Origin of the sequence: Halomonas sp. CSM-2 (assembly GCF_002119345.1) — a bacterium.
GTDB lineage: Bacteria > Pseudomonadota > Gammaproteobacteria > Pseudomonadales > Halomonadaceae > Vreelandella > Vreelandella janggokensis.
In genome coordinates this window covers 1-57,671 of sequence record NZ_NBYR01000016.1, presented here as the reverse complement: position 1 = coordinate 57,671, position 57,671 = coordinate 1, and the positions used below count along the sequence as shown (strand labels likewise).

General features: G+C 57.1%; 45 protein-coding genes and 3 pseudogenes (1 of these 48 running past the window's edge). 20 read left to right on the top strand and 28 right to left on the bottom strand.

Translation table 11 applies throughout. The features are described from left to right. On the bottom strand, nucleotides 1-172 hold the start of the coding sequence (locus B7L15_RS14615) for a hypothetical protein (protein ID WP_233337291.1). Its footprint begins 209 nt before the window's first position; the window shows 172 of its 381 coding nt (coding positions 1-172); it begins with the start codon at nucleotides 170-172; its stop codon lies beyond the left edge, outside the window. Nucleotides 173-397: 225 nt separating this feature from the next. Between B7L15_RS14615 and B7L15_RS14610 the strand changes: the two genes are divergently transcribed. Together B7L15_RS14610 and B7L15_RS14605 are read left to right on the top strand one after the other, a co-directional pair. Next, nucleotides 398-1,018 (top strand): LysE family translocator, encoded by a 621-nt coding sequence (locus B7L15_RS14610; protein ID WP_085919676.1) that lies wholly within the window; start codon nucleotides 398-400, stop codon nucleotides 1,016-1,018. 33 nt (nucleotides 1,019-1,051) lie between these two features. Continuing rightward, nucleotides 1,052-1,618, top strand: coding sequence for a flavin reductase family protein (locus tag B7L15_RS14605; protein ID WP_085919675.1), 567 nt, complete (start codon nucleotides 1,052-1,054; stop codon nucleotides 1,616-1,618). A 26-nt stretch (nucleotides 1,619-1,644) separates the two neighbouring features. On the opposite strand, the gene nfsA is transcribed toward B7L15_RS14605, so the two are convergent. Further along, a complete protein-coding gene (gene nfsA, locus B7L15_RS14600; RefSeq protein ID WP_085919674.1) occupies nucleotides 1,645-2,379 on the bottom strand; it encodes an oxygen-insensitive NADPH nitroreductase in 735 nt (244 codons plus the stop codon). Between the two features lie 169 nt (nucleotides 2,380-2,548). Between nfsA and arfB the strand changes: the two genes are divergently transcribed. After that, nucleotides 2,549-2,962, top strand: coding sequence for an alternative ribosome rescue aminoacyl-tRNA hydrolase ArfB (gene arfB, locus B7L15_RS14595; protein WP_085919673.1), 414 nt, complete (start codon nucleotides 2,549-2,551; stop codon nucleotides 2,960-2,962). Between the two features lie 128 nt (nucleotides 2,963-3,090). On the opposite strand, the gene B7L15_RS14590 is transcribed toward arfB, so the two are convergent. Beyond that, nucleotides 3,091-3,297, bottom strand: a complete 207-nt coding sequence (locus B7L15_RS14590) for a cold-shock protein (protein ID WP_085919672.1) — start codon at nucleotides 3,295-3,297, stop codon at nucleotides 3,091-3,093. A 340-nt stretch (nucleotides 3,298-3,637) separates the two neighbouring features. On the opposite strand from B7L15_RS14590, the gene B7L15_RS14585 reads away from it, so the two are divergent. Beyond that, nucleotides 3,638-4,807, top strand: a complete 1,170-nt coding sequence (locus B7L15_RS14585) for an alpha-hydroxy acid oxidase (protein ID WP_085919671.1) — start codon at nucleotides 3,638-3,640, stop codon at nucleotides 4,805-4,807. Nucleotides 4,808-4,842: 35 nt separating this feature from the next. Here B7L15_RS14585 and B7L15_RS14580 read toward each other — a convergent pair whose 3' ends face one another. Together B7L15_RS14580 and B7L15_RS14575 are read right to left on the bottom strand one after the other, a co-directional pair. Next, on the bottom strand, nucleotides 4,843-5,331 hold the full coding sequence (locus B7L15_RS14580) for a pyridoxamine 5'-phosphate oxidase family protein (RefSeq protein ID WP_085919670.1): 489 nt from the start codon (nucleotides 5,329-5,331) through the stop codon (nucleotides 4,843-4,845). Nucleotides 5,332-5,553: 222 nt separating this feature from the next. Further along, entirely contained in the window at nucleotides 5,554-19,788 is a 14,235-nt protein-coding gene (locus B7L15_RS14575; RefSeq protein WP_176243701.1) for a carbohydrate-binding protein, read from the bottom strand. Nucleotides 19,789-20,401: 613 nt separating this feature from the next. Here B7L15_RS14575 and B7L15_RS14570 point away from each other — a divergent pair. The 6 genes from B7L15_RS14570 to B7L15_RS14545 all read left to right on the top strand — a co-directional run bounded on the left by B7L15_RS14570 (nucleotide 20,402) and on the right by B7L15_RS14545 (nucleotide 26,996). Further along, a complete protein-coding gene (locus tag B7L15_RS14570; RefSeq protein WP_085919668.1) occupies nucleotides 20,402-22,171 on the top strand; it encodes a type I secretion system permease/ATPase in 1,770 nt (589 codons plus the stop codon). After that, a complete protein-coding gene (locus tag B7L15_RS14565; protein WP_085919667.1) occupies nucleotides 22,168-23,508 on the top strand; it encodes an HlyD family type I secretion periplasmic adaptor subunit in 1,341 nt (446 codons plus the stop codon). The genes B7L15_RS14570 and B7L15_RS14565 overlap by 4 nt, the downstream gene beginning before the upstream one ends. 379 nt (nucleotides 23,509-23,887) lie before the next feature. Then, nucleotides 23,888-25,195, top strand: coding sequence for an ATP-grasp domain-containing protein (locus B7L15_RS14560; protein WP_066314588.1), 1,308 nt, complete (start codon nucleotides 23,888-23,890; stop codon nucleotides 25,193-25,195). Nucleotides 25,196-25,412: 217 nt separating this feature from the next. After that, on the top strand, nucleotides 25,413-25,766 hold the full coding sequence (locus B7L15_RS14555) for a CidA/LrgA family protein (RefSeq protein ID WP_085919666.1): 354 nt from the start codon (nucleotides 25,413-25,415) through the stop codon (nucleotides 25,764-25,766). 3 nt (nucleotides 25,767-25,769) lie between these two features. Next, nucleotides 25,770-26,489: an LrgB family protein gene (locus B7L15_RS14550; protein WP_085919665.1), complete on the top strand. Its 720-nt coding sequence runs from the start codon at nucleotides 25,770-25,772 to the stop codon at nucleotides 26,487-26,489. A 30-nt stretch (nucleotides 26,490-26,519) separates the two neighbouring features. Then, complete coding sequence (locus B7L15_RS14545) at nucleotides 26,520-26,996, top strand: LabA-like NYN domain-containing protein (RefSeq protein ID WP_085919664.1); 477 nt, start codon at nucleotides 26,520-26,522, stop codon at nucleotides 26,994-26,996. A gap of 27 nt (nucleotides 26,997-27,023) precedes the next feature. On the opposite strand, the gene B7L15_RS14540 is transcribed toward B7L15_RS14545, so the two are convergent. Genes B7L15_RS14540 through B7L15_RS14530 form a run of 3 tightly spaced genes read right to left on the bottom strand, consistent with a single transcriptional unit; the run spans nucleotide 27,024 to nucleotide 30,126 of the window. Next, a complete protein-coding gene (locus B7L15_RS14540) occupies nucleotides 27,024-28,064 on the bottom strand; it encodes an ABC transporter substrate-binding protein (RefSeq protein ID WP_085919663.1) in 1,041 nt (346 codons plus the stop codon). Continuing rightward, a complete protein-coding gene (locus B7L15_RS14535) occupies nucleotides 28,064-29,461 on the bottom strand; it encodes a sensor histidine kinase N-terminal domain-containing protein (RefSeq protein WP_085919662.1) in 1,398 nt (465 codons plus the stop codon). The genes B7L15_RS14540 and B7L15_RS14535 overlap by 1 nt, the downstream gene beginning before the upstream one ends. Continuing rightward, nucleotides 29,458-30,126, bottom strand: coding sequence for a response regulator (locus B7L15_RS14530; protein ID WP_085919661.1), 669 nt, complete (start codon nucleotides 30,124-30,126; stop codon nucleotides 29,458-29,460). The genes B7L15_RS14535 and B7L15_RS14530 overlap by 4 nt, the downstream gene beginning before the upstream one ends. 139 nt (nucleotides 30,127-30,265) lie before the next feature. On the opposite strand from B7L15_RS14530, the gene B7L15_RS14525 reads away from it, so the two are divergent. The 4 genes from B7L15_RS14525 (at nucleotide 30,266) to B7L15_RS14510 (ending at nucleotide 34,360) form a co-directional block, all read left to right on the top strand. Further along, on the top strand, nucleotides 30,266-31,258 hold the full coding sequence (locus tag B7L15_RS14525) for a Bug family tripartite tricarboxylate transporter substrate binding protein (RefSeq protein WP_085919660.1): 993 nt from the start codon (nucleotides 30,266-30,268) through the stop codon (nucleotides 31,256-31,258). Further along, nucleotides 31,255-31,704: a tripartite tricarboxylate transporter TctB family protein gene (locus B7L15_RS14520; protein ID WP_085919659.1), complete on the top strand. Its 450-nt coding sequence runs from the start codon at nucleotides 31,255-31,257 to the stop codon at nucleotides 31,702-31,704. The genes B7L15_RS14525 and B7L15_RS14520 overlap by 4 nt, the downstream gene beginning before the upstream one ends. Nucleotides 31,705-31,716: 12 nt before the next feature. Next, a complete protein-coding gene (locus B7L15_RS14515) occupies nucleotides 31,717-33,210 on the top strand; it encodes a tripartite tricarboxylate transporter permease (protein ID WP_085919658.1) in 1,494 nt (497 codons plus the stop codon). A 94-nt stretch (nucleotides 33,211-33,304) separates the two neighbouring features. Beyond that, a complete protein-coding gene (locus tag B7L15_RS14510) occupies nucleotides 33,305-34,360 on the top strand; it encodes an AbrB family transcriptional regulator (protein WP_176243700.1) in 1,056 nt (351 codons plus the stop codon). A 28-nt stretch (nucleotides 34,361-34,388) separates the two neighbouring features. On the opposite strand, the gene B7L15_RS19385 is transcribed toward B7L15_RS14510, so the two are convergent. Beyond that, nucleotides 34,389-34,586 carry a hypothetical protein gene (locus tag B7L15_RS19385; protein WP_176243699.1) on the bottom strand — a complete coding sequence of 66 codons (198 nt, stop codon included), beginning with the start codon at nucleotides 34,584-34,586 and terminating at the stop codon, nucleotides 34,389-34,391. A gap of 99 nt (nucleotides 34,587-34,685) precedes the next feature. Beyond that, the gene (locus B7L15_RS14505; RefSeq protein ID WP_085919657.1) at nucleotides 34,686-34,985 is read right to left on the bottom strand and encodes a hypothetical protein; all 300 of its coding nucleotides are present in this window, start codon (nucleotides 34,983-34,985) and stop codon (nucleotides 34,686-34,688) included. 346 nt (nucleotides 34,986-35,331) lie between these two features. Here B7L15_RS14505 and B7L15_RS20020 point away from each other — a divergent pair, with 346 nt between their 5' ends. Further along, a complete protein-coding gene (locus B7L15_RS20020; RefSeq protein WP_325073166.1) occupies nucleotides 35,332-35,469 on the top strand; it encodes an NYN domain-containing protein in 138 nt (45 codons plus the stop codon). Nucleotides 35,470-35,554: 85 nt separating this feature from the next. Here the strand turns inward: B7L15_RS20020 and B7L15_RS14495 are convergent, their stop codons facing one another. From B7L15_RS14495 to B7L15_RS14465, 7 genes are all read right to left on the bottom strand, one after another. After that, the gene (locus B7L15_RS14495; protein ID WP_085919656.1) at nucleotides 35,555-36,721 is read right to left on the bottom strand and encodes an alpha-hydroxy acid oxidase; all 1,167 of its coding nucleotides are present in this window, start codon (nucleotides 36,719-36,721) and stop codon (nucleotides 35,555-35,557) included. Further along, the gene (locus tag B7L15_RS14490) at nucleotides 36,721-37,737 is read right to left on the bottom strand and encodes a 2-hydroxyacid dehydrogenase (protein ID WP_085919655.1); all 1,017 of its coding nucleotides are present in this window, start codon (nucleotides 37,735-37,737) and stop codon (nucleotides 36,721-36,723) included. The genes B7L15_RS14495 and B7L15_RS14490 overlap by 1 nt, the downstream gene beginning before the upstream one ends. After that, nucleotides 37,730-38,659 (bottom strand): dihydrodipicolinate synthase family protein, encoded by a 930-nt coding sequence (locus B7L15_RS14485; RefSeq protein WP_085919654.1) that lies wholly within the window; start codon nucleotides 38,657-38,659, stop codon nucleotides 37,730-37,732. Before B7L15_RS14485 ends, B7L15_RS14490 begins: the two co-directional genes overlap by 8 nt. 24 nt (nucleotides 38,660-38,683) lie before the next feature. Then, the gene (locus B7L15_RS14480) at nucleotides 38,684-39,805 is read right to left on the bottom strand and encodes a mandelate racemase/muconate lactonizing enzyme family protein (protein WP_085919653.1); all 1,122 of its coding nucleotides are present in this window, start codon (nucleotides 39,803-39,805) and stop codon (nucleotides 38,684-38,686) included. Nucleotides 39,806-39,830: 25 nt separating this feature from the next. Then, nucleotides 39,831-41,336 carry a tripartite tricarboxylate transporter permease gene (locus tag B7L15_RS14475; RefSeq protein ID WP_066320954.1) on the bottom strand — a complete coding sequence of 502 codons (1,506 nt, stop codon included), beginning with the start codon at nucleotides 41,334-41,336 and terminating at the stop codon, nucleotides 39,831-39,833. Nucleotides 41,337-41,437: 101 nt separating this feature from the next. Further along, nucleotides 41,438-41,938, bottom strand: coding sequence for a tripartite tricarboxylate transporter TctB family protein (locus B7L15_RS14470; RefSeq protein ID WP_085919652.1), 501 nt, complete (start codon nucleotides 41,936-41,938; stop codon nucleotides 41,438-41,440). A 48-nt stretch (nucleotides 41,939-41,986) separates the two neighbouring features. Beyond that, nucleotides 41,987-42,958: a Bug family tripartite tricarboxylate transporter substrate binding protein gene (locus B7L15_RS14465; RefSeq protein ID WP_085919651.1), complete on the bottom strand. Its 972-nt coding sequence runs from the start codon at nucleotides 42,956-42,958 to the stop codon at nucleotides 41,987-41,989. Nucleotides 42,959-43,165: 207 nt separating this feature from the next. On the opposite strand from B7L15_RS14465, the gene B7L15_RS14460 reads away from it, so the two are divergent. The 3 genes from B7L15_RS14460 (at nucleotide 43,166) to B7L15_RS14450 (ending at nucleotide 46,514) form a co-directional block, all read left to right on the top strand. Continuing rightward, a complete protein-coding gene (locus B7L15_RS14460) occupies nucleotides 43,166-44,953 on the top strand; it encodes an IlvD/Edd family dehydratase (RefSeq protein WP_085919650.1) in 1,788 nt (595 codons plus the stop codon). Between the two features lie 59 nt (nucleotides 44,954-45,012). Next, on the top strand, nucleotides 45,013-45,699 hold the full coding sequence (locus B7L15_RS14455; protein ID WP_085919708.1) for a GntR family transcriptional regulator: 687 nt from the start codon (nucleotides 45,013-45,015) through the stop codon (nucleotides 45,697-45,699). A gap of 464 nt (nucleotides 45,700-46,163) precedes the next feature. Beyond that, on the top strand, nucleotides 46,164-46,514 hold the full coding sequence (locus B7L15_RS14450) for a hypothetical protein (protein WP_085919649.1): 351 nt from the start codon (nucleotides 46,164-46,166) through the stop codon (nucleotides 46,512-46,514). A gap of 292 nt (nucleotides 46,515-46,806) precedes the next feature. On the opposite strand, the gene B7L15_RS14445 is transcribed toward B7L15_RS14450, so the two are convergent. From B7L15_RS14445 to B7L15_RS14405, 9 genes are all read right to left on the bottom strand, one after another. After that, entirely contained in the window at nucleotides 46,807-47,526 is a 720-nt protein-coding gene (locus tag B7L15_RS14445) for a FadR/GntR family transcriptional regulator (protein WP_085919648.1), read from the bottom strand. Nucleotides 47,527-47,585: 59 nt separating this feature from the next. Continuing rightward, nucleotides 47,586-48,338, bottom strand: coding sequence for an SDR family NAD(P)-dependent oxidoreductase (locus B7L15_RS14440; protein ID WP_085919647.1), 753 nt, complete (start codon nucleotides 48,336-48,338; stop codon nucleotides 47,586-47,588). Nucleotides 48,339-48,349: 11 nt separating this feature from the next. Further along, a complete protein-coding gene (locus B7L15_RS14435) occupies nucleotides 48,350-49,204 on the bottom strand; it encodes a sugar phosphate isomerase/epimerase family protein (RefSeq protein ID WP_085919646.1) in 855 nt (284 codons plus the stop codon). 12 nt (nucleotides 49,205-49,216) lie between these two features. After that, a complete protein-coding gene (locus B7L15_RS14430) occupies nucleotides 49,217-50,098 on the bottom strand; it encodes an NAD(P)-dependent oxidoreductase (RefSeq protein WP_085919645.1) in 882 nt (293 codons plus the stop codon). Nucleotides 50,099-50,108: 10 nt separating this feature from the next. Further along, nucleotides 50,109-51,368 (bottom strand): TRAP transporter large permease, encoded by a 1,260-nt coding sequence (locus tag B7L15_RS14425; protein ID WP_085919644.1) that lies wholly within the window; start codon nucleotides 51,366-51,368, stop codon nucleotides 50,109-50,111. Then, the gene (locus B7L15_RS14420; RefSeq protein ID WP_085919643.1) at nucleotides 51,365-51,931 is read right to left on the bottom strand and encodes a TRAP transporter small permease; all 567 of its coding nucleotides are present in this window, start codon (nucleotides 51,929-51,931) and stop codon (nucleotides 51,365-51,367) included. The genes B7L15_RS14425 and B7L15_RS14420 overlap by 4 nt, the downstream gene beginning before the upstream one ends. Before the next feature lie 13 nt (nucleotides 51,932-51,944). Beyond that, on the bottom strand, nucleotides 51,945-52,925 hold the full coding sequence (locus B7L15_RS14415) for a TRAP transporter substrate-binding protein (RefSeq protein WP_085919642.1): 981 nt from the start codon (nucleotides 52,923-52,925) through the stop codon (nucleotides 51,945-51,947). A gap of 65 nt (nucleotides 52,926-52,990) precedes the next feature. Next, entirely contained in the window at nucleotides 52,991-54,013 is a 1,023-nt protein-coding gene (locus tag B7L15_RS14410) for a transketolase family protein (RefSeq protein ID WP_085919641.1), read from the bottom strand. A gap of 12 nt (nucleotides 54,014-54,025) precedes the next feature. Continuing rightward, nucleotides 54,026-54,886, bottom strand: a complete 861-nt coding sequence (locus B7L15_RS14405) for a transketolase (RefSeq protein WP_217808039.1) — start codon at nucleotides 54,884-54,886, stop codon at nucleotides 54,026-54,028. A 518-nt stretch (nucleotides 54,887-55,404) separates the two neighbouring features. Here B7L15_RS14405 and B7L15_RS14400 point away from each other — a divergent pair. Continuing rightward, nucleotides 55,405-55,715, top strand: a pseudogene (locus tag B7L15_RS14400) (transposase); the annotation flags it as partial. 233 nt (nucleotides 55,716-55,948) lie between these two features. Here B7L15_RS14400 and B7L15_RS14395 read toward each other — a convergent pair. Beyond that, nucleotides 55,949-56,140, bottom strand: a pseudogene (locus B7L15_RS14395) (IS3 family transposase); the annotation flags it as partial. Nucleotides 56,141-56,190: 50 nt separating this feature from the next. After that, nucleotides 56,191-56,505, bottom strand: a complete 315-nt coding sequence (locus tag B7L15_RS19380; protein WP_139839382.1) for a hypothetical protein — start codon at nucleotides 56,503-56,505, stop codon at nucleotides 56,191-56,193. Nucleotides 56,506-56,517: 12 nt separating this feature from the next. On the opposite strand from B7L15_RS19380, the pseudogene B7L15_RS14390 reads away from it, so the two are divergent. Then, a pseudogene (locus B7L15_RS14390) lies at nucleotides 56,518-57,522 on the top strand (IS1380 family transposase); the annotation flags it as partial. Nucleotides 57,523-57,671 lie beyond the last annotated feature (149 nt).

The following is a 57,671-nucleotide window of genomic DNA, read 5'->3' as shown; positions in this document are numbered from 1 at the left end:
CCTCAATTTCGGCACGCTCATCGAGCAGCCGCTGGCGGAAAAATGCCAGCTGCTCGGCGTTCATATAGTCACTGGGTGGCATGGCCAATAGCTTGGCTTCCCAGACTTTATCAACTGGCGCTCCCTGAGCATCGGTGCTTGCCTGCTTCCTGTGCGTAATGTGCTCACTCATACATAAACCTCACTATATAAAACGTTATAACGTAACATAAAGATTCACGAATGAATAACACCCGCCGCTATAGCCCACTACCATCCACTTAAAACAAATGCTGAGGGACTGGCTGTACTTCGCTCGCGATTGTGTTGCAGGGATAGCTTTCGGCTGACATCGCTATCGAAGTAAAACTATAGTAATAGCTATCACTAGTGATCTAAGTTCAAGAAGGTTAACGCTATGTCGATTGAACTCTGGCTGTCGTTTGTACTGGCCTCGTTTTTGGTGATCGCCTCCCCCGGCCCCGCGGTGGCTCTACTGGTCATGACCGGCATCAACCAGGGACGCAAGGCAGCTTTAGCGATGCTGCCCGGCTTTTTCTTGGGCGACCTGGTGGCGATGTCACTTTCGTTTGCCGGCGTAGGCGCCCTGCTGATGGCGTCGGCGGAGCTATTCGCCATCGTTAAATGGCTAGGGGTTCTCTATCTGCTTTATCTGGGCATCAAGATGTGGCGAGAATCCGGCCAACTGAATGACCTGGAAGCCTCTGGTGCCAACGTCAAGCAAGGCACTGCCAAGGCCTTTTGGGTGACACTCCTGAACCCCAAAAGCATTCTTTTCTTCATGGCCTTCATGCCGCAGTTCATTACCCAGAGCCATCCGTTGGCGCCCCAGTTGGCGATTCTGTTTACCACCTTTCTGGCAATAGGGGTCATCTCGGATTTCGGCTACACACTGCTGTCGACGACAAGCCGGAAACTGATGACCGCCAAGTTTCGCCGTCTTTTACACCGCTGCGGTGCCGGTAGCTTGATCGGCGCGGGGGTATTGATGACAGTGATGCGCCGCCCGAGCGCTTGACCCAGTTCAATCAAACCCAATCGGAGGTTGTTGATGACACACCCGACGATGATGAAGGAAGACTTTCCTGTCTCGAATATCAGACACTTTCTCGAGCCCGGCCCGATTGTGCTGGTTTCATCGCAATGGCAAGCGCAACCCAACATCATGACCCTGGGGTGGCACATGGTCATGGCGTTTTCGCCCTCGCTCATCGGGTGCGTTATCGCCGCTGGCAATCACTCCCACGCGCTTGTACATCATAGCGGGGAATGCGTGATCAATATTCCCTCGGCGTCGCTTGTCGATACGGTGGTGAGTATCGGGAACTGCTCCGGGAGCGAGGTCGACAAATTCAAGACCTTTGACCTCACTCCAGGCAAAGCAGAGAAGGTGGGGGCGCCGCTAATTGAGGAGTGCTACGCGTCCATTGAGTGCCAACTACGCGATGACGCCATGGTTGAACGCTACAACCTGTTTATCTTTGAGGTCGTGAAAGCCCATGTAGCGCCCTCGGCCGATGATGAGGAATCGCTGCACTACCGGGGCATGGGGGAATTCATGCTGTCAGGCAACACCATCGACCGTACTGCATTATTCAAACCGTCGATGCTTGTCTAAGTAGATCGGCGGCGCAGGCTTTTCCCTCACTGCATCTTGAACCCTTTCTCGATCAGAAATTCACGCATATGCGGACGCAGCTTTTGGGTAAATAACGGCGTCAGGTTGTGCGACCAATCCGTGTCTTTGTTGCCACCTTTACGGCCCTGATAGTAGGTTTGCATGGTTTGGTCGAAGGCTGCGACTTGCTCAGAGTCATCGCTGTAATGATTTTCCTTGAGCACCGCCTCAACCGGTAGACGTGGTTTAACATCGGGGTCATGAGCGGGATAGCCGATGCACATACCAAATACCGGGTAGACATGCGTCGGCAGGTCCAGCAGGTCACTGACCGCCTGGGGATTATTGCGTATCCCGCCGATATAGCAGATGCCGAGCCCTTCCGACTCCGCCGCAATGGCCACGTTTTGCGCTACCAGCGATACATCCACCGTGGCGACCAGCAACTGTTCGGTCATGCCGCTGATGACGTCCTCCTCCCCAGTGCGCTCGGCGGCTTCAAGCGGGCGCTTCATGTCGGCACAGAAGACCAAAAACTCGCTGCAGCTTGCCACGTAGCCCTGGCCGCCGGTTAGCTCGACCAACTGTTCACGTTTCGCCATATCGGTGACACGCATCACACTGTAGGCTTGAATATGGCTGGACGTCGCGGCGCCCTGCCCAGCGCGGATCAGTTCAGTTAATAATCCGTCGGGCATCTCGCGCGACTCAAACTTGCGGATCGAACGGTGCGAGGTCAGCAGCTTGATAACGTCGTTCATCGGCTTCTCCATGGCATAAAAAAACTACCTATTATAAACATATAGGATCTTTTGACGTTTCATTCGCACCGCGATGAAACGTCAAAAGGCCCTAAACGGATTGCGACGCTCGTCGCCAGTCAAACCATTTATGACATTTTACGATCAACCCAGTATGCCAAGGAGTCCTATGCTACGTATTTCCAACAATGTGGAGCTGGCTGAATGGGAAATCGAGCTGCACCCCATTCGTGCGCAGGGAGCTGGCGGCCAGAACGTCAACAAGGTGGCCTCGGCCATCCATCTGCGTTTCGACATTCATCGCTCGAGTTTGCCGCCCTTCTACAAAGAGCGGCTTCTGGCGCTGACCGATCAGCGCATCACCCAGGAAGGCGTGATCATCATCAAGGCCCAGCGCTATCGCACCCAGGAGCAAAACCGCGAAGATGCCCTGGCAAGGCTACGCGAATTGATTCGCGCAGCGGTCAAGCAGCAAAAAACGCGCAAGCCGACAAGACCCACCCGTTCCGCCAAGCGCAAACGGGTGGATGCCAAAACGCGTAAAGGCAAAACCAAGAATCTGCGGGGTAAAGTGACGCTTTGATACATGCTGGAGCGGTCGGCACGCACACTTTTCAACACAAAAACGCCGGGATAGATACGCAAAAACCCCGCACATGGCGGGGTTTTAAGCTTACCGACGCGTCGGTAGCCAACGTTACAGCATGTCGTTCACGACAGTACTTTAATGTTGGAAGCTTGAAGGCCTTTTTGACCCTGAGTGACGTCAAAAGAAACCTCTTGACCGTCTTGCAGGGATTTGAAGCCTTCAGCCTGAATTTCGGAGAAGTGCGCAAACAGGTCGTCGCCGCCTTCTGATGTAGAAATGAAGCCGTAGCCTTTTGCGTCGTTAAACCATTTTACTGTGCCAGTTGCCATGATCGAAATCCTCGATTTAGCGAAATGTATGCCGGGGAAATACCCGAGTTGCGATGGGTAGAACAAGAAACTTTCACCAGGCTCAAACACTAAAGATGCTTCGATGCTACTGACTACGTTCAACTTGCTATCCAACTGCCACCACCTTGCGCTTTCATAACCCACACGTCAACAGCGCGAACGAAAAAACCGGAGTGCGATGACGCCTTATCATCCTGCCGTTTAATTTTATGCCGGGCTATGTATTCAAGGCGGTATTCTGTTAAAAAAGTCATTGGTGGTGGTCTGGGTCTGCTGCCGAGAACGTCTGCTGCCATTCTTACACTTCATAGGATTACACATGCCGGTCTATACCAATATCGAAGATCTCCGTCGTCGTTATGTCCGCCGCACGCCCAAGATGTTCTATGACTATGCTGAGTCGGGCAGTTGGACAGAGCAGACCTTTCGCGAAAATACCAGCGACTTTCAGCACATCCACCTCAAGCAGCGAGTGGCGGTCGACATGTCGGGGCGTACCACGCGCAACCAGATGATCGGCGAAGACGTGGCCATGCCGGTGGCCCTGGCGCCAGTGGGGCTGACCGGCATGCAGTCCGCTGACGGTGAGATCAAGGCGGCGCGGGCAGCCGAGAAATTCGGCGTGCCATACACCCTGTCGACCATGTCGATCTGTTCGATTGAAGACGTTGCCGAGCACACCACCAAGCCGTTTTGGTTCCAGGTATACACGCTCAAAGATGACGATTTCATGCGCCGTCTGATCGAACGCGCCAGAGCGGCGAAGTGTTCCGCGATTGTGGTGACGGTGGATCTGCAGGTGCTTGGCCAACGCCATAAAGACATCAAGAATGGGCTGTCAGCGCCCCCCAAATTGACCCCTCGCTCAATCGCCAACATGGCCACCAAGATTCCCTGGGGGCTTGAAATGCTGCAAACCAAGCGGCGCTCATTTGGCAATATCGTCGGCCATGCCAAAGGGGTGACGGACCCTTCGTCATTATCAACCTGGACGGCGGAAGCGTTTGATGTATCGCTGGACTGGAATCGAATTGCTCAATTCAAGGAGTGGTGGGGCGGCAAACTGATCGTCAAGGGCATCATGGCGCCAGAAGATGCGCGTCGTGCCGCCGAAATCGGCGTGGATGCCATCATCGTTTCCAACCACGGGGGGCGCCAACTGGATGGTGCCATGAGCTCTATCCGTATGCTGCCCGCCATCATGGACGCCGTGGGCGACAAGGTGGAGGTGCATCTCGATTCGGGGATTCGCTCGGGCCAGGATGTCCTCAAGGCGCTTGCGCTGGGTGCCAAGGGCACCTACATCGGTAGAGCCTACACCTATGGACTGGGCGCTGCGGGCGAGGCCGGCGTCACTCGGGCGCTGGAGATCATCCACAAGGAGTTGGACACCACCATGGCACTTTGCGGTGAAACCGATACCCGCAACCTTGGTGAGCACAACCTGTATGTGCCTCAAGGCTTTGGCGACCCCACCGTCAAGCTCTAATACCAGACGGGCGGCTTGGTTGCCGCCCGGCTGCACTAGCCACCGAACTTTTCGTTTTCGCCAAGGTTTGGTGTCGTGTCTTTTTTGACGTTGGCTTTGGCTACCTCATATAGCTGGAACGCCTTGCTTTCCTTGGCTTTCCAGTGCTCACCCATTTGCACCTTGACTTCCAGCAGGGCCACGTCAGGATCGTCTTTGCCTTCCGGGAACCAGGCCGCGATGAAAGGGTTCCAGTATCTTTCAATCAGATCGCGGCTATCGGTGAGGTTGGCCTTGCCCGATAGCGACACGTAGATACCCTCTTCCTGATCAGAGAAGCTAAGGCATACATCATGATCACGCTCGGTTTCGGTTACCTTTTCAGCACTGCGCCGGGTAAAGAACCACAGAGTACCGTCATAGTCATCCTGCACCAGGTGCATCGGCCTGGCTCGCGGGACATCGTCATCCAGCGTTACTAGCATGCCGACTTTAATGTCTTTGATCATCTTCCATATTTTCTGCTTATGCTCAGGGCTGGACATAACGTCAACCTCCTGTTGAATAAAAACTGATGTATCATGCGTTACACACAACTTGTACAAGACTAGTCGCCATTACCAATATCAGCAAACATCCATGCTGGATGGCTGCTTGAAAGCGCTCGCGCCAAACAAGAAAAAGCCTGCGATTGCTCGCAGGCTTTATGGGGTCTTGCTATTTAATCAACCCAGCCAGGCTGGCTGATTAACATTCCATGATGCATCTTACAGCAGAGCACCCTGATCGTTTTCCTGTACCCCGCTGAGGCTGACGTCGTCACTCATCGCGACGAGCTCGTCCTGACTTGCGACATTCTCTTCTATACCAGCCATGGCCATCATATCCATGCTCGAGAGACTCGCCGCACTCACATCTGGGTCGCGACTGATCTGGAACGAAGCCAGGTCCTGAGAGCCTCCGTTGAAGGTGAGCCGCAGTACCTGAATACCCTCCTCAAGATCGAGTGTCACCGATGGCCCATCGACGAAGTTACCCCAGGTGCCGGAGTTTGGCACCGAGCCACTTGCTTGATCGTAGGTCACCCCATCCTGCTCAACCGACGCTGTAATAGTGCGCCCATTGTTAGGGTTGGAGGTAACGAACGACAGGGTGTGACTACCGGCCTGTTCGACGTTGATGGTGTATTCCACCCATTCGCCATTTTCGACCCAGCCAATCGCCTCGCCCTGCCCCACGATATCCACCGGCTCATCGCGGAAACCCGTTCCCAATTGCGCCGCTGACAGCTCGTTGTAGGCTTCACCCTGCTCGCCTTCGTCGAACAATGCTGCATCCAGCGCCAAACCATCCTCGGCATCCACCAGCCAGGGGGTTGCCCCGGCATTGAAGGCTTGCTGGCCATCGCGCGCCAGGCTGAACGATGCCAGGTCCTGAGAGCCGCCATTGAAGGTAAGCCGCATGACCTGCTCGCCGGCTTCCAGCGCCACCTGTGTGGCATCGGTGGGTTGGAAATTGCTCCAGCCACCCGTTGGCGAGACCACCACCGCGTCGCTCGAGGCGTAAGGCGTGCCGTCCCCTTTGGTGAAGGTGGCCGTGATGCTGCGTTGCGGGCCGCTACCATCGCCAAGCGCTGACAGGAATGACAGGTCGTAGGTGCCGTCCTGGGCAATATTCAGGGTGTATTCCACCCACTCGCCGTCATCGACCCAGCCAATGGCATCGCCGTCTCCGACAATGTCGACCCCGTCACCCCGGAAGTCACTACCGAGTTGGGCGTCGCCGGAATCATTGTAAGCGACGTCCTGGCCGCCTTCGTCGTAATTGGCCGCGTCCAGCGTGAAGTCACTACCGACCTGCCAGGGGTCCCCGCTGTCCGTGAAGGCTTGCTGACCATCCTCGGCCGGCGCCACAGGTACCAGGTTGAACGATGCCAGGTCCATGGGCCCGCCATTGAAGGTCAGCCGTAGCACCTGCTCACCGGCTTCGAGCGCTACCTGGGTGGTATCGGTCTGGGTGAAGGAGGTCCAGCTTCCGGTTGGCGATACCCCTACCGATGAAGCCGTCACGTAGGGCGTATCGCCTTTGGCGAAGCTCGCGGTAATCGAGCGTGCGGCCGGGTTGGAGGAGTCCATCGAGGTCAGGAAGTCGAGGTCGTAAACGCCGTCTTCCGCCACATTGATGGTGTATTCCACCCACTCGCCATCCTCGATGAAGCCGATCGCCTGCGAGGGCGTGGAGATATCCACCGCCTCGTCGGACCGGAAGGCGTCGCCCTGATGGGCGGTGGTGGTGTCGTTATAGGCGACGTCCTGGCCACCGTTGTCATAGAAACGCGCTTCCAGACTCAAGCCCTCGGCGCCAACCTCCCAGGCAGTCTGGGTGTCATTAAAGGCGCTCTGGCCATCGTCCACCGGTGCTTCAAAGTCCAAGGTGAACGATGCCAGATCCAGCTGACCACCGTTAAAGGTCAGCCTTAGCACCTGCTCACCCTCTTCCAGCTCAAAGGTCAACGGACCGACGGTCTGGAAGCTTCCGAAGCTGCCAGTGTTGGGCAAGGTCTGCACCTGCGCCGGGGTATAGAAACCGGCCCCCTGCTCGAAGGCGGCGGTAATGGACTTGCCATCGGTGGTCGCGGAGGTCGAGAAGCTAAGTGTGTAGGTACCCGCTGTCTCGACGTTGAGGGTGTACTCGACCCACTCGCCATCGGCAATGTAGCCCAGCGCCTCGGTGCCGTTGGAGATATCCACCGCTTCGTCAGCGCGGAAGGCCGCCCCCTGGTGCGCAGCGGTGGTGTCGTTATACGCCACCCCCTGGCCACCGTTATCGTAGAGCTTGGCTTCAAGCGTCAAGCCATCGCTGCCCACCGCCCAGGCAGTTTCACCGGCATTGAAGGCGGTCTGACCAACCGGGTCCGGGTCGTCGATGAAGTTAGGCACGCCATCATTGTCATCGTCGTCGTAAAGGTCCACCCGCCCGTTGCCGTCAGCATCTTCCGCCCCGGTGGGGTCATAAGTCTGGACGTTCTCGACCAGGAAGATATTGTCGTTGTAGTCGTAGTTAACCCCCGCGTAATCCTGAATCACGATGTAGGTGTCTGGAATCACGTTGCCGGCGGCGTCCTTGGCGACATAGACGCGAATCAGGTGACCATCGTTCTCGTCCCAGTTGAGGTTGGTGCCCGGGTTGCCGATAGCATCAATGGTGTCCTCATACAGGTTAGCGTCCGGATCGGACCAGGAAATATAGCCCTGACGACCCGAGATCTCGGCGAAGAACCCAAAGGGCGCATCGCGATCAAGCGTGGTCGTGGTCAAGAGATCGCCGTTGTTGAGCGTGCGCGGCAGTAGCGTCTGACCATCAGCCTCATCGTGGGCCAGGATCTCATCGAGATTTCGGCTATCCACATCGTGGACGAACAGTCGGGCTACATCGCCCTGGGTATGGTAGGCCGCCAGTTGGGTAATCTTGATCGGCGAGCCACCGTCGGCACGCTGGAAGTAGGGTGACAGGATCTCGTCGCCATTGGCTTCCACCAGCCCGCCCTGGTTCATCTGCCCTTCGGCCACGTTGGTGCTGTAACCGAAGGCGTTGATGATTTCCTGAACGAGTGGCTCTTGTCCGCTCTCCGACTGGTTCTGGGCCAAACCGGCTAGCTGGATGACTTTCTCACCCTCGTCGGCATCGCTTGAGTTGATGATCAGACTCGCCTCGTAAAGGCTAGCATCGTTAGGATCATCGGCGATGAAGCGCACCGTGACATCGATGGACTCGCCCGGCTCAAGGCTGACCGCCGCAAACGCTTCGGTAAGCTCGAACAGGGTAGTATCACTGACCTCGATGCTATTGATATCAAGGGTCTCGAAGCCATCGTTCCTGATCGTGATGGTCGCTTCGTCGTGGACTTCCTGCGCGGCGTTGGCCGGGTTTTCAATCCGCGACATCACCAGTCGGTCGTTGGACGGCACGCCGTCGTTGTTGATCACCGTCAGCTCACCACCGGCCACCGGCGTGACACCTTCGATGACGAACATGTTGTCGTTGTAGTCATAGTTGATGCCGGTGTAGTCCATGATGCCCAGGTAGGTATTGGGAATCACGTTGCCCTCGGCATCCAACGCCCGGAACATGCGTACCGTATAGCCACGTTCGATACCATCGGCATCGGCGGGCGGCGTGCCGCCTCCCTCAGGGTTCAGCGATGGGTCGGTGGACAGGTTCGCCACTTCAATACCAAACACGCCCTGACCGGTCCAGCCACCGGGAATATCGGCAAGCGAGAAGTTCGCGGTGGCGAACTGCCCGTCACTCTTAACCGGCAGCAGGCTCTGGTTGTTATCCCCAGCGTGGTTGCTGAAGATGATGTCCTGTCCCTTGTTACCAGGGTTATGGATGCCCAGCGTTGCGCCGCCAGCACCATGGTAGGCCGCCAACTGGGTGATTTTCGCCTCGCCAGCACCGTCGGCCAGCGTCCAGTAGCGCGACAGTACTTCGTCGTCGTTAACGGGACGATAGAGGTCGAAGTCATTCAATACCGAGTTCTCGCCGCCTCCCACGGTGGTCAGGCCGTCGATACGGTTTCCGAAGCCGAACACCTCCCAGACTTCATTGACATTGGGTTCCCAACCGCCCTCGTCCCGCGCCTGCCAGAAGCCTGCCATGTGGATTTCGGCAATCGGCGAATCGGCATCGTTGGTCACCAGGCGAATGCGGCCTTCGAACACCCCGTCACCGGCGTCGTTAGTAGGCGCGGTGTAGCTATCCCGGTCGAAGAGCACCGTGACCTGCACCGACGCGCCAGCAGCCAGCGTCAGGCCGTCGAAGGCGCTCGGGTCCTCCAGCACGAAGGGGCCGTCGATATCGGCGTCGAGAATCGCAAGCTCGCTGGTGCCCGTGTTGGAGATTGTGACGGTAGCACTTTCCTTGAAGTCACGATTGTCGTTCGAGGCGCTGTTGTTCTCCAGGTAGCTGAAGTGCAGCCGGTCGGAATAGTAGGCGGCATCGCCGCTTTGGACAGCGATATCGGCATTGTCGCTGCCGACGACAGGCGTCACGTCCAGATAATCCAGGTCATCGGCGCCGTCGGCATTGGAGACCGCACGCAGGTTGTACTCCACCCCCGCCTCAAGCTCGACATAGGTGCCTTCTTCCCCGGCATCTCCCTCCCCTGGATAGACCAGCACATCCAACGGCTGGCCATTGAGGGTCAGGGACAGGCCCTGGCCATCGCTGGCCCCGGCGTTGGCCGCTAGATCCAGGCGATAAAGACCGTCGGCATCCACCGTGAAGTAGAAGTCGGCGGTCAGGTCGTTGATCGTCCGTGCACTGTCGCCACTTTCCAACTCAATGCGTGCGCCATCGGACACATCGGCATACACCGGCATGAAATTATCGACGGGGGCATCGGGCACTCTCAGCAGGTCGACATTGGGGCCGTTGGCCTCAGGTGCCGTCACGCTGATGGTGTTGCTGCCCGCTTGCAGGTTGACCAGCAATTCCTGGAAGAACCAGTCGTTTTCCGCCTCATTACTCTGGCCTGGGAAATTGACCACCCCCAGGTTAACGCCGTTGATGGTCACTTCCATCGGGCGGTCGGCCTTGCTCACCGCCAGGGCGTAGCGGAAGCCGATCTCGTAGTTGCCGGTCTCACCTACCTCGACGGTCCAGGTGATGGTCTGATCACCCGCGCCATCAAAGTCGACAAAGCCCTCACCGGACGCGTTGCGATCATCAACGCTTTCCGGTACGACCACAGGACCGTCAAGCGAGGCATTTTCAGCTTCGTAATCGGTGAAGCCTGAGGTGCTGTCCGGCGGCGATTGCAATACTTCAAGCTGGTCGATGTTGGGGCCGGTATTGTTCGTGGCCTGCAGGCGCACGGTGTTTTCTCCCACTACTAGCGACGCCGCCACGTCCTCGGTCAGCCACTCTGCCCAGGCCGCATCCCCAGTAAGCCCGGGAGGAGGACTAAAATCGAACACCCCGACGCTTACGTTATTGACGAATACCTCAAGCGGACGATTAGTGTCGCCGCCGTTGGCGTAGCGGATTCGCAGTACCGAATCGCCAGCGTCGTCTGCGGCCAGATTGAAACCGAAGGTCATGAAGTCGGCATTGGTGCTGCCGTAGTCGGCATAGCCGCCGGGCACGCCGTCATCACCATCGGTGTTGCCATCCAGTCCAAAGGCACCGGGACGCAGACCGTTAGGCAGGCCTTCCGTGGTTTCAGTGTTGTTGATGTCGCGAATCTGGATTTCCGCGCCAGCGCCATCGGCGATGGTCACCGAGGTGCCATCATTGGGGGTGTCATCTTCCGCCTGAATGACCAGCAGCGATACCAGGTCGTCACCGGGTTCTGGATCGGGATCCACAGGATCCACCACGCCGCCTGGCGCCGGATCAAGGCGGATAATCTGGCTCTGGCCGTTGCCGCGGTTCAGGGTCAGCAGGTAGAGCTGGCCGGTCACCGGGTTCTCGATAATATCCAGCGGATCCACGTAGGTAATGACATTGCCTTCCGGGTCGCGCAGTACATCGTCGCCGATCACGTTGCCGTTGGCATCGAGGGTAATGCTGCGCACATCGTCACCGCCGGAGTACTCGGTGAACAGCACGTTACCCTGCAGGTTGCCGCCGAACACATTGCTGGTGTACTCCACCGCTCCGTTGGGCGAACGGTTCTCACCCAGCGAGTAGACACCGGAGATATCGTAGTTACCCTCTGGGCTAGTTCCTGAGGGGTAGGCATCTACCTGGTTGGGGTCACTGCCTCCGGTGGGGTTGCCACCATTCAAGATGTACTCATCCCGTAGCGGGTTGGGGTGGCCGTAGTACCCCCCTTCGACAATCTTGAACAGGTAGTCGTCCTGCTTCTCGACGTTGGTGTAACGCTCGTTCTCAGGTGTCGAGGGATCGTCCGGCACGTTGCCGCCCGCCGCCGAGCCGTTGGTCGGCACGTACAGGAAGCCGTTGGAATGCCATACCAGGTCGTAGGCGTTGCGTGCACCCGTGGCGAAGATCGTCAGTACCGCGCCCTCGGCATAGGGGTCATAGTAGCTTTGCAGCACGTTGCCGTCGGCGTCCTGCACCGTGGCCACACCACGTTCATCGAACACCAGGAATTCGCCATTGCCCATGGGGATAGGGTCATCCTTGGGATGGCCGTCAGGGTCATCGAAGCGGGTATTCTGGCCGTTGTCGGGAACGGGCTCGGTCGATACATCGAAGCCCCCGGGAGGTGCGTCACGGGTGGGGTCGATCTCCATGACGGCGGCATTCAGCAAACGCTCGGGACGGTTACCCCAGGCGCTATCCGGCTCGCCCATGGCCGAATTGGAGCCCTGAATCAGATACAGCAGATGCGTCGGCACATCGGGATTGGTAGCCGCGTCATAGTCCGGATTGGGGCGGAACTCGAGACTGTTGGTCACGTGGTCGCCGTTGGAGCGCGGCAGTCCGGTGATGTAGGGCTCAGCGGTACCGGAAAAATCACTACCGCCGTCCAGCGTGATCTTGGTAATGCGACCGCTGAATTCCGGCACGCCGTTATCGCGTCCATTGAGCGGAATCGGGTAGTTGTCGGTGATCCACAGCACATTCGGGTCGGTGGGATCCACCACCAGGCCGATGATGCCACGTTGCTGACTCTGCCCGGGCTGGTCGAAGTAATCGTTCGGCAGACTCAGGTCCTGGCGGTTGGATAGCGAGCCGTCGACCGGGTCGACGTCGTAGCGCAACAGATCACCGCCGATGGTCGCGATGTACATGAAGGCGCCGTCAGGGCTCATCTCCAGCGAGGTGAAGCCAAAAGCATTGTCCGCGGCACCGTTAAGCTCCACCACATCGTTGAAGGCCACGTCGCGGGCGACCACCTCCGGTTCCTCACCGGTCACGAAGGTGTTGGTGTACTTCTGGAACTCACGGGTCGGGGCATCGGCATCATCGTTGGGCCCGCGATCCCGGAAGCCATCGATCACCAGCGTATAGCTGGTGAACGGCTTGAGCGTCTGGCTGGGCGAGATGGTCAGTGAGTCGAAGCCACCGGTCGTATTGACGTTGAAGGAGACCTCTTCACCGGTGACCGTTTCGAAGAGCTTCACCGAACCGTCGTTCAGGCTTTCAAGCAAGGCACCGCCACGCCCATCGACCACCGAGATGCCCACAAAAATGTCCGATGTCGGGTCAACGCCGGTGGGAATGGCGCTGTCTTCCGGGTCGAGGTCAACTTCTACTTCATTCTCCCCAACACCCGCGATGGCGCGCGCGTCGGTGAAGAAAGCGTAATCCTCCGGAGCTTCACGCGCGTCATCCGGGGTCAGGTCGGGCAGCGACTGGATCTCGATGTACTGGATCTCGGTGTTCTCGTTGTCGAGCCCCAGCGAGTCGAGCGTCAGACGGCCGTCGCTAACCTGCACGATGCGGGTGACCAGATCAGAACGCACGCCTTCTGTGTCATCGCCCGGGTTGCCGTCCGCCGGGAAGTCGTCCGGACGGAAGGGCGTGAAGGGGTCGTTGAACAGCTCGCCTTCTGCATTCAACACGTTACGGCTGTCATACGGCCCAGCGGTATCACCAATCGAAATGGTGACTTCGTAGTAGCCGTCTTCCAGCTCGATTTCCCAACCGGCGCGCACATACGCGCTTCCGGGCTGGTCGAAGTGGGCATAGGTGCCCTGGCGCGGATCGAGGCCGGCGATATCATCGGTACGGTCGTTGACCGCCACGCTGGTCAGGCTCGAAATATCCAGTGGCGTGGTGCCCGGTTCACCGTCGTAGATCGACGCCTCGGTCACCCAGCCATACTGGTAGGTCTGGCCGTCGATGGTCACCGACTGGGTGCCGAAGGCTTTGCCGTTGTCGGCGATATAACCGTCAGGCACCACCACGCCCTCAGGCTGGAAGTTGATCTTGACGGAGAAACGCTCGCCCGGCTCAATTACCTCGGGTGGCTCGACGCCTTCGCGCGTGACGCTGAGACGGTCGATATTGGGCCCGGCCGCCGTCAGGTTTTCCAGACGAATGGTGTTGCTGCCCGCCTCAAGCTCCACCTCGATCTCGACGTCCGTCCAGTTTTCCCAGCCTTCTGGATCAGCGCCAGTGGGGGAAAATGCCAAGCTACCCTGGGACGCGCCCCCCACCAGGATATCCATCGGGCGATCAGCACCGTTGCCTCCTCCATTGGCGTAGCGAACCGTCAGGGTGTAGGTGCCTGCCTCATCGACCACCACATCGAAGGAACCGGCATCGCCTGCATCGCTGCCCATGTCCAGATAGCCGGTGCCGGAGAAGCCATCCCAGAGGCCATCGGAACCGGTGGCCTCGTTGGTTTCAGGGTTGCTGGCATCGCGAACCTGGGTATCCAGGGTGTCGCCGACATTGTCCGGATCTTCGATCGTCAGCGCTTCGCCTTGGATCTCAAAGTTGAAGGGCACAGGCGTCCCATCATCGACAGTGACGTTGTCGCTAGCTTGGGCTTCGTTGCCCGCTTCGTCGGTGACGATCAACGTGACGGTGACGCTACCGCTTTGGTCGCTCAAGTCTACCGTGATATCGCCGTTCGCCTCTGGGGTGACGGCGGTGCGCGTCGTGCCGCCGTCGACGCTGATTTCATACGTTACAATATCGTCATCGGCACCGGCCACATTGAACAGCGCTGTGGCAAGCTGCCCAGGCTCAAGCGTTTCGTCGGCGGCGGTCAGGGTCAGATTGCCATCGGCGTCAGCGCTCTCATCGACAGGAATCGGGCCGGTACCGCCCTCGGTGATTTCGATACGGTCGATATTGGGGCCAGTGGTCGCGCCATCCGGGATGGCCAGTTCGACGCTGTTGATGCCAGCCTCCAAGGTGACGGTGACGGTCTCGAACAGCCAGTTGTCAAAACCTTCAACCGGCCCGGTGCCGTCGGGGTCAGTCGCCAGCATGTCGAGAACAACCGGGGTGCCGCCATTAATCACCAAGTCCAGTGGACGATCGGAGTTGGTCGCGTAGCGCACGCTGATGTCGTACTGGCCGGCCTGTGCTACATCGACCTGCCAGGTGACGTTATCGCCGGCGGTATCGCCGAAATCCAGGTAACCGGTGCCAGAAAAGCCCGGGCGCAGTCCGTTCTCCAGGTTCTCATTAGCTTCCGGGTTGCTCGGATTGCGCACCGTGGTGTCCGTATCATTGGCGTCGTTATCGAAACTTGTCACCGTGCCGTCCTGGATCTGCAGGCTCAGCGGCGAGAAAGGCGCTTCATCGACGTCATTCACGGTGACTTCCAGCGTCTGGACGTCAGTCAGGTCACCGTCGGTAACCGTCACCTCTACTTCGTAAACACCGTCCTCGTTATCATCCACCGCCAGCTCGAAGTCGCGGGCACTGACGAAGCTAAGCACACCGGTGGCCGCGTCGATGGTAAACAGCGGCGCATCCACCCCACCGGTAATCGCAAACACCGGCGCGTTCAGGCCGGTCGTCAGGCCATCTTCGTCGACCACTGGAATCGCGCCGATCTCGGTCAGGTTCTCGTCGATGGCATAGGTAGTCTCTCCGATGACGATGCTCTCGTTGAGATCCGCCACCGTGATCAGGGTGTCCTGAGAGACGCTGTCCTCGCCGTCGGAGACGGTCACGGTCAACTCGTAGACGCCGTTCTCATCGCTGTCGGCCGCTAACTCTGCGTCCGGCGCGTTGATGAAGGCGAGCTCCCCGGTTGCCTCATTAAAGCTGAACAAGGCCGCATCGGCACCTGATAGCGTCACGGTCAGGCTGTCGTCATCGGCATCGTCGATCGCAAGATTCGCCACAACCGTGCTGTTTTCATCGACGCTGACATCGGCGCCCAAGCCTTCGAGGGTCGGCGCCGTGTTGACCGGCTCATCAATGCGCTCGAACACCAGCGAGTCAATACGCATCAGCTCGCCACCGGCACCGCGAAGCTCAAGGCTCGCCAGATCACCGGCGGTCACCTCAAAGGGCGTTTCGAACACGATTTCCTTGCGGTTGCCGCTCTGGCCCGCATTACCGCGCGGACCCGTGCCCACGATGGTGCCGAAATCGTCGCTGAGCACCACATCGGAACTCAGGCTGTCGCTAGCAGCGTTGCGTGCCTCGAGGACGGTGTCGCCGATCGTAAGCGATAATGAACCTTCGCCATCGTTTTCATCGAACACATACAGCCGCGCCACGTACCAGCCAGGTTCTATACCGCCGGCTGCGAGATCGGTGCCGATCGTCGCGGGTTCGTTACTGGTCAGCCGGATCAGTTGCTCGTTGGACGCGCTTGCACTTCCGGTCACGATCAGGTTGGACGCATCAAGATCGGTGAAGTTTTCCGCCTCAATGGTGATCGAATCGCCCACTTGCGTGCCTTCGATCACGAAACTCAGCGTCTGCGTGCTGGACAGGCCCGCCGGATCGGTGGCACGAATCACCACGTCGAACGTGCCGCCTTGGCTGGGAGTGCCTTGAATAACACCGTCTACCACCTCAAGTCCGGCGGGCAGATCTTCGGCGGACAGCGTCAGGCTGTCGCCATCAGGATCGGAAAACAATGACGCAAAGTCAGCCAGCGGGATCTGAATGAAGTTCTCGCCCACTTCGCCGAAGTAAGGTTCAAGCGCGACGGGCTCAGCAACGGGCGCGTCGTTGACGTTTTCAACCGTCAGCGCAAAGTCGGTCGAGGTAGTGACCGTCCCATCATCGGCGGTCACCGAGACGGTGTAGTCGCCGGGCGCCAGCCCCTCAAGGCTGCCGCTCAATACCTGATCAACCACGCTCAGACCGTCCACGGTGACCGGCTGTCCATCGCCGTCGGTGACGACGAAGCTATAGCTGAGCGCATCACCATCATCATCGACGAAGGGCAGGTCGACCTCGAGATTCGATCCCTCATCCAGGCTGAGATCGGCAATGCCGCCGCCCACCACGCGTGGGGCGCTGTTGGTATCGGGCACTTCGTCTTCTGAAAGACTCACAGCGCTGAAGCTCGCGCTGCCTATGGCGCCCAGGTCATCGTCGTTAACGAAGACCAGCGAGTCGATGGTGGTCCCGGCATGCGCCGCCAAATCAATGGTGAACCGGAAAGTGCCATCGCCGTTGTCGACACCCTGGCCGCGCAGATCAATAAACCCACCCTGGGTCTGGGTACCGCCAAGCTGATAGACACTATTGCCGCCGTTGAAGGGGTTATCGTCGGCATCGAAACCGATCGCGACGATCTCCGGCACCGGCGACGCTGAAATCGCGACGTCCAGGGTCAGCAGTGTCTGTCCAGTGATGGTGTAGTCGCTCGGTAGGTCGGCGCGCTTCCAGACGTTATCGGTCAACGACAGCGTGCCGCCATCGTCTTCTACCGCGGCGCCGGTGCCACTTGCGGGATTGTCCTGGGTTTCGTTATACGCACTGATGGTCGCGTCATCGAAGGTGACAGAGAGACTCGCCGGCCCGGCTGGGGCTGCAAGCGTCACTGTGTCCTGAACGCTGGCTTCATTACCGGCGGTATCGGTCACGATCAACGTCACCGTGACATCGCCCGGTCCCTGCCCACTCAGGTCAACCGACAGGCTGTCACCATCGCTGGTGGCAGATTGGCGAGTCGAGCCGCCATCAAAGCTGACTTCCAGTGTCGAATCGACGTCAATGCCAGCAACGCCGAACACGACTGTGGCGCTGTCGGCAGGCGCGATTTCGGCGTCCGGGCCCTCAAGCGCCAGATTTCCCCCCTCATCGGCGGTGGTATCCAGGGTAAGGGCGAGGGACCGCTCAACACGGTTGCCAAAGGCGTCCATGGCGATCAGCTTGGCCGACAGATCACCGTCGTCCCGCCCTGAGAGATCCAGGGTGAAGTTGCCGTCTTCGTCTGGCGTGACTTCGTCGACGGTCACGCCATCATCGAAGGTCACCCCGACGAAGACGATGTCGTCATCGCGTCCCGTGACGTTGAACCCAGCCGCGGAGGCGTTGGCGCCGTTGACCACAAGGTTGTCGGCACTGAAGGCCAGTGTTGTTTCATCGGTATCCGCCTCGACATCGCCAACCGGGCCGGTGCCTGCCGTGGTGACTTCAAGACGGTCGAGGTTCGGACCGCTTCCTGCACCAGCGGGAATGCTCAGCACAATCGTATTGTCGCCAGCCACGAGTTCGGTGGTCAGGCTTTGATAACCCCAGACGTCGAAACCTTCCGGCGCTTCGTTACTCCCGTTGGTATCCGTGGACACAAACGCCTGTTGCGGTAGCGCTGCGCCGTTGACGGCAAGGGCCATCGGGCGATCGCCGCTGCTGGCATAGCGGAAGTTCACGTCGTAGCTGCCGGCTTCGGCAACGTTGACCGTGAAGGTCAGGCTATCACCGGGCTGGCTGCCGTAGTCGACATAGCCAGTGCCGGAATAATCAGGGCGAAGGCCATTGAAACTTGCCCCGCTCTCGGGATTCTGGGCGTCGCGCACCAGGGTGCCGGCGCCGTTATCGGCGCCCAATTCGGCGTCCTCCGCCTGAATAACGATGGCATCGATCACCGGCCCGGTAGGGTCCACCGGGTCGGCCGCCAGCAATGCCACTTCAATCTTGTCGATATTGGGGCCAGTGGTGCCGCCGCCCAGACGCAGGGTGTTGCTGCCCGCGGCGAGAGAGATTTCAATGGTTTCGGTGGACCAGCCTTCCCACGCCGAAGGCGCTGGACCACCACCGGGTAAATTGCCCGAAGGGACATCAGAAGTACCCGTTGGATAGTAAGCGGGCGCGGTTGTCGGCAAAAAGGCGAAAGAGCCTATTTGAGTAGGCGTACCATCGTCGACCAAGGAGAGATTCAATGAACGTGCATCGCTTGTGGCGTAAGTGACGGTCACGTTGTAGGTGCCCGCGGTGGCCACATCCAGAGTAAAATCACCGTAGGCATTGGCATTACCGAATGCCCAATCAAGATAACTCGCCCCCTCGGCACCCACCCGGAACGTCTCTAAACCATTGGTAAAAGAGGCGATGTTATCGACTGTAACGACCCGATTGGTAGCGTCCGATTCAGCATTAGAAGTCGGATCTACCACCAAATCCTCACCCTGAATCACGTAGACGTCGGGGTCCGGCGCGCGCACCTCCAGATAGTCGACGTTGGGCCCACTGGCTCCGTTAGACGTGAAGCTGACGGTATTCTCGCCCGTTTGAAGCTGCACGCGAATCGTACGTTCGCCGAAGTCACTGAAATCGGCAGCATTACCGGTCAAGGTCGTGCTCGGCAGGTCGAACATACGATCCTGAAGCTCACCATTGACGTCGAGACGCAGCGGTCGATTGCGCTCAGCTCCACCATTTTCCTGGCTAAGCGCATAGCCCAGTGCCAGTTCGTATTCACCCGGTTCATCTACGCTGAAGGTGAACGTCAGCGTTTCGCCCGTTGCATTACCATAGTCGACATAGGCTTGCCCATCGGCGTTGGCGGTGTTCGCCTCGTTTGGGTCATTAACCACCGCTATGCTACCGCCCGCTATGGACGCCGACGCACCATCGCTGGCATCACTGTCTTCGGCCTGAATACGAATGGGTGTGAAGGTATCCGCCAGTATCGCCTGGGCCATGAACGGACCATCGTCAGCCGGCGCAGGCAGTGGCTCGTCAGCCGCCAGCGAGGTAAGCGTTGTATCCACAGGCTCGGAGGCCGCTGCCGCTCGATCCGACGCAGCGGGGTCGGCGACTTCATTTTCGGGCACCACATCAAGTTCAATGTTCATTTCTGCGTTAGGCAGCACCCGGCCGAACTCATCCATGGCTTCAAGCCGCATCTTGAGCCTGCCCAAAGCCGGGGAAGGCAGGTTTTCAAACACGAACGGGCGCTCGAAACTTTCAAAAACTGACATTTCATTACGAGCATCTTCCCAGGCCATGCGCATGGATTTTATGGAGGATTCCCAGGGGGATGGATGGGGGACAACGTGGAGGTGATGATCTTGGAAGGTATCCCGGCCCCAGCGGCCACCTTCACGAACGGATCCTAACAACGACTTTGCCTGACCAGATACGAAAGACATTGAAAACATGTTCCACCCCACGGTTTTAATTAGACTTTTTAGCGCACAAGGGTGTGCACTATGAGCACTCACCAAGCATTGTTGACGACATTCCCCTTTGGCCATCGGTGTTCGGATAGCGTGTTCACAGCTGGCGGATTGGGGCGACTATTGGTGAGTCTAACCGGGCTTTACCGGGTAGCAAGGCAGGTCAAAAAGGGGATCTATGTATCCAAATGTTACAAAACGTCAAAATTTATTAGCCATAAAAACCATTTAAAACAACATATTAAATGAAAACACCTAAATTCAGACACCGCTGATCGACAAAATAGTGACAAACAAAATAAGCGGATTTGATTATAAAAATAGCCACCAAAGCTAAAAGGAAATGCTGAAGCAAAAAACACTAATCAGGAGTTATCCCATCAAATAAAACGAAAAAAATAGCAACGTCTGTTTAAAAGCAAGCTGATACGCTGAATAACACAAAGAAACAATATAGTTACAAAAAGAAGTGACGCCGCAGAACCTAATGGCGCCCCGTTAACGACCGGCAAGATGACTCTTAAAAGGTGAATGCGATGGCTCGGCAGTCAGCATACTTTTCACTACCTCGCTCTGGAGCTTGGCCATGTTGAATTCTCGCGAAGGGTCCGACCTGCAGAAAGTACTTGGCACCTGCCGACGCAGCTTTATCTATGTAGGCACATTCAGCTTCTTCATCAACTTGCTGATGCTGGTTCCTCCGCTCTACATGCTGCAGGTCTACGACCGGGTCATTACTACACGCAGTCAGGAAACGCTGCTGATGCTGACCCTGGTAGTCGTGTTCCTGTTTATGGTGATGGGCGGACTGGAACTCATGCGCTCTCGCATATTGGTGAGAATCGGCAACAAACTCGACGTGCAGATCAGCCAGCGACTGTATGCCGCCATGTTCAAACGCTCCCTGATGATGCCCGGCAAGCCCTCGGCCCAACCATTGAATGACCTGACGACGCTGCGCCAATTCCTGTCCGGCAACGGACTTTTCGCTTTCTTCGATGCGCCCTGGGTGCCCATCTATATCGGCGTGCTCGCGCTGTTTCATCCGTGGTTCGGACTTTTTGCCCTGGGGGCGGGGATCATTCTGACAATCCTTGCCATCATCAACGAAGCCATCACTAAATCACTGCTGAACGATGCCAACAGTCAGCACGTCATGTCCCAGGACCTGGCCAACAGCAACCTGAGAAACGCCGAGGTGCTCCACGCCATGGGCATGCTGCCCGGCATCATGGGCCGCTGGAGCGCGCGCCATCGCGAATACCTCGTGCTGCAGTCAAAAGCCAGCGACCGGGCAGGCCTGATTACCAACACTTCCAAGGTCCTCAGGCTGATGTTTCAGTCATTGATTCTCGGGCTCGGGGCGTTCCTGGTACTGGCAGGCGACCTGACGCCCGGCATGATGATTGCCGGCTCCATCCTTATGGGCCGCGCGCTGGCCCCTATCGATCAGATGATCAATGGTTGGAAGGGCTTCTCGGGTGCGCGTACCGCCAAGGGCCGCCTTGAGGAGCTGTTGGCCACCATCCCGGCCGAAGAGCCGCGCATGCCGCTCCCCAATCCCAAGGGGCGCCTCGTATTCGAAGGTGTTAACGCCGCACCGCCGGGGCAAAAACTGCCTACCCTGCGCGGTATCAACCTTTCCGTTGCCAAGGGTGAGCATCTGGCCGTCGTGGGGCCCAGCGCTTCCGGCAAGTCGACGCTTGCGCGTGTGGCACTGGGCATCTGGCCAAGCCAGGTGGGCTGTGTGCGCCTGGACGGGGCCGACATCACCCAGTGGAACCGAACGGCACTGGGGCCGCATATCGGCTACCTGCCTCAGGATATCGAGCTGTTTGATGGCAGCATCGCGGAAAACATTGCCCGCTTTGAGGAGGTCGACCCTCAAGCGGTCGTGCTGGCTGCTCAGCGAGCCGGCGTACACGACATGATTCTCGAACAGCCGAACGGTTATGACACCTGGCTCTCCCATGGCGGCAACGCCCTTTCCGCAGGCCAGCGACAGCGCATCGGCATGGCGCGAGCGCTATACGGAAAGCCCGTTCTGCTGGTGCTCGACGAGCCGGACGCCAACCTGGACGAAGCCGGCGAGCAATCCCTGGCAGATTGCATGGTACGGCTGCGTCAGGAGGGCACCACCGCACTGATCATTACCCACCGGCCTGGCCTGCTCAAGAATGTCGATAGGGTGTTGGTGCTCAAAGAAGGGCAGATAGCGTCGCTCAAGCCGCCCACCAAAATGGCACCTGTTACTCGCATGACGGCGGATGGCGGACGCCCAGTGACCCCCCAGCGCGTGGCCTCACTGAAGCCTAGCGCAAGAGGCCGCAATGGCGGCGAGGATACCCAGTCATGAACATGAAAAAAACCCAAGGGCCCGGCCCGGCGCCAGGCAAAGACAACGAGCTGCCCCTCGAAGATACGCGCTACCGCCGACTGGGCGTTGCCATCTTGATACTGGCGATTGGCGGCTTCGGAAGTTGGTCGGTGTTCGCCAATCTCGCGGTCTCGGTGGTGGCGCCCGGCTCCGTCTCGGTGGAAAGTTTCACCAAAACCATCCAGCACCTGGAGGGCGGTATTGTCAAAAGCATTCAGGTCGAAGACGGCGACCATGTCGAAGCCGGGGATGTCCTGATCGTACTGGATGATACCCAGGCACGCTCCCAACTGCGGGTTACCCGCTCCGATTATCTGATCAGCCGCGCGACGGAAGTGCGGCTGCTCGCTGAACTCAGTGACGCCGACACCCTTCGCTTTCCTGAAGAATTAACCTCCTCCGATCACCCTCGAGTGAAAGAGGTACTCGAAGTACAACAACGCCTGTTTGTGTCACGACGCGATTCACTCACCGGCACGCTGGCCTCCCTGGATGAGCAGATCGTGCAAATGAACGAACAGATCGACGGTTTAACCAACACTCAGCGTATCAATCAACAACGCATCAACTCACTTAACGGTGATGTTGGCAATCACCGTAAACTGTTTCAAAAAGGCATGATAAGCAGCCAGCGAATGCACGAACTGGAGCGTGAGAGTCTTGAGTACCAGAGCATCAATGCCCAGCATGCCTCCGAAGTCGCCCGGCTGCATTCCCAGATCAGCGAGAACGCGCTGAAAAAGCAGGTGCGACTGCAGGAGTTTCAGCAGCAGGTGGGCGAGGCTCTACGTCAAACTCAGGCCGAAGTCGCCGACGCCGAGGAAAGGCTAACCGCCCTGATGGATAAGGTAGACCGCACCGAGGTATTGGCACCGGTTTCGGGAACGGTGGTCGGGCTAAAAGTGCACACCTTGGGCGGCGTTATCCGTTCGGGTGATCCACTGCTCGATATTGTGCCCACCGATGTCGGTTTCATTGTGGAAGCCAAGGTACCGGACCACGATGTTGACCACCTTTATATAGGCCAGCCTGCCGAGATCCGTTTCAGCGCTTTCAACCAGCGCCTGTCAAACGTCATTGACGGCGAGGTGGTTCACGTCAGTGCCAACAGCTTTGAAGACGAAGCGACACGAGCCCGCTATTACAAGGTGCGCCTACGCGTCACCACTGAAGGGCAAGAGAACATGACTGAAACCATGAAACTGCTCGCCGGCATGCCCGCTGAAGTGATGCTGCGTACTGGGGAAAGAAGCTTTTCCAGCTACCTGGCAAAACCCATTACGGACATGCTGGCCCGGGCCATGCGCGAGGATTGAAGTACTACACGACCATGCGGCATGACGGAATACGTCCTGCCGCCTCTCTTAATTTACAGGGCCGACGTTTTTAGAAGAACGCGCATGTTGTGAGCGCCTCCATCAGGCACCCTTGGCAACAAATCATTGCGGGCCCATCAGCCCCATTAACCTCTCCGAGCAGCAAGTAAACTTATACAACCTTTTTCCGGAAATACTACAATCAAATTGCCATCCACATGGGAATCGACTAGGTTAGGGTTAGAGTAGATGTGTTGAAAAGTTCCTACTGCTGACATGGTCGATCATCTCTAAACAACACTGACTGCGTCTTGCTTCATCTTGTACACCCCTATGTTGTCGCAGTCTGTCTCGGTTAACCCGCAAAGGAGAACATCGAATGTCGATAACATCAGAAAAGCAGTTACCCGAATCGGTAACCGCTTGGCGCGACCCGGAAATGGATTCGGTTAAAGGTACCGAGACCCCGAAGGACCCTAACAAGGGCTACATCGCCCTGCTCGGCTGGAGTGTCAACGCGATCAAGGCGGCGCAAAAATTTGACCGCCGTTATGTCGTGGTGGCCCCGGAATGGGCCGAAGATTTCTGCACCGCTAACAATATCCCCTTCATCGCCTGGGATTTTATCCGGCTGAATGACCGGTCCATGGAAATCGCCGAAAGGCTGAAAGCCGAAGGCGTCGACGTTGCGATCCCACTGTTTGAAGAAACCGTTGAGTGGTCCGGTGCGATAAACTCTGTCCTCCTGGACAGTCCACGCATGTATGGGCAATCCATCCTGTTCCGCGACAAGGCCCTCATGAAACGCCGTGCTCAGCTTGGCGGTATTCGCGTGGGGATTTTCGAGGAAGCCCACGAGAAAGAAGACGTTATTCGCTTCATGAAGCGCGTCAACCAGACACTGCTCAAGCTCGATGGTGACCCGGACGACCCGATTCACGTCAAGGCATTCGATAAAGCTGGCTGCCTCGGCCACCGCATGATCCGTACGGTGGAAGAAATTGAACACATTCCCGACGAAGAATATCCGCTGCTGATGGAAAGCCACCTGAGCGGCTGGGAATTTGCGGTGGAAGCCTGGATACACGATGGCAAGATCCAGTTCCTCAACATCTCGGAATACGTGACGCTGGGCTATTCGGTCTTCGTGCCCGCCACGCAAGAACTCGAAAGCTGGCGCAACGCGATTACCAAGCAGATCGAATTGCTGATTAAAACGTTCGACATCCAGTTCGGCCTGATTCACCCCGAGTACTTCGTCACCGCTGACGGCGAGATGTACTTTGGCGAGGTTGCCTATCGTCCGCCCGGCTTCAAGGCGTTCGAGCTTATCGAAAAAGCCTACGGGTTCAATGCGTACCAGGCCTCAATGCTGGTGTTCGACCCGAAAAGTACTAAAGAGGAAGTGGCCGCCTTCTTCCCACGCGAGGTGGTCGACGCGAAAGGCTACGCAGGCTGCTTCGGTGTGTACCCAAGGCGCCGCGTGGTCAGCAAGCTGGAGATGCCCAAAGAAACGATCGAGCATCCCTATTTCGAGTCCCATGAACTGGTCGCGCCGACGGAAGAGACCGTGCCAGACCGGTCGGCCTTCGGGACGCACTGGGGCCTGCTCTTCTTCTTTGGCGACGATCCCATCAAGATGCGGGATCTACTGAAAGCGCAGGAGGATCTGGACTTCTACGTCTAGCGTTCCTTTAACGCCATATGTATCACGATGGGCGCGTCTATCAGTCTCTGGAATACTCAAATTCCTGACGCTGGTAGGCGCGCCCTACGTTTTGTCCGTCATCACATAGCATGTATCAACACTATTCCTGAGTATCAACACTATCCCTGATATGGTGAACTCGCCACAGGGACATACAACGCTTGACCCTTTCCGAACAACTGGCGAGGTCATCCATATGGTTAAGGGTTTTTTGATACTGCTGATTTGCCAATTAATGGGCGAGTGGCTGATGGTATGGTTCGGCTGGCCAATTCCAGGCCCGGTAGCGGGAATGCTACTCCTGCTGATTGGGCTGATGTTCCATGGCCGCGTGCCCGATAGCCTGCGTTTACCTGCCGAGGGTTTGGTTCGGCATTTATCGCTGCTGTTTGTCCCGGCAGGCGTCGGTTTGATGCTATTTGCAGAGACACTCGCCCAGCAGTGGCTCACGATTCTGGCATCGCTGCTACTGAGCACCCTCATTACCTTGTCGCTAACCGGCTGGATGCTGCAGGCGTGGGAAAGACGTCAATACAAGCATAAGGAATAAGCGATGGAGCTCACCACTTTTTGGGTTTACTTCAACGCTCGGCCTTTGTTCTGGATTGTGATTACGCTGGGGGCTTACCTGTCAGCCAGCATGCTTAATCGTAAGGCAGGCGGCACTGCGCTGCTGCATCCGGTGCTGGTTGCGATGTTGATGATCATCCTGCTGCTGACCCTTAGCGGCACCGACTACGACACCTACTTTGAAGGGGCGCAGTTTATTCATTTTCTGCTGGGTCCCGCCACCGTGGCGCTGGCCGTGCCCCTTTATGACCACCGTGCACGTATCCGCCAAATGCTGCTGCCGTTGCTGGTCGTTTGCCTAAGCGGCAGCCTGACGGCCGTCGTGACCACCTTGCTGATTGGCCAGCTTTTTGGCGCCAGCGATGCGCTGTTGCTATCAATGGCCCCTAAATCGGTCACCTCTCCCATCGCCATTGGCATCTCGGAACAGATAGGCGGATTCCCATCACTATCCGCCGGTTTATCGTTGACCACCGGCGTGATGGGCTGCCTGCTAGCCCCGTTGGTATTTCGCGTTCTCAAGGTGCGTTCACATACGTCAAGCGGCTTCGCACTCGGCCTGGCCGCACACGGGTTCGGAACGGCCTATGCCATGCAACGCAACACCCTCGCGGGCGCCTTTGCCGGCCTGGCGATGGGCATGACGGGGATATTCAGCTCCGTGCTGATTCCGCTGATCAGCCAACTGTTCGGCTTGAACTGAATACCACTCACGGGATAAAAGTTATATTTTATGAAAAAAGTCGCCATATTTGTGGATATTCAAAACATCTATTACACGGTGCGATCAGCATACGGGAAAAACTTTGATTACAATAAGTTTTGGGCTCAAGCAACGACAGGAAGAGACGTTGTGAAAGCCGTTTGTTATGCCATCGACAAAGGCGATAAAAAACAACGCGAGTTTCAAACGATACTAAGGGCCATTGGGTTTGAAGTGAAGCTAAAGCCCTTCATTCAACGCTCGGACGGCTCCGCCAAGGGCGATTGGGATGTTGGCATTGCCCTTGATGCAATAGAGTACGCCGAACAGTCCGATATTATCGTGCTGGTAACCGGTGATGGGGACTTTGACCTACTCGTCAATAAAATCCGCACTCAACATGGTAAAACAGTTGAGGTTTACGGCGTCCCTCAGTTTACAGCCGCCTCACTGATAAACGAGGCAAATAGTTTTATACATATCGATAAAGAATTGCTGCTAGGTTAGCGTTAACAAAAACGGCATAACAGTGCATTAATCATCGCCGCGCTGATAGCGACTAAACTCACGCTGCCACCGTGCCATAAACGCATCCCGACGTAGGGCATCGACAAAGGCAAGCACCGAGGCGTTAAGGGTGATGGGATAGAGACGATCGCCGACCTGATCGCGCAAGCGTTGAGCGGTGTAAGGCCCGACCACATCTGGCCGCACGCTGAACAGCGGTGTTTGCGCCGCCAATACACGCTGACCATCCCGGCTGAGCAGAAAGTTCATAAAGGCTTGAGCTGCCCGCAGATTCGGCGCATCACGGTGGATGAACCCGGTTCGCATCATCACCAGGGCATAGTCCTGAGGTACCTGCACAATCACCTCGGGATTTTCCTGAGCCCACACCATGGCATAGGAACCCAGCAGGTTATAACCCAGCCAGTAGCGTCCCTCCGTCAGTCCCTCCAGCATCGAGCGGGTATTGGCTTCGAGCTCGGCGTCGGCATCCCCCAGTACCGTCACCAGATCCCAGAACCTGTCGGTATAACGGGCATCCTGCTGGAACAGGGTATAACCGATACCGCTTTCTGACGGGGAATAGGTGGTTACCTTACCCTGTAACACCTCACGCTGTTCGCTTAGCAGTGTGTGAAGGTCTGCATGCGTTTGCGGTGGCAGGATGTGGCGCGCTAGATCAAGCCGGTAAGCCATGACGATCGGCTCGAAGGTGAAGCCGAACAGCTCATTCCGCCATTTGGCCCAGTCGGGCCATTCACTGGCCTGTGCCGAATCCAGCTGTTGGGCATAGCCCTGGTTCACCCGGTTCATCTGCCAGGGCATGGCGGAGCTGATCACCACGTCGGGCGGTGGTTCCGCTGTCGCTATCAAGTCATTGACTTCCAATGTGGAACGATCACGGTAGATGAGCTCGATAGCGGGGTGGGCCTGCTCGAAAGCCGCCAAAAGAGGCGCGACGACCTGCCGATCCAAGGCGGCTTCCACCACCAGCGGCATCGCTTGCAAACGCTGAGAGGATGATAAAAAGACAACCAGCAGGGCCGTCGTCAGCCAAAGGCGGTGCATCAGGGTTCCCCTCTTATCGCCAGAAAGTGCAACTCAATCCGCAGCCCATGCGGTTGCCTCTCTTTGACCTGCAAATCGGCCTCATGGCGTTGCGCAATGGAATCCACAATCGCCAGACCGAGGCCTGACCCCTGCGTATCCTGGCGTCCGCCGCGTTCAAAGGGCTGAAACATCCGATGACGAACGTCGGGCTCCACCCCGGGGCCATTATCCTCGATATAGAGCATGATGTGATCGTCGCTGGCCTTGAGTCCCAGGGTAATCTCACTACCGGCGGGGGTATAGCGCAGCGCGTTGTCGATCAGGTTGCCCAGCAGCTCGCTGAGGGCCCAGGCTTGGCCCCGTATCATGGCAGGCCCGGCAGGCAGCTCGTCCAGCCCCAGGTCGTGGTTCATCGCCACCTCGCGCTGGGCCCATTCCAGCACGGTGTCATGGAGCGTCGTTTTCAGGTCGAGCGGCTTGAGCTCGTCAGCTTCTTCAATATGGCGCAGGCGCGCAAGGCTCAACAGCTGGCTGGCAAGGCGGCTGGTGCGTTTCGCCCCGTCGTGCACATCCGACAGGGCTCGATACCACTCATCAGGGTCGCGGCTATGCAGAGCCAGCTCGCTGGTACTCTGCAGGCCCGCTAGCGGGGTCTTGAGCTGATGGCTGGCGTCCGCCGTGAAGCGCAACAGGTTGTCGCGGCTCTCGCGCTGGCGGGTAAACAGCGTATCAAGCGCCTCGACCGTTTCACGCAATTCTTCCGGCACATTGCCATTGAGTGGCCGCGTGTCATCGGCGGTGCGTTGTCGCAATTGATGGCGCAACTGGCGCATCGGTTTCAATGCCACTCGCATTGCCAACAGCATCAGGATGCCTGCCAGCAGCACCATAGCGATAAATCGAATGACCGCTCGATCAAACAGCTCTTTTGCCAATGCCTGACGCCCACTGACCGTGTGCCCCACCCAGATCTGCACGGGATCCTGAATGTCCCATCCCGCCGAGTCGTATTCCCTCCCGTGCAACCGCCAGCGGGTACCCGCCTGCGTCAGATCAAGCCAGGTGGGCTCGATGGCCGCCTTGTCACGCCCTGCCCTGGGGATGGGGATATCGAGGTTGGCCGAGATACGTCGTCCGTCAGGGTCGAGCACGGCGTAGAAGACCCGTTCCTGATGAGAGGTTGCCAGAATTTGCAGGGCAGCGGGCGGAATCCTGACGACAGGTTCGCTGCCTTCCCATTGCACCGACTCGGCGGTCGTCAGTGCAGCCGCTTCAAGCTGACTGTCATAGGCGCGCTCGGCCGCGCGCTGGGTGGAATAATAAGCCTCCATCAGCAGTAGCGTACCGAGCCCCGAGACCATGACGAGCAGCCAGATAGCCAGACGCGCTTTTAGCGTGCCCTGAACGTGAATCACCTGGGCGCTTCCTCAAGGCGATAGCCCAGGCCACGAAAGGTTCGGATACGCAGACAGCTTCCTTGAAGTCGCTTGCGCAACCGACTCACGTAAACTTCCAGTGCGTTGGAGCCAACGTCCCCGAAGCTGAACACTCGCCCTTCAAGCATCTCACGCGGGGCGATATTGCCCGCGTGTAGCAGCAGCCCTTCAAGCAGGCGCAGCTCACGGCGGGGCAATTCAAGCACTGTGCCATCGAGTGTCGCGACGCCCGCCGTGGGATCCAGGCATAAAGGGCCGTATTTCAGTCGATTATCGCTGCGCTGCTGGCTGCGCCGTAGCAAGGCACGCACACGGGCTTCAAGCTCTGCCACCGAGAACGGCTTGGCAAGGTAGTCATCCGCACCCAGATCGAGACCGTGGACGCGATCGTCGATACCGTCCCGAGCCGTAAGGATCAGCACCGGTGTCCTGTCACCTCGCTCGCGTAATTCCCTCAGCAATTCAAGACCATCGCCATCAGGCAACCCCAGGTCGAGCAAAACAAGATCGAAAGCGTCATTTTGCAACGCCGTACGCGCCTCGCTGGCGCGCGTGAAGGCATCAACAGTATTGCTCAGACGAGCAAGCGCATTGTCCAGCGAGCGGGCGATCATCGGATCGTCTTCCACGATGATTAGGCGCATGTAACTAAAGTCTCAGAACAGTATTGGAAAGATGACAGGTTGGTGAAAGGTTGCCTGCCTAACATGGCGACTGTCATCTGGTATGACCGGGCTCGGACATTCCCCGCGCCCGACGACAACAAGAGAACAGGAGTTCGTCATGAAGATCAACCCAATCCTTCGCCGCGCCTCTGGCCTTGCCGTCCTAGGCAGTGCAATGTTGATGGGCCAGGCCCACGCTCAGACGATCCCGGAATCCACCGAGTGCATCGCGCCAGCCAAGCCCGGCGGTGGCTACGACCTGACCTGCCGCCTGGCCGCCAACGGCCTACAGGATACCGGCATGATCAACAAGCCGATGATGGTCAGCTACATGCCCGGTGGCATTGGCGCGGTGGCTTATAACCATGTCAACGGTGTACGTACCGATGACCCTGGCCTGATCGTTGCCGCCAGCACGGGTGCCGCCGTCAACTTGGCGCTTGGCAAGTTTGGCCAGTACGACGCTGATGAAGTCCGCTGGCTGGGCGCGCTCGGCGTCGACTATGGCGCGATCGTCGTCAGTGCCGATGCCCCTTGGGAAAATCTCGAAGAGCTGATGGCCGATCTCAAAGAAAATCCCAACGAGATTGCCTTCGGCGCTGGCGGAACCGTGGGCAGCCAGGACTGGATGAAGGCGGCCTTGATTGCCAAGTCCGGGGACATGTCACCGAGGGATCTGCGTTACGTGGCCTTCGAGGGTGGCGGCGAGGCCCTGGCGGCATTGCTCGGTGACCATATTCAAGTGTTCACCGGCGACCTCTCGGAACTCAAGTCTCAGCTTGAGAGCGGCAAGATCCGCGTACTGGCGTCACTTTCCGAAGAGCGGATGGGTGGCCCCTACGCCGACATCCCTACCGCGGCCGAGCAGGGCTACGACGTGGAATGGCCGATCTGGCGTGGCTATTACATGGGGCCGGAGGTCAGCGATGAAGCCTACCAGGCCTGGATCGAGCGCATGCAGGCACTGGCAGAAGACCCTGTCTTTGCTGAACTGCGTGAAGCGCGTGGTCTCTTCCCGATGTCACGCTTCGGTGACGACTTCGACAGCTACGTCAAGGAACAGGTTACCGAGTTCAAAGGGCTGGCCGAAGAAGTGGGTCTGACGCAATGAGCATCGCCGCCGACCGAGTATTGGGTATTGCCCTGATCGGTCTGGCGGCGTTTATCGCCGTTCAGGCCGTTCAGTTGGAGATACCTTTCAGCTATGAGCCCGTCGGCCCCAAGGCATTCCCGTTGGGGCTGTCGATTCTGCTGACCTTACTATCGCTGGTCATGATCTTAAGGCCCGGCGACAACGGTAGCTGGCCGCACAAGACACTGGCGCTCCGGTTGTTACTGGTGCTGGTTTTACTGCTGGTCTACGCCGTCTTGTTCAGACAGCTGGGGTTCATCGTCTCATCGATGCTGGTCGTCACCGCCCTGGCGCGGCTGTTTGATGCCACCTGGGGTAAGGCACTGATCACCGGCATTGTCATGTCGATTGTCGGCTATTTTCTGTTCACCGCCGCCCTCGGCATCAGTCTGCCTTCTGGCTACTTGTTCGCCAGCTTCATCTAAAGGATCGCTGAGATGTTCGATTTCCTGATCGACGGCTTCGGGGTTGCGCTAACCCCTCTCAACCTGGGCCTGGCCTTCCTTGGCGCCCTGCTGGGCACCCTGTTCGGGGCCTTGCCGGGTATTGGCCCGATCAACGGCATCGCCATTCTGATGCCGTTGGCCTACACCCTCGGCTTGCCGGCGGAGTCATCGCTGATCCTGCTGGCCGCCGTCTACACCGGCGCCGAATACGGCGGACGCATGTCGAGCATCCTGCTCAATGTGCCCGGTGATGCCGGTGCGGTCATGACCACCCTGGACGGCTACCCGCTGGCACAGAAAGGGCTTGCCGGCCCCGCGCTAGGCCTTTCGGCCGTTAGCTCCTTCATTGGCGCCACCATTGCCATTATCGGCCTGACACTTTTCGCACCGCTGCTGGCGGAAGTCGCGGTGATGTTCGGCCCGGCCGAATTTTTTGCGCTCATGATCTTCGCTTTCTCCTCCATGTCGGTGATGATGGGCAAGGATCCTATCAAGACCGCCATTGGCGCGGTGCTCGGCGTGCTGATTGCCACCGTGGGTATCGACTCCGGCAGCGGCGTGTTGCGCTATACCTTCGGTTTGCCCGAGCTCTATGACGGCATCGACTTTGTGGTGATGATCATCGGGCTGTTTGCCATCAGCGAAATTCTGCTGATGCTTGAGCATGCTCACCGCTCGGAGGACGACGGCAAGCTCCCGCCGCTGGGTCGTGTCTTTGTCACCCTCAAGGAAGTTATCGCGTGTAAAGGTGCTATCGGCCGGTCGGGATTGCTCGGCTTTATCATCGGCGTTCTCCCCGGGACCGGAGCGTCGGTGGCGGGCGCCGTCTCCTACACTACCGAAAAGCGCCTTTCCGACAAGGACAATACCTTTGGCAAGGGCGACATGCGCGGCCTGGCAGCACCAGAGTCAGCCAACAACGCGGCCGCGGTGGGCTCCTTCGTGCCCATGCTGACGCTTGGCATTCCCGGCTCGGGCACCACGGCCGTATTGCTGGGGGCGCTGATGCTTTACAACATCACCCCAGGACCGATGATGTTCACCGAGCGCCCGGAAGTGGCCGGTGGCCTGATCGCCTCGCTTTACATCGGTAACATTGTCCTGTTGATGCTGAACCTCCCGCTGGCTGGCGTCTTTGCCCGCGTGCTGACTATCCCGCGCTGGGTATTGGTACCCGCCATTGCTATCCTGGCGTTCGTCGGCGTCTACCAGTTGCACTCCGACCTGTTTGCCATCTACCTGATGCTGATCATCGGCGTGTTTGGTTACCTGCTGCGCAAGCTGGGGTTCTCTTTGGCCCCCGTGATTCTTGGCTACGTGCTGGGGGGCTTGATGGAGCAGAATCTGCGCCGCGCGCTGTCCATTAGCGGGGGTGATGTCGGCATCCTGTGGCAGTCGGGTATTTCACTGGGGCTGTGGATAGCCGCTGCCTTGCTGCTGGTGCTGCCCTGGGCAGTGCCAAAGATGCTTGCGGCCAGACGCTGATTGACGAAAAGCCAAACGCCGATCGCTCGACACGACCGCCCCGGCAGATGTTCTCAACTGCCGGGGTTTTAACGCTAAAAGGAGATTGAAAGCCATGCTGGCAGCACGGATAGGCTCGCTGGGTCGTTTTCTGCCGACGTTGGCGCTCGGGATTGTCGGCGGTGGGCTGGCTTACTGGCTACAACTTCCCCTCCCCTGGTTACTGGGCGCCATGATCGCCACCACCGTGGCCTCTCTGGCGGGCGTCCCCCTTGAGTCACAGCGCAGGGGGCGCAAGGGGGTACTAGTGGTCATTGGGGTCATGCTCGGTTCAGCGTTCACACCAGAGATGACCGGAGACGCCAGCCTGTGGGGTATCAGCCTTGCCGTCATGCTGATCGCCACGGCGGTAATGATGACCTTCTCGGTTTGGTTCTCCTGCCGCGTGGCCGGGCATTCCTGGGAGACGTCGCTCTACTCTGGCGTGCCTGGCGGGGTCTCCACGGTGACGGGGATGGCGCTCTCCTCCGGGGCCGATCTACGCATTATCGGCATTACCCACGCCGTGCGTATCCTGGTGCTGCTGGTGGCCATTCCGCCTGCGCTGCAGTTTATCGGCCATGTCGATATTGGCGGTGCCACGCCCGCATTGTCACAGTGGCTATGGATGCCAACCCCGATAGATATCGGCTGGCTGTTGGCGGCGGGCATCAGCGGCGTATGGCTGGGCAAGATCCTTCGGCTGCCCAGCCCGCTGCTGTTCGGCCCGGCGCTGGTTTCAGGGGTACTGCACTTCTCCGGCCTCACCCACGCCGCGGTGCCCCCGGCGATCATTGCGTTCGCCCAGGTGATCATCGGTATCTCCGTGGGCGTGCGCTTTGCTGGCGCCAAGCTTGGCGCGGTGGGCATGGCGCTACTGATGGCCGTCATTCAGGCCCTGGTACTGTTGTTTCTCGCCATTATCGCGGCCTGGGCAGGCCACCTGCTCACCGGGTATTCCGCCGCGGCAGCGCTGCTCGCCTACATGCCCGGCGGTGCCCCGGAGTTAAGCCTGGTTGCACTGAGCCTGGGTATCGACCCTGCCTTTGTTACCACTCACCACCTGCTACGTATCACGCTACTGATGTTGCTGCTGCCCCTGCTGCTCAGGCGGATGGTAGTCAAAGACTAGCGATTCGCTGTGAGTGCCCAGGCCTGCATTACAGCAACCGCCCTGAGCGTTGGCCCCCTGCTCGCTCGAACCAACTCTCTTCGCGCGCTTGATGGGGGCACTGAGCGCCGCTGAATGCAGCGGCTGGAACATGGCAGGGCCACCATCGCGAGCCAGCCGAGGCGGCGGTGACCAGATGGGGCTCGTCGAGCAAGTGGCGGGCAGAGTAGCAAACCATGAACGCCATGGTTCTTTGATTCATGAGTTCGTAAACTAAAAAGGCCCCGACAGTGTGTCGGGGCCCCGAGGCTCATAAGCCAAATAGCACGTCGGTATTCGATCGCGTTTAGGTGGTCGCTTCGCGCGCCAGTTCCAGTTGATCAGCGCTCAACTGGATATCTGTCTCGTGCTGATTTTCCGTTCTAAGGCTAGCGCGTGCTTTTTTCATGGCAGCGCTGTCGCCTTCGCTCACGATATCCTGGGATAAATCCATGACCGATACCGACGTATCAGCGTCCTGTTGCGTTACCTGGCCAGTCTTCAGAGGCTCGTTCAGTTGAATGGCACGCTCAGTGGCCGGGTCGGCCTGGGCGACCATGGGAATGGCGACAATGACAAGAGCTGAAAGCGTTGTCCTGAGTTTCATGATACGTCTCCTTGGGTTGGTACGGAGAAATGCTCTCCACTAGGTGGTTAGCATGCTAATGTAATGATCATTCCATAAAAAGGTACTTTTCTCGCTTTTCATATTCGAAAAAATTTACCTAAAAGTTGTATTGACACTAAAAACCTCGCCACTTTCCTTGCCCGCCCGGGACGGGATAAAACACAGACGCTTTACGCAAAAGGTGACGCCGACGAGCTCGAAACCTATGGCCGCCACTTTGATGACAATAAGTTTTGGGCGATATCCACCACCAACAGAGGCGTCGTGAACGCCTTTTAGTCAGCGTTCAGACGGTTCTGCAAAAGGGGATTGGGATGTTGGCATCGTGCTCGATGTCATGGAGCGCGCGGAGACAGCCGAGGTCATCGTGCTGACCTCAGGCGCTGGAGACTTTGATCTGCTCGTCAACAAAATCAGGGGGCAATACGGAAAACAGTTGACGTTCATGGCGCCCCGCCGTTGAGCGCCGCGTTTCTGATGGGCCAGGCCAGCAGGTTCATCGCGATGGATGGAACACTTTTACTGAATCCACATCAGTTTAAATAGAACTAATAGAACCCATTTCGCTTTAGTAAATCCACGGATAACGCCTTGACGCTTGTTACGCCGAGCAGCGCCATATCGCGTTCTATTTCGTCACCCAAGAGCGTGACCGCTTTCTCCACACCGGCGTCGCCCGCGATGCTGGCCGCATAATTAAAGGGACGGCCCAGAAACACGAAGCTGGCGCCCAAGGACAACGCCTTGAGCACTTGGCTGCCACGCCGGAAGCTGCCATCAATCATCACCGGCACCGCTTCACCAACTGCCTCCACCACCTCGGGCAGCATGGTCAGCGGTGCCACGGTGGCATCGAGCTGACGGCCACCATGGTTGGAAACAATCACCCCATCGGCACCGGCACTGACGGCCCGTCGTGCATCGTCTGGGTGGAGAATACCTTTCACTATCAGGTTACCCTTCCAGCACGCCCGAACCCGATCAAGCGTTGACCAATCCAGGTGCCGACGGCCCGAGAAATCCCGGTTAACGTTTTTTGCCAGCACCGGCACGCCTCGCGTTGCCGCGTTATTCTCGAAGTGCGGAACGCCGTGGTACCACAATGTCTTTAAAAAGGTCCCGAATAGCCAACGTGGCCGTACCAGGCCATCCAAGGCGAGCCGGAGGCTGGGGCGCAGCGGCGAAGAGAAACCCGCTCGCCGGTGATTTTCAGGATTGGGCGGCACGGCGTAGTCCACGGTGATCACCAGATTGCTAAATCCGGCCTTCTCGACACGCGCCAGTAGGGCATCAATCTCCTCTGGCGTTCCAGGCAGATAGGCCTGGAACCAATCCGAGCCATTCGGACCTGCCAATTTTTCCATAGGAATCAACGAGGTACCGCTGACGATCATGGGAATGCCAGCGTTTGACGCCGCCCGCGCCAGCACCCGGTCGCCCCGATAGGCCGTCAGGGCACTTATCCCCATTGGGGCAATGCCAAACGGATAGGCATAGCGGCAACCAAAGAGCTCGGTTTCCGTCGATACATCGGCCACATTGACCAGCGCCCGCGGTAGAAACACGTAGTGATCGAAAGCATCACGACTGGCGCGGGCGGTCATGCCGTCTTCGGCGACGCTCGCGACATAGCCAAACAGCGGTCGCGGTAAATGCCGCTTGGCGGCCCGCTCGAAGTCATCCAGGCTCAGAATATGGTCCAATCGTCGGGGCATTATGTCTCCTGGGCTTCAGAGAAGGTCCGTCGCCAGACATCCTCATTAACGGGGGTAAGCGGTCCACTGCCAACCAGCGCACCCACCAGGTTATCGACGGCCAGTTGCGCCATGGCGTCACGCGTTTCATGGGTCGCCGAGCCAATATGCGGGGCAACCACCACATTGTCCATGGCGGACAACGGTGAGTCGGCAGGCAATGGTTCTTCGGCGAACACATCGAGCCCTGCGGCACGAATACGACCGCGGCGTAGTGCCTCGATCAACGCCGGTTCATCCACCACTTTTCCCCTTGCCACATTGACCAGTGCCGCCGTCGGCTTCATAAGGGACAGGGCATCGGCGTCAATCAGGTGATGGGTGTCGGCGTTGTAGGGCACGCTCAAACAGACGATATCCGCTTGGGCTAACAATGCCTCAAGATCACGCCGCTGTGCGCCGAGCTCCTGCTCGAGCGCCGGTTTGGGCGATGCCGCCGTGTACAGGATCGGCATGCCGAAGCCCAGTGCCCCGCGCCGGGCAATCGCCGCGCCAATCCGCCCTGCGCCTACGATGCCCAGGGTTTTACCGTGCACATCAACGCCGAAATGCTCGGGGCCGATATGGGCCTGCCAGCCACCGTCACGGACAAGATTGGAAAGCTCGACCAGGCGCCGCTGAGTCGCCATGATCAGCGCAAACGCCGTATCGGCGGTGGTCTCGGTCAGCACATCCGGTGTATTGCAGAGCAGAATGCCGCGCCGGCTCAGCGCTTCAAGGGGCAAATGGTCATAGCCTACCGAAATAGTGGCGACCACCTGTAGCGCTGGTGCTTTGGCCAACATCGCCTCGCTGAGCTCCAGCTTACCGCCGATCAGGCCATGGGCCTTGGAAAGTGCTGCCATAAAGTCGGCGTGATTGGAGGCGTCCACATCCTCGAAGTAGTCAACCTCCGCCATGCCGGAAAGCGCCTCAAGCTGGGCTTCGCTGAGTCGGCGTACGGCGACAATCCGCCACGGTTTTATTTGCTCAGCCATGGCGCGCCTCACCCACTCCTTGCATTTGGAAACCCGTCGCTTTGAGCGCAGACATAAGTTCAGCGGTACGTTGGTCGTCCAGCTCCACCAAGGGTGGGCGCAAGCGCCGCCAATCGTCGATTCCCGAAAAATACGCCGTCGCCGCTTTCATGGCAGGGATCAGCGGATAAGTTTCAAACAGGTCGCGTACCACGTTAAGGCGCTGCTGACGCTCGTCGGCATCACCCTCCTGCCAATGCCGTGCCAACTCAACGATGGCCGCCGGATTAACGTTGGCCGTGGCACTGATGCAGCCAGCGCCACCGGCCCGCAAGGTATCCAGCAGAAACCGTTCGCTACCCGCGTACACGGCGAAATCCTGCCCGGCAAAGCGCTCGGTCAACGCTTGGGTGTGGGCCCAATCACCGCCGCTGTCCTTGATGCCGGCAATGATGCCAGGGAAAGCATCGCGTAACCGTTCGATCAGTTCGAGCGAAAGCGGCACCTGAGTGACCGGCGGAATATGGTAGAGGTAGATCCGCAGGCGTGAATCGGCAACGCGGTTGATCACTTCACTGTAGTAGCGGAACAAGCCCTCATCGCTGACCCCCTTGTAATAGAAAGGCGGCAGCATCAGCACACCGGCACAGCCCGCCTCCACCGCCGCGCGGGTCAATGAGACGCAGTCGTCAATCGCGCAGTTGCCGGTGCCGGGCATCACTCGGGCAGGATCGATACCGCCATCCACCAGCGCCTGCAACAACGCCTGCTTTTCAGCCACCGTCATTGAATTGGCCTCGGAATTGGTGCCGAACACCGCCAAGCCGACGCCATTCGAGGCCAGCCATTGGCAATGCGCCACAAAACGCTGCCCGTCCGGCGCCAGGTCGGCGTCGAAGGGGGTAATGACCGGTGACCAGACGTCTCCACTCACTTGAGACATGACATTCTCCTTGTTGTAAGACGGTTAGTGCCAGGGTTCGATGGCATAGCGCTCAAGCGCCGCCTGATTAAAGCCGAAGCCAAGTCCCGGAGCGGTGGGCAGCAGCAGTTGGCCGTCGGCAAACTGCAACTGTGTATCCACCAGACGCCTGAAGTTAAGCACCTGATCGTCAGCGAAGAACTCGACCATGGTCACGTTGGGTGCCGACGCCACCAGGTGAATATGCAGGTCGTGGAACCAGTGCGGGTAAATGTCGACACCGTAACTGGCCGCTGTGGCGGCGATGCGCCGAAACTCGGTAATACCGCCACATACGGCGGCATCGGTCTGCAGAATCATTGCCGCTTCCTTATCCAGCAACTCCTTGAAGCGCCAGCGGCCCGCCTCTATTTCACCCGTGGCGACCGGCACCGGCGTACGCTCCGCCAGGCGACGATGGTTGTCGATATCATCGGGGCTGAACGGCTCCTCGATCCAGAAAGGGTCGTAGGGTTCGGCCATGCGCATAAAGGCCAGCGCCGACGGCAGATCCCGCCAGGCATTGTTGGCATCCATCATTACCTGCACATTGGGGCCTACTGCCTCGCGCACCGCCACCAGTCGCGCTTCCTCGCCAGCCAAGTCTTCGCGGCCGACCTTCATCTTGACCGCCTTGAACCCCTTCGCCACGTAGCCGGCCATTTCTTCACCCAGCATCGCGGGGGTCTTGCCGTCCAGGTAGTAACCCCCGCTGGCATACGCTGGCACGCTTTGCGTGTCGCTTGCGCCCAGGAATTTATAAAGCGGCAGTTGCGCGGCCCGGGCATTTCGGTCCCAAAGCGCTGTATCCAGAATACTGATCGCACGCATTACCGAACCGCAGCGACCATGCAGCAGCGATTCCTGATACATTGCCTGCCACAGTGCCTCGGTCGAATGGGCGTCCGCTCCGATCAGCACCGGCTTGAGCAGTTCCCTGACGGCATTGGCCACAAGCGAACCCGCATTGTTGCCGCCATAGCAAAAACCAATGCCCACATGGCCATCATCGCCCACCACCTCAACCAGCACGTAATCGCGCTTGAGTACCTGGCGATTGGAAAAGCTGGTGGGAGTATCCAGCGGTACATTGACCGTCCGAGCTCGTACGTCAGTTATCGTTGTCATGGTAAATCCTTACATTGAGAGTGGGTCATTCCGGCTGAGTACGGCTTCTCAGCGTTCCCCGTAGCCAGCGGAAAAACGGGGTCGCCTGCAGTACTGAGAAAGCGGCAATGCACAGCAACACAACGGCGATAGGGCTGGTCAAAAAGATGCCCAGATTGCCCTGACCGATCAGCATTGACTGCTGGAAACTGGTTTCCATGACCGGCCCAAGAATCAGCCCGATCACCATCGGCGCTGGCGACACGCCCGCCTTGTTCATCCAGTAACCGAACAGCCCAAAACCGAGCATCATCCCTACCTCGAACAGGCTGTTGTTAATCGCAAAGGCACCGATCACACACAGCGTTATAATCGAGCAGGCCACAAAGCTGTCAGGGATCCGCGTCACACTCACGCACAGGCGGGTAAACAAAAGACCCACCAGCAGTAAGCCAATGTTGGCGAAAATGACCGCCCAGATCAGGGTGTAGGTAACATCGCCATAATCTGTGAGCAGATTGGGGCCGGGCAGGATGCCCTGCACCATGAGGGCCCCCAATAGAATCGCAGTGGAGGAACTGCCAGGAATGCCCAGGGCAATCGTGGGAATCAGGGCACCGCCGACCACCGCATTGTTGGCGGCTTCAGGAGCGGCCACCCCGGCGATGTCACCCTTGCCGAAGCGGCTCTTGTCCTTGGCAAAACGTTTCGCCTCGTTATAGGCGAACCAGCTCGCCGTATCACCGCCGGTTCCCGGAATCAGGCCGGTAATGATGCCAATGCCGCCGGAGCGGAAAATATTGGGGAGCAAACGGCGAAGCTCGGCCAGTGGCGGAATCAACCGGTCGGTGATCTTGCTCGCCACCTTTTGTTTACCATGCGCATTCTCGATCAGGATCAGCGCCTGGGGGATCGAGAACAGTCCGATCAGCGCCACCGTGAACTCAATGCCCGAGAAAAGATTAATGATGCCGTAGGTCATGCGTGGCGTACCGGTGATCAGGTCCATGCCGACAGTACTCACCAGCAGCCCCAGGGCCCCGGAAAGCAGACCACTGATGACCGAGCCCTGGGCCAGCGAGCCGATGATGGTAATGCCCAGTACGGCAATGGCGAAAAGCTCAATCGGGCCGAACTTGAGTACTAGCACACCGAGTAGAGGCGCTGCTGTGAGCAGTGCAATACCGCTCATCAGACCACCGATGAAAGACGCGAAGATCGAGACCCCCAACGCCTTGCCGGCTTGCCCCTGTTGCGATAGTGGGTAGCCATCAAGCACTGTCGCCGCCGCCGACGGCGTACCGGGTGTCCGCAACAAAATGGCGGCGATCGAACCACCGTATGAGGCCCCCACGTAGAGCGACGCCAGCATACTGAGCCCCGAGGCCGGGTCCATACCGAAGGTGAGCGGCAGCAACAAAGCCAGCGCCATCGTGGCAGAGAGCCCTGGCATGGCCCCCACAAATAGCCCCAGCAGCGTGCCACCCAGAATCAGGGCAATATTGGTGAACGAGATGACGTTGGTCAGGCCCACCAGAACAAGGTTATCCATATGACTAGACTCCAGAAGCCTGCGTCAGGCACCCACCCCCAACTCGCTGACAGGCTGGGCCGATAAAGGCGAGCTGAGGATAAGAAGTGCGCACAATGTCGTTATGAGGACAGCAATGGCGGCAGCAGCGGCACAGGCAGACCCAAAAAGCCGATGAAAACCGTACACACCAGCGTGACCAGCAACACGATACCGATTGCGGCGAAACGCCATGAGAGATGTCCGATGATCGACAGGGCCACGACCATGAAGCCCACCGTGGCGCCCAGGTACCCCAGTATCGAAATGCTATAGAGGTAGACGGCGGCCAGCAGGAAGATCAGCATGGCCTTCCATGGCTTGCGTTGGTGCTCCTGCTCGCTAACGGCTGTCTCCTCTGGGTCAGCATCGGAAGCGGTGGCCGCCCCCTCGACCGACACCTTGCGGCGACGCAGGGTACTGATGATCTCTTGCCCCACCATCGCCGCGCCTAACAAGGCCACGACGACCGAGTAGATAAGAGGCATGTTCGCCGCCTTATCGGGGTAGCCAAGCGCAGTGACATAGAACGTCGCTGCTAAGCCAATGGCAAACACCCCCAACACCAGACGACTTATGTTCATCTCACACCCCCTTGTCGATCGCCGTATTGCGCCTTTGGCGCCGTTGCCTTACTGGTTGACCTCATCTTTGACATCTGCCCAGATTTCTACGAACTGGCCTTCCATGTCCTGCATCATCTGGCCGTAATCGTCACCAGTCTGGATGTCGAGGTTCATGGCACGCTCCTGGGCAGTCTTCTGGAACTCCTCGTTCTCTCCCAGCGCCTCAAAGGCAGCGATCAGCTCATCGCGAGCCTCGTCCGGAATGCCCGCTGGCGCGCTGTAACCGCGTGAGGAACCTGCCACGACGTCGATATCCATCTCTACCATGGTGGGCACATCAGGCAGGATATCCAGACGCTCTTCGGCAAATACCGCTAGCGGCCGCAGGCTGCCCGACTCGATGTGGCCATAGACGTTACCCAGGTTGTTGAAGCTGGCATCGATCTTGCCGCCCAGCGCCGCCGTGGCCGATGGACCATCGCCCTGGAAAGGTACCTTCTGGAAGGACAGGCCGGTCGCCTTCTCGATCATGATGGTCGAGAAGAAGTCATCCCCCCCAACGCCCGAGTTGCCCACCGTAATCTCACCGGGTCTTTCCTCAGCGGCAGCGAGGAACTCTTCCACGGTTTCATAGGGGCTATCCTCTGGCACCACGATGATGCCTGGGTCGGTGACCACGTTGGCGATTGGCGTCAGTTCCTCGATCGAATAATTGATGGCGTCATTCATGATGTAGTTGGTCATCAACATCGGCGTATTGGTGATGCTGATAACGCTGCCATCATTCGGCGACTGGTGGGCTAGACGGGTCCAGGCAATCGCGCCTGTGGCCCCAGGCAAGTACTCGTTAATAAATTCCACACCCAGCGACTCCCGCAAGAACGGTTGGGTCAACTGAGCCAGGGCATCACTGCCCCCACCGGCCTTGAAACCTTGCAGCACCTTGATCTCATCAGCGGCTGAATAATCGGCTTGGGCGGCCCCTGAAAACATCAGGGCGGACAGTAGGGTTGCGGCGTAAGCGCTACGGATTTGCATCGTTGTTACCTCACGTGCTGTTTGTCGTTGTATCGCACATTGTCGTGCAAGGCGTGCTTGCAAGATCAAACGTAGTTGCCTATCAACAATATTGTCAATAATATTATTAATAATCTTGCCAAGCCGATTTTTACCGCCTAGCCTTGCGTTCAAGAACCGTAATCAACGGACCTCCGACAAGCCGCGAACAACATAGAGGAAACCGCGATGAGCCAGGACTTCCGAAACAACCGCCAAGGCAGTGACCATCAGCAATCTGGCGCCGACGGCCCTACTCTGGGCATGTCCAATCGCCTAACCAACTACGGCGATGCCGACTTTTCGCTGTTCCTGCGCAAGGCCTTTATCAAGGGAATGGGCTACACGGATGACGCGCTTTCACGCCCGGTCATTGGCATTGCCAATACCTATAGCGGCTACAACGCCTGTCACGGCAACGTGCCGGGGTTAGTCGAGAGCGTAAAACGCGGAGTGATGCTCGCGGGCGGCTTGCCGGTCGATTTTCCTACCATCACCCTCCATGAGTCCTTCGCCAACCCCACCAGCATGTACCTGCGCAACCTCATGGCGTTGGATACTGAAGAGATGATTCGCGCTCAGCCGATGGATGCCGTGGTACTGATCGGCGGCTGCGACAAGACCGTTCCCGCTCAGTTGATGGCTGCTTCAAGCGCCGGTGTTCCCACAGTTCAGGTCGTCACGGGTCCCATGCTCTCCGGCTCACATCGCGGGACGCGCGTTGGCGCCTGCACCGACTGCCGCCGTTACTGGGCGGCCTATCGCGGCAAGGACATCGACGAGGCGGAGATCAACGAGGTCAACGACAAGCTGGTCCCCACCGTAGGCACCTGCTCGGTAATGGGTACCGCCAGCACCATGGCTTGCCTGGCTGAGACACTGGGTATCATGCTGCCCAACAGCGCTACTGCACCGGCGGTGTATGCCGACCGGCAACGCATCGCCGAGCAATCCGGTGCCCAGGCCGTAGCGCTCGCTCGGGCTGGTGTTACCCCCGATCAAATTCTGACCCCTGAGGCATTCGAGAACGCCCTGCGGGTTCTGCTCGCGTTAGGCGGCTCGACCAACGCCTTGATTCACCTGACCGCCATCGCCGGGCGGCTAGGCATCGACATCGACCTTGAAGCCTTCGACCGCATGAGCCAGGAAACCCCGGTACTGGTGGACCTCAAGCCCTCAGGTGAGGGCTACATGGAGGACCTGCACCGCGCCGGCGGCCTGCCCACACTGCTGCGCGAGCTAAAACCGCTATTGCACCTGAATGCCATGACCATCAACGGCCACACCCTGGGTGAAAACATCGATGCCGCCGTGCACCTTATCGACCAGAAGATCGTGCGCCCCAAGCAAAGCCCTATCTATGCCCAGGGGGGCATCGCGGTGTTGCGCGGCAATCTGGCCCCCGCCGGCGCCATCATCAAGCAGTCGGCTGCCTCCGCCGAGTTGATGACCCATCGTGGCCGCGCCGTGGTGTTCACCGGGCTTGAGGACCTGGCCAACCGCATTGACGATCCCGACCTGGATGTTAACGCCGACGACGTGCTGATACTGCAGAATATCGGGCCCAAGGGCGCACCGGGCATGCCCGAAGCTGGCTACATCCCGATTCCCAAGAAACTGGCCGCCCAGGGCGTCAAAGATATGGTGCGTATATCCGATGGGCGCATGAGCGGCACGGCGGCAGGTACCGTGGTGCTCCACGTTTCCCCGGAATCTGCCGAGGGCGGCCCACTAGGACTGGTGCGCGATGGTGACGTCATATCGCTGGATGTCAGCAACAATCGGCTAAGTCTGGAAGTGGATGAAAAGGAGATTGATGCACGCCGACAGGCGTTCAAAACCGAGACGAGCGAAGCGCCGCTGTTGGGCTATCGTCGCCTGTTTATGGAGCAGATCCTGCAAGCCGAGGAAGGCTGCGACTTCCGCGCCTGTCGACCGGCGCCCACCTGCAGGATTCCGAGGCAGCATGAAGCGTGAAGGCGAGTTTGGTACACTTCTTAACCATATGCCCTGCCATGGAGGCTGAGAAACCGATCATGAGCCGAACCGCCCAGCCGTCAACACGCGGTGCCGAAACCCAAGCCTCGCAACCTGCCCATGGTGTCAGTGACATCGTGGCCGCGGTAGAAGAGGATATTGTGCTCGGCCGCCTGCACCCCCGCGAGCGGCTGGTCGAGGAAACCATGATGGAACGCTTCAATTGCAAGCGGCACGTCGTCCGTCAGGCGCTATTCCAACTCGATAGCATCGGCCTGACGGAGCGCATCAAAAACCGGGGCGCCTTCGTCAGGAGCTATCCACCGGATGAAGTCGAAGAGATCTACGCCATGCGCGAGATTCTCGAGCTGGCCGCCGTCAACAAGCTGCCCTTGCCAGCTCCGCCGGAATGGCTTGCTGAACTGGAAGCGGTTCATCAGCAGCATAGCGAGGCCGTGTATGCCCACGACCTGCGTCAGGTGTTTCATATGAACATCGCTTTTCATCGCACGCTTTTCCGGGCCTGCGGCAACACCTACCTCTACGCCACCATCAACGAGTTCGCCCAGAAAGCCCATGGCATCCGTTTCATTGCGATCACTGACCGCGACGCCCTCGCTCAAGCCCGCCGCGAGCACGAATTGATGATTGAGGCGATTCGTGACGAAGACCGCGAACGTTTAGCTGACCTGTGTCGCCAGCATCTGCTACCTTCCAAAAACCGCTATCTGGCGCTTTATACCTAAGCCAATGCAATAGCTGCAGCAACGGCTGCATGTGTTGTCTGTGTACATAGCGCCCTCGTTGAAGACTTTCTTATCCAAGACGGCTCCCCTACCCGACGGAATAAGCGTTGATAGCTCGCCCCTCGACTCTCAGCCAACTTAACCAGCCTGTGCTAGGCTGGACTCAAGTCAGTTGAAGCGGCAGACGCTTGGCGAAGGTCATTCGGTACAGAGGCTTGGGAATACAGTGGCTGATAACGACCCTGAGCAAACATTCGGGAAAATGCCGCAGGAGCGCGAATTTTGGCGATGCGTCCTAATGGAAATTAATATCCCAAAGGATCATAGGCTTGGGAGAACCTGGCAGGCTGCATTTACCGGAAAAAAGTGCCAGCACGTTCATTCCATCATAGAACGCGCCGTCTAATAAGCTGTTAAGCCTTCACAGTACAACCCTAAAAGTGATTATCACGTAGGAGTCAATTATGTTTGAGCCAGTATCAATTCAGGAAGTTCGGCAAGCATTAAAGGCAGTAGAGGATATTGAGCGCCCTGATGCGGATAATGAAGGAGATCCGTTGAATTCACCGCTCGTGTACGACTACCTCTCACCAGAAGATCAAAATAAGGTAGATCGTGCAGTAGAGGTAGTCAGCGGCTATGTCAGAGATCCATCGGGTGAACCCAATAATCGATCCATCACGACTCTAAATAAAAATGGCTTTCGGACGAACTTTAACCAAGACCAGTATGACCCATATCGTTATGTCGGTAGTGTGAGCGTCGGAGAATGGGACATTGATGTTAGCGATCCATCCTCGGATGAAGAAGACTAAATTCCGGAGTAAAACCCGGGAACATTGCTTAACAAAGTGCTGCACGCGGATAAATTACTCGCTACGCTCGCAATTTAACGGTGGGCACGGCGTTAAAGCGCTACATCAGTGACACCTAAAAGACCGCTCTTGGCCGAATGAAGCTGTTAGCGACAGGAGCTATGCAAGAAAGCTTATTGCTTGAAGAATTAACTAGCGGGTTATTTGGTAAAGGCCCAATCGAATATTCTGATTGGGCCTCATCTTCTCAAATAAGTGCCGCTTCACCCCAAATTCCAGATAATAAAAGAACCTAATCCACAAGCAAATTCGTTTCTTCTGGCACTGGAAAAGTCCGCATTGTCTGTTGATTCCATGTCTCGAAGTGATCATGCATCGATTGACGAGCCAGCTCCCGATCACGCGTTTTAACAGCGTCGACAATCGCAATATGGGTTTCGTTGGTTTTCTTCTGTGCTTCGCGGGACTGCCTCGCTAAGATTCTGCGCTGGTGTAGCACTTTTTTGAGCACCGAGGAAAGACCCTGGAAGATAATCAGCACCGCTGGGTTTTTGGCCATAACGGCAAGTAGCTCGTGGAAGTCGTAATCTGCCTGAATACCCTCAAGCACATCGGTAGACGTCACAATTTTATCGCAGAGAGCCTCCAGCTTCTTAAGTTCATGTGGTTGATGGTTGACTGCAGCAGCCTGGACAATCTCTTTTTCGAACATCTCCCTAGCGGTTTCAAGATGATCGACAGATATGTAGTTGAGCTTAAGCGCCAGTTCAAAATAGAGCTGTATAAAAACCGGCTCAGGCATTTTAAGAAAGGTGCCACTACCCTGCTTGCGCTCGATGAACCCAAGGCTATGCAATAGGGAAAGGACATTTCTAACCGAAGAGCGGTGCATGTCAAAATGCTCACAAAGAGCCCTTTCTGGCGGCAGTTTCAACCGGCCATCCTTAGACAGTTCGGAGACAGAAACAAACTCCTTAAGCCTATCCAACAGGTTCGGATCAATCTGGCTCATATCGTCATCCAAGTGCCGCCCCTATAGCGTGTCGTGCATACAGGGGCAGCGTATCATAGTCAGTGAATGTGCATACCGCCGTTAACATCCAAGGTAGCCCCGGTGATGTAACTGGAGAGGTCGCTTGCCAAGAAGAGGAAGGCATTGGCAACGTCATCGGGCGCCCCCAGGCGGTTTAAGGGGATCCCTTCCAGAATCTTAGCCTTCATCTGGTCGTCGAGCTTGCCGGCGGTAATGTCGGTGGCGATCAGTCCTGGTGTAACAGCATTAACGCGAATACCATTTGCTCCAAGTTCGCGTGCCATCGCTTTGCCAAGCCCCAGCATGCCAGCCTTAGCGGCACTATAATGGGGGCCGCCAAAAATACCACCGCCACGCTGTGCGGAAACCGAGGATGTATTGATGATAGAGCCGACGCCGCTTTGCTTCATGTGCGGTACCACGGCTTGTGACATATACATCATGCCGCGGAGATTTACATCCAGAATGCGGTCGTAATCTTCGGGGGAGATCTCTTCAAATTTCACCGGCTGAGTGATACCCGCGTTATTGACGAGCACATCGATACGGCCGAATTTGTCGATTACCGCTTTTGCCAGATTGAAACAATCTTCGCGATTGGCCACGTTGCCGGTAACCACCAGAGAGCGGTCTGCATCAAATTCACTGCGCACTTTTTCGCAGGCTTGCTCATTAATATCGGAAATTACAATTGACGCACCTTGCTCGTAAAACAGCCTAGCGGTTCTGAGGCCGATGCCTTTCTCACCTGCAGCGCCAGTGACGATACATACTTTATCTTTAAGCAGCATGACTTAGTCCTTTATGGATTTTCAGTAACGAAAGCAAGCTCCTCAAGGGAGCGGGAAATGTGCGACTCGATCACATCGAGTGGCAGTGGTTGTTCATCTCGCCATGGCTGGGCATTACGGTCTCGATGAAGGCGGAACGGAAGCTCCAGCGAGAACGGTTTACCCTGGCGAAGAAGCTCAGACGCCCATGTGGAGTCATCAACGTCCCCTTCACCGAATGTAACGAAGTCGATCCCACCATTCCGTCGTGTGCATGGCTTGATGTGCAAGTGATCGGCTAGTGCCATTGCCTGACGTGCATCCCTAAGCGGTTCTCGTTTCGGGCAGTGGGCCAGCAGGTTGCCGATGTCGTAGTTGATACCGAAGGTATGGTCATCAAGACGTGCAAGTAGCCCTTGTGCGTCGCCCGCGTGGTCAAATAGGTTGGGAACCCCGTTTCCAGGGTTTTCAAGCAGAATACGAATGCCATGCTCACGAGCGATGGCAGCCAGTGTGCCCGACTGCCGAAAGAAAGTGCCAGCACGATCGCGCGTGGCAGCGTTGGTGATGACATAGGAGGCACCCAGTGAGGCGGCAAAACGACAGCGTGCTTTAAGCCTTTCAGCCGCATTCTCCAAGCCTAAGTCGATGTGCCCAGAGAAGTAGCGGCATTGCTGTCCATGCCGATGCATTTCGCTTTTTAGCTCGTTTGCAAAAGCTTCAGTAAAGTCACTATCTGTAAAGGCCTCTACGTAGCCATCAATGAATGCAAATTCAATATTTTGCACGCCGCAACGCGCCATAGAAGAGAGGATCGTACCAAACTCATAGCCGTCATAAGCTGCCGTGCTGACAGATACATAGCTGTTTTTTGCGTCGTTGCTCATAGCTGCCTCCGCTTAACCCTTGCCATTCAACAGCCGGTAGGTACGAATCACCTGGCTGTCGTCAAGCTTTCCCTCACCCCGTTCTGAGGAAGCTACAAATAGCTGATAGGCAGCAGACGCCAACGGTGTGTAGGAGCGAGATTGCTTGGCTGCGTCGCAGACGATACCGAGATCCTTGCAGAATATGTCAACCATGCTTGTGATATCGTCCGGCGGTAAAATCATCCGCGGACCCCGGTCCTTCAGCATCCAGCTGGATGCTGCGGAACCACCAAGCATTTCGACCATAACCTCCAGGTCCAGGCCATTTTTCTCTGCCAGAGCCAAGGCCTCTGCTGCCGCAGCGATATGGACACCACATAGAAGTTGGTTGACTGCCTTGAAGGCTGAGCCTTGGCCAGCGCTGTACCCCGCCTGAAAAATGGAACTACCGAGTACCTCAAAGACGCTACGGCAGGCTGCCAAGGCATCGGGATTTCCGGCACACATGATGGTTAAGGAGCCCTGTTCAGCCCCGACAACACCGCCGGACACCGGGGCATCTACGTAATATAGATCTTCCCGGATAGCCCTGACTTCACGGCTGATCTGAGCCGAGTCTCCAGGCGAAACAGTGGACATTTGCACAATGCAAGCACCCTGCTTGAGTTTCTCCGCCATCCCCTTATCAAACAACAGACTGCGGACTTGCTCAGCATTGACGACCATGATGAGCAACCCATCGGCTTCAGCAAGATGGGTGCTCAACTCTCCCCCAGTACCACCGAGACGCTCGAACTGTTCCACCTTCTTGGTATCGACATCGTAAGGCGTAATGTCGAAGCCTGCGCCGAGCAGGTTGCTCGCCATAGGCCAGCCCATGGAGCCGAGCCCAGCAACAATTAACTTCTTCATAAAAACCTCTTCAGTAGACGATTAGCGCAGGCACGAAGGAAACGAGCACCAGTACTACCAGCGCCACAAGATAGAAAGGCAATAGCTCCTTGACGACCGAGCCAATTTTTTCCTTAGCGATAGCTGAGGCAACGAAAAGGGTGGTGCCGATGGGAGGCGTAAATAAGCCGATGCTCAAGTTGACACACATCATGATCCCGAGCTGTACCAGGTCCAGATCGATAGCATTGGCGATGGGCACCAGGGTCGGGCCCAGCAGCAGAATAGCTGCAGGCAGATCCAGAAACATGCCGATCATCAACAACAAGAGGTTGATGGCGAGAATGATCAACAGCGGATGTTGGAGATATTCTAACGCCCAATTGGCAACGGTCTGGGGTACGCCACCTGATGTCAGGATATAGCCGATGATGTTAGCTGCGGCGATGATCAACATTACGACGCCGGTCGTTATTACGGTATTAGTCAGAGCCGCCATCACTCTTGTACCACTCAAGTCACGGTAAATCAGGACACTAACCAACAGAGCGTAGGCAACGGCAATGATGCTGACCTCAGTCGGCGTGGCAATACCAGCACGCAGCAGCACAACAATAAAAACCGGCATCAGCAGTGCGGGTAGCGCACTTATGAGTGTCGACCTCACCTCGTCGCGCGTGTGCTTGTCCTTGAGCCTTGGAAAGCCGCGACGTTTGCCAATGACATAGCAGGCGATCATCATGCCACTGGCCAGCAGCAAGGCGGGTATCACGGCGGCGATGAATAGCGAGGCGATTGATGTGTTGGATACCACCGCAAAAAGAATGAGTGGAATAGAAGGTGGCATTAGACCGGCGATGACGGAAGACGAGGCGGTGACCGCCGCACCGAAAGCCCCCGGATAGCCCTCTCTCTTTTGCCACGGGATCAACATGGAACCTAACGCCGATGCCTCGGCCACGGAGGAGCCGGAAACCCCGCCAAAAACGGTGGAACCCACGACGGTCACCTGGCCAAGGCCGCCATGGTATTTGCCTACCAGCATGGATGCGAGCCCGACGAGTTTCTGGCCCAGCTTGCCGGACATCATCAAACTGCCCGACAGGATGAAAAAGGGAATAGCGAGCAGCGGAAAGCTCTGAGTCGGCTGAAAAATCTTCATTACCGCCATGCTCGATGGCATAGACCCGAATACCGAGAGTGCCGCCCAGCCACTAATGACCAGGGAGAACCCTACTGGCATGGCCAGAAGCATGAAGATAATAAAGCCCAGTAACATGTGGACGGTCATAGCACTTCCTCCCCTTGAGGAACCTGAGATGCGTCGTGTTCATCGTGACCCGTCAGCAACAGAGCGATGTTGATCAAGGAAACGATTGCCAGTGCGATGAATCCGATCACTACCGACCAGTAGGCCCAGGACATGGGAACCTTGGTGATTGGCAGCCGTTGACCACCAGCGATCTCGATGACATCAAGGCCGTAATAGGCCATGACACCAAAGGCAGTCACGGCTAGGGCATTAGTGGCGAAAGTCACTAGATGCCGAGCGGCCGATGGAAGATTATCGACGATCAAGTTGATACCGATGTGCTCGTTCTTGGCCGCTGCGGCGACGATGGCGCTCATGGTCAGCCAAGGAAAGAACAGATTGGGTACTTCGGAAACCCAGCCCAGGTTAGTGGATAGTACATAGCGAACAATTACGCCCGTCATCAAGGACAGGAACATGGCCATGATGGATAGGATGGCGACCCACTTGGATAGCTTATAGACCGCCGACTTGGAGCCCAGTAACAGTGAAGTGGCCTTGGCCACTCCACTGACATGGCTCTCATCAGAGAGCTTTGTCACAGCGTCCTCCCGCTCACTGAGCGTCGCTTTGAGCTGCTTTAACGACCATATCCACTAGCTCTGGATACTGTTCACGCCAATCGTCATAAACTGATGCTGTAGCGTCGATGAAAGGCTGCTTTTCGACTTCATTGAACTCGACACCAGCCTCAATCATCTCGCTTTTCAGCGTTTCATCAGCCTGAAGCGATGCTTGACGGTTGAACTCGCCAGCTTCCAGCGCTGCTTCCTGGATAGCTTCCTGATGATCCGCTGACAGCGAGTCCCAGATCATCTTGCTCATCAGAAGTGGCGTTGACTCGTACTTGTGACCAGTCATCGAGATGTAGTCCTGCACCTCATAGAGCTTGGATGAATAGATATTCATCAGCGGATTTTCCTGTCCATCCACTACCCCTTGCTGGAGTGCGATATACAGTTCGGAGAAGTTCATCGGCGTTGGGTTAGCGCCTAGTGCCTCGAATATATCGACGGTCATTTCGTCCGGGGGCGTACGAATCTTGAGGCCATCAAGGTCTTCTGGCGTCTCAATAGGATGAACGTTGTTGCTGACGTGGCGAATGCCGTTATCCCACATTGCAAGGAGAACCAAGCCCTGTTCTTCTGCAAGTTCTTTCAGCGCGTCGCCAACCTCGCCATCCATCACTTTCCAGGCCGTGGGAAGCGAGTCGAAGAGAAAGGGAAGGCCGAGTACAGAAAACTGGGGCACCACAGAGGAGGTGGCTCCTTGAGAGTTGGTGCTTAAAGCCAAGGTACCCAGACGCATCTGGGATAAGGCTTCCATGTCGTCGCCATACTGAGCATTGCCGCCCACATCGACGATCAACTCACCATCAGTGGCCTCTTCAACCAACTCTGCGAAGAGTTCGGAAGCGTCCCACTTTGGGTTACCCTCCGCTGCATTATGGGCAAGCTGGAGTGTTTGCTGAGCGGCGGCGATCCCGCTGAATAAAAAGGCGCTGGCGACCGCAGTTGCAAGAACTGTTTTTTTCATGACGTTTCTCTCTGTTCAGATAATTGTTGTATGTACAGATAGTTTGAGTGGATGCAGATAACGTTTTATATGGTTGGCTTCACTTCCTCCTCTATGGAGACATTTTTCTCTACCGTTTTCACCACCTCTCTGGTAGAGATACCGTAGCGATCGTGAAGGGTGGGTAGAGCACCCGCATCCAAGAATTCATCCGGAAGGCCGATTTGGCGGAACTTGACTGCTACCCCTTCTTTCATCAGTAGGGAGGCAATGCTTTCGCCTAAGCCGCCAACAACCGAATGGTTTTCCGCCACGAACACAGGACGGTCGGTATTGGAGCGCACCTCTTCCAAAATGGCTTTCGTATCCAGCGGCTTGATCGTGGCGCAATGCATGACAGCCACTTCAATACCCTTTTCTTTAAGCTCATCGGCGGCTTCAATCGCCCGCGTCGTCATGAGTCCCGAAGAAATAATCAAGGCGTCCTTGCCGTTCATCAGCCGCTTGGCCTTGCCAATCTCGAAGCGATAGTCAGCAAAACGGTCCAAGACACGCGGAACCTTGCCACGCAATAGCCGCAAGTAGACAGGGCCATCAAATTCAGCCATTGCATGCACCGACTGCTCAATGTCTACCGCATCGCAAGGGTCAATGATGGTCAGGTTCGGCATACCACGGAAAATGGCGACATCTTCTGTAGCCTGATGGCTTGGTCCATAACCCGTTGTCAGCCCTGGAAGCCCACCGATGATTTTGACGTTCAGTTTCTCTTCAGCGATCGCCAGGCAGATGAAGTCATAGGCCCTACGTGAAGCAAAGACGCTGTAGGTGGTCACGAAAGGGATGAACCCCTCACGAGCCATACCAGCGCCTGCCATCATCAGCAGCTGCTCGGCCATGCCCATCTGGTAATAGCGATCAGGATAGGCCTGGGCAAATATATGTAGATCTGTGTATTTACCGAGATCCGCCGTCATGCCCACAATCTTGGGATTTTTCTCGGCAGCTTCTACCAGTGCGTGACCAAAAGGAGCCGCTGTTACCGGCTGACCTTCACCCGCGATAGAGGCAATCATGGCCGACGTTTTTAACTTTTTCTTGGCGCTCATCTCATTTACTCCTTACTGGACACCGTAGACTTCATCGAGCTGCTTGAGCGCCACACTCCACTCATCCTCATCAACGCGAATGAAGTGGTTCTTATCACGCTCTTCGAGGAAAGGTACGCCGCGGCCCATTAGGGTGTCGCAAATAATCACTCGGGGCTTGTCGGAGTTGCTTGCCAAAGCGCTGTCGAAAGCCTCGACAAGCGCCTCAAGGTCATTCCCATCGGCGCGATAGGCTTCCCACCCAAAAGCGGTCCATTTATCAGCGATGGGCTCGTAGTTCAGAACGGTAGAAGACTTATCATCAGCTTGCTGGTCGTTGACGTCGACAATCGCAATCAAGTTATCCAACTTCCAATGGGCTGCAGAAGCAACGGCTTCCCAGGTTGAGCCTTCATTCAGCTCACCGTCCGAAAGCAGGTTAAAGATCCGCGAAGCACTTTCCTTGCGTTTGAGGCCAAGGGCCATGCCTACCCCAATGCCCAGACCGTGCCCTAAAGAGCCACCGGTGATTTCCATACCCGGCGTGTAGTCAGCCATGCCTGACATCGGCAGGATGCTGTCATCGCTGCCGTAATCTTCTATTTCCTCTTCGGCGATAACGCCGGCCTCAATCAGGGCTGCATACAGCGCAATGGCGTAATGTCCGATCGACAGCAGGAAACGATCTCGGTCTTCCCACTCAGGGTTCTTGGGGTCCAGTTTCAGAGCACGGAAATAAGAGACTGCAAGCACATCGGCAACTCCCAAAGCCTGACCAACGTACCCCTGCCCTTGCACTTCGCCCATACGCAACGCATGTCGACGAATCTTGTAGGCCCGCTGACGAAGCTCTTCGACTTCACCGGCCAGCGATGCCGCAGCTGTTTGACTCATTAAAGCCACCTCCAATTGGTTGACCATTTGAAGGTAGAGGTAGTTGCCCTCGCACGAAATAAGACCATCGTCTATTTTTTATTTTAATTATATAAAATTTAGAAAACATAAATACTAAGCTTTCAGCTAGTAAAAAACTGCATAAGCCTTCAATTTATGACAAAAATATCTTTAAAACAATATTTTATTTTCTACCCTCTATTATAGAAACAGCTAGACGCATCTTTTAAATCAAGAACTGCAAGTTTTCTCCCTGCATCACCCTCACATACCCGGGAATCTTCCTTATCACTAAATTGGTCAACCATTCAGAAAACCCACCTCTACCCTAGCTCTCGTCACAAGGCACAAAGGGCATCGAGAAATTCTCGAAAGATAGCGCTGAGCAGAAAACACTAGAAAATCGAAGAGGTCAGTCAGATTAGCTTGAAACCAGGAGCATAGGCATCGGTAATCCCCCGACAACCAGGGTGCTCAAAAGTAGAATTTTTCGTGAGCTAAGCGCAGGGAGATCCTGCATGAAAAAATCACGTTTTTCTGATGGCCAGACCATGGCAACCCTGAAGCCAGCCGAAAGTGGTGTCCCGGTGCCTGAGCTCTGCCGTGAACACGGCATGAACAGTGCTAGCTTTTACAAGCGGCGAGCCAAATTCGGCGCCATGAATACCTACATGATCAAACGAATGAAAGAGCTCAGGGATGAAAACCGGCGGCTGAAGAAAATGTATGCCGAAGAACGCCTCAAATCCGAGCTGCGTAAGGAAGCCCTGAAGGGAAAGCTGTAAAGCCCTCTCTTCACCGTGAAGTGGCATACAAAGCGGCGGCGAATGCTCGCTGCAACAGAACGCTTATATCGAGCACTACAACCTCACCACGCGTTATGACTGACTGGCTCAATACATGATCAGCTCCATCGGGAAAATGAAGGAATATGCAACGCGATGACTATGAACCTATAATCACGAACAACCTAACATGGCGCTCGAGGCGTGACCCCGCACAAAAAACTGGCTGCTGGGGTATGACCTCTACTTTTGAAGCCCTATAAAAATGGGGATTACCAGACCATGACAGCATGGCGCGCCCACAGAATTCCTTTCCATTATTCGTACGAATGGCGCTAGGTAGGCCACGTTATAAAGTCAGGTGATCCAGAGTACGTGTTAAAAACAGCCCTCCAATGGCACGTTCTGGCACGATAGCCACGGCTTCATGGGTAGCGTCATCGACAACAGTGAGGACCTTTATCACTCGACACTACCTATCACTTTATCCCGATTAATATCGACCACTATCCTTCGCCACTATCCTTCGCCACTATCAAAGAGGTGATAGAACGTGGTTTTAAATGTCCGATTTTTTGACGTTTTGACCCTTGGCGGCAATGCCTTAATTGTGATTTTTAACACATCTTGATGGCCTACTTGTAAACGCTTCTTCTCCCCCATTCTGGCAGCTGGATAAATTACCGAAACTTCCGAAGATGCCATCATTAGGTGCCAGAAAATTAACCACTGATCTCGGCAATCTTTCAATTGACCTGAATCCGTGAGACCGGCCCCCGGAAGCACTTCTAACCCACTGACCTGCATGGCAATATAGCCATTATCGCCATTCACCCAGACAGTGCCATGCCCAACATAAAGTTCCGCGCCAGTTGCCGCACCCTCACCAGCCACGCCGGGCTGTCCATCATCGGGCAATGCTTCGAGATCGCTGGCGTCGACAGCATCGACAGCCGCTTCCCCACCACGCTGGGCATGCGCACCAGTGACGTGATCAAGAGCTACCTGGGCCTGCTGTGTCTGGGCATGAGCGACTATGACGCTGTCGAGAACTTCCGCCGCGACAAGCCCTTCCAACAACTGCTGACCCTGCAGAAGGTGCCGAGCGCGGCGACGCTGCGACAGCGGCTGGAAAAACTTGCCGCCAACGACCTGCAGGCGCGCACCGCCACCTGGTCCACGACCCTGCTGTCACTGATCGAAGCACCGATCACCGCCGAGACGACGCACGTCTGCCTGGACATCGACACCTTCGTCATGGACAACAGCAACTCGAAGAAGGAAGGCGTCTCGCGGACCTACCAGAAGGTCGATGGCTACACCCCGATCGCCGCCTATCTGGGCAACGAAGGGTGGTGCCTGGGTCTGGAACTGCGGCCTGGCAAGCAGCACACCATGAAGGAGAGCAACGCCTTCCTGGAGCGGGTACTGCCTCGCGCCCAATGCYTGACCAAGCAACCGATCCTGTTACGCGAGGACAGCGGCTTCGACAGCCAGGCGCACCTGGCGCTTCTCGAACAGCAACGCCAGGTCTTTGCCGACGAGGGGCGCCGGCTCGACTATGTCGTCAAATGGAACCCGCGTGGCTCGGCCACGGCTGATCGAGATACCTGGCTGGCGGTGGCGGCGGACTACTGGGAAGAGCTGCGTCCTGGCAAGCGCCAGGCGCTGTGGACGCAGACCGTCTCGATCCACGACGACAACAAGACCGAATACGTCGTCCAACGCGTGATGCGCCTGGTAGAGCGCACCGCCGATGGCGATGGCCAGTTGCTGCTCGAACCGGACTATGAGTTGGAAGGCTGGTGGACCAGCCTGGACGAGGCGCCGGAGGCGGTGATCAAACGCTACCATGACCGATCACGACAAGGTCGAGATCGTCAGCATGGAAAATTCCGCTTTGGCTCGTATTGATTATTGTAGGATTCAGCGGTCTAATTGACAGTGTGCTTCTCTAAGCGGGGCAAGAGTGGGAGAAGCGACTGACCACGCCTAGTAAG

What these genes read in the sequence shown, in the direction of transcription:
- B7L15_RS14610 (WP_085919676.1), top strand. Translation starts at nt 398, where the DNA reads ATGTCGATTGAACTCTGGCTGTCGTTTGTACTGGCCTCGTTTTTGGTG.
- B7L15_RS14605 (WP_085919675.1), top strand. Translation starts at nt 1,052, where the DNA reads ATGACACACCCGACGATGATGAAGGAAGACTTTCCTGTCTCGAATATC.
- nfsA (WP_085919674.1), bottom strand. Translation starts at nt 2,379, where the DNA reads ATGAACGACGTTATCAAGCTGCTGACCTCGCACCGTTCGATCCGCAAG.
- arfB (WP_085919673.1), top strand. Translation starts at nt 2,549, where the DNA reads ATGCTACGTATTTCCAACAATGTGGAGCTGGCTGAATGGGAAATCGAG.
- B7L15_RS14590 (WP_085919672.1), bottom strand. Translation starts at nt 3,297, where the DNA reads ATGGCAACTGGCACAGTAAAATGGTTTAACGACGCAAAAGGCTACGGC.
- B7L15_RS14585 (WP_085919671.1), top strand. Translation starts at nt 3,638, where the DNA reads ATGCCGGTCTATACCAATATCGAAGATCTCCGTCGTCGTTATGTCCGC.
- B7L15_RS14580 (WP_085919670.1), bottom strand. Translation starts at nt 5,331, where the DNA reads ATGTCCAGCCCTGAGCATAAGCAGAAAATATGGAAGATGATCAAAGAC.
- B7L15_RS14575 (WP_176243701.1), bottom strand. Translation starts at nt 19,788, where the DNA reads ATGTCTTTCGTATCTGGTCAGGCAAAGTCGTTGTTAGGATCCGTTCGT.
- B7L15_RS14570 (WP_085919668.1), top strand. Translation starts at nt 20,402, where the DNA reads ATGTTGAATTCTCGCGAAGGGTCCGACCTGCAGAAAGTACTTGGCACC.
- B7L15_RS14565 (WP_085919667.1), top strand. Translation starts at nt 22,168, where the DNA reads ATGAACATGAAAAAAACCCAAGGGCCCGGCCCGGCGCCAGGCAAAGAC.
- B7L15_RS14560 (WP_066314588.1), top strand. Translation starts at nt 23,888, where the DNA reads ATGTCGATAACATCAGAAAAGCAGTTACCCGAATCGGTAACCGCTTGG.
- B7L15_RS14555 (WP_085919666.1), top strand. Translation starts at nt 25,413, where the DNA reads ATGGTTAAGGGTTTTTTGATACTGCTGATTTGCCAATTAATGGGCGAG.
- B7L15_RS14550 (WP_085919665.1), top strand. Translation starts at nt 25,770, where the DNA reads ATGGAGCTCACCACTTTTTGGGTTTACTTCAACGCTCGGCCTTTGTTC.
- B7L15_RS14545 (WP_085919664.1), top strand. Translation starts at nt 26,520, where the DNA reads ATGAAAAAAGTCGCCATATTTGTGGATATTCAAAACATCTATTACACG.
- B7L15_RS14540 (WP_085919663.1), bottom strand. Translation starts at nt 28,064, where the DNA reads ATGCACCGCCTTTGGCTGACGACGGCCCTGCTGGTTGTCTTTTTATCA.
- B7L15_RS14530 (WP_085919661.1), bottom strand. Translation starts at nt 30,126, where the DNA reads ATGCGCCTAATCATCGTGGAAGACGATCCGATGATCGCCCGCTCGCTG.
- B7L15_RS14525 (WP_085919660.1), top strand. Translation starts at nt 30,266, where the DNA reads ATGAAGATCAACCCAATCCTTCGCCGCGCCTCTGGCCTTGCCGTCCTA.
- B7L15_RS14520 (WP_085919659.1), top strand. Translation starts at nt 31,255, where the DNA reads ATGAGCATCGCCGCCGACCGAGTATTGGGTATTGCCCTGATCGGTCTG.
- B7L15_RS14515 (WP_085919658.1), top strand. Translation starts at nt 31,717, where the DNA reads ATGTTCGATTTCCTGATCGACGGCTTCGGGGTTGCGCTAACCCCTCTC.
- B7L15_RS14510 (WP_176243700.1), top strand. Translation starts at nt 33,305, where the DNA reads ATGCTGGCAGCACGGATAGGCTCGCTGGGTCGTTTTCTGCCGACGTTG.
- B7L15_RS19385 (WP_176243699.1), bottom strand. Translation starts at nt 34,586, where the DNA reads ATGGCGTTCATGGTTTGCTACTCTGCCCGCCACTTGCTCGACGAGCCC.
- B7L15_RS14505 (WP_085919657.1), bottom strand. Translation starts at nt 34,985, where the DNA reads ATGAAACTCAGGACAACGCTTTCAGCTCTTGTCATTGTCGCCATTCCC.
- B7L15_RS14495 (WP_085919656.1), bottom strand. Translation starts at nt 36,721, where the DNA reads ATGCCCCGACGATTGGACCATATTCTGAGCCTGGATGACTTCGAGCGG.
- B7L15_RS14490 (WP_085919655.1), bottom strand. Translation starts at nt 37,737, where the DNA reads ATGGCTGAGCAAATAAAACCGTGGCGGATTGTCGCCGTACGCCGACTC.
- B7L15_RS14485 (WP_085919654.1), bottom strand. Translation starts at nt 38,659, where the DNA reads ATGTCTCAAGTGAGTGGAGACGTCTGGTCACCGGTCATTACCCCCTTC.
- B7L15_RS14480 (WP_085919653.1), bottom strand. Translation starts at nt 39,805, where the DNA reads ATGACAACGATAACTGACGTACGAGCTCGGACGGTCAATGTACCGCTG.
- B7L15_RS14475 (WP_066320954.1), bottom strand. Translation starts at nt 41,336, where the DNA reads ATGGATAACCTTGTTCTGGTGGGCCTGACCAACGTCATCTCGTTCACC.
- B7L15_RS14470 (WP_085919652.1), bottom strand. Translation starts at nt 41,938, where the DNA reads ATGAACATAAGTCGTCTGGTGTTGGGGGTGTTTGCCATTGGCTTAGCA.
- B7L15_RS14465 (WP_085919651.1), bottom strand. Translation starts at nt 42,958, where the DNA reads ATGCAAATCCGTAGCGCTTACGCCGCAACCCTACTGTCCGCCCTGATG.
- B7L15_RS14460 (WP_085919650.1), top strand. Translation starts at nt 43,166, where the DNA reads ATGAGCCAGGACTTCCGAAACAACCGCCAAGGCAGTGACCATCAGCAA.
- B7L15_RS14455 (WP_085919708.1), top strand. Translation starts at nt 45,013, where the DNA reads ATGAGCCGAACCGCCCAGCCGTCAACACGCGGTGCCGAAACCCAAGCC.
- B7L15_RS14450 (WP_085919649.1), top strand. Translation starts at nt 46,164, where the DNA reads ATGTTTGAGCCAGTATCAATTCAGGAAGTTCGGCAAGCATTAAAGGCA.
- B7L15_RS14445 (WP_085919648.1), bottom strand. Translation starts at nt 47,526, where the DNA reads ATGAGCCAGATTGATCCGAACCTGTTGGATAGGCTTAAGGAGTTTGTT.
- B7L15_RS14440 (WP_085919647.1), bottom strand. Translation starts at nt 48,338, where the DNA reads ATGCTGCTTAAAGATAAAGTATGTATCGTCACTGGCGCTGCAGGTGAG.
- B7L15_RS14435 (WP_085919646.1), bottom strand. Translation starts at nt 49,204, where the DNA reads ATGAGCAACGACGCAAAAAACAGCTATGTATCTGTCAGCACGGCAGCT.
- B7L15_RS14430 (WP_085919645.1), bottom strand. Translation starts at nt 50,098, where the DNA reads ATGAAGAAGTTAATTGTTGCTGGGCTCGGCTCCATGGGCTGGCCTATG.
- B7L15_RS14425 (WP_085919644.1), bottom strand. Translation starts at nt 51,368, where the DNA reads ATGACCGTCCACATGTTACTGGGCTTTATTATCTTCATGCTTCTGGCC.
- B7L15_RS14415 (WP_085919642.1), bottom strand. Translation starts at nt 52,925, where the DNA reads ATGAAAAAAACAGTTCTTGCAACTGCGGTCGCCAGCGCCTTTTTATTC.
- B7L15_RS14410 (WP_085919641.1), bottom strand. Translation starts at nt 54,013, where the DNA reads ATGAGCGCCAAGAAAAAGTTAAAAACGTCGGCCATGATTGCCTCTATC.
- B7L15_RS14405 (WP_217808039.1), bottom strand. Translation starts at nt 54,886, where the DNA reads ATGAGTCAAACAGCTGCGGCATCGCTGGCCGGTGAAGTCGAAGAGCTT.